Annotated in this window: 55 protein-coding genes and 1 tRNA gene (2 of these 56 running past the window's edge); 26 read left to right on the top strand and 30 right to left on the bottom strand. The window is 65.9% G+C overall.

Annotated features, from left to right (window positions below; translation table 11 throughout):
• From WKB25_RS06980 to WKB25_RS06965, 4 genes are all read left to right on the top strand, one after another.
• Positions 1–26, top strand: partial view of a ferritin-like domain-containing protein gene (locus WKB25_RS06980; protein ID WP_340569629.1) — the end only. The gene continues 472 nt to the left of window position 1, outside the view; the window shows 26 of its 498 coding nt (coding positions 473–498); the start codon falls outside the window, past its left edge; the stop codon is at positions 24–26.
• A gap of 114 nt (positions 27–140) precedes the next feature.
• Positions 141–335, top strand: coding sequence for a hypothetical protein (locus WKB25_RS06975; protein ID WP_340569803.1), 195 nt, complete (start codon positions 141–143; stop codon positions 333–335).
• 100 nt (positions 336–435) lie between these two features.
• Positions 436–1,074, top strand: coding sequence for a DUF6766 family protein (locus WKB25_RS06970; RefSeq protein ID WP_340569628.1), 639 nt, complete (start codon positions 436–438; stop codon positions 1,072–1,074).
• 2 nt (positions 1,075–1,076) lie between these two features.
• Positions 1,077–1,634, top strand: coding sequence for an isochorismatase family cysteine hydrolase (locus tag WKB25_RS06965; protein ID WP_340569626.1), 558 nt, complete (start codon positions 1,077–1,079; stop codon positions 1,632–1,634).
• Between the two features lie 114 nt (positions 1,635–1,748).
• On the opposite strand, the gene WKB25_RS06960 is transcribed toward WKB25_RS06965, so the two are convergent.
• From WKB25_RS06960 to WKB25_RS06940, 5 genes are read right to left on the bottom strand one after another with little or no spacing between them, the layout of a single operon-like run.
• A complete protein-coding gene (locus WKB25_RS06960; protein WP_340569624.1) occupies positions 1,749–2,486 on the bottom strand; it encodes a hypothetical protein in 738 nt (245 codons plus the stop codon).
• Positions 2,486–2,875, bottom strand: a complete 390-nt coding sequence (locus WKB25_RS06955; RefSeq protein WP_340569623.1) for a hypothetical protein — start codon at positions 2,873–2,875, stop codon at positions 2,486–2,488. The genes WKB25_RS06960 and WKB25_RS06955 overlap by 1 nt, the downstream gene beginning before the upstream one ends.
• A complete protein-coding gene (locus WKB25_RS06950; protein ID WP_340569622.1) occupies positions 2,875–5,043 on the bottom strand; it encodes a DUF1983 domain-containing protein in 2,169 nt (722 codons plus the stop codon). The genes WKB25_RS06955 and WKB25_RS06950 overlap by 1 nt, the downstream gene beginning before the upstream one ends.
• A gap of 1 nt (position 5,044) precedes the next feature.
• Entirely contained in the window at positions 5,045–5,356 is a 312-nt protein-coding gene (locus tag WKB25_RS06945) for a winged helix-turn-helix domain-containing protein (protein WP_340569620.1), read from the bottom strand.
• On the bottom strand, positions 5,353–5,976 hold the full coding sequence (locus WKB25_RS06940) for a hypothetical protein (protein ID WP_340569619.1): 624 nt from the start codon (positions 5,974–5,976) through the stop codon (positions 5,353–5,355). Before WKB25_RS06940 ends, WKB25_RS06945 begins: the two co-directional genes overlap by 4 nt.
• Before the next feature lie 86 nt (positions 5,977–6,062).
• Between WKB25_RS06940 and WKB25_RS06935 the strand changes: the two genes are divergently transcribed.
• The 5 genes from WKB25_RS06935 to WKB25_RS06915 all read left to right on the top strand — a co-directional run bounded on the left by WKB25_RS06935 (position 6,063) and on the right by WKB25_RS06915 (position 9,455).
• The gene (locus WKB25_RS06935; protein ID WP_340569617.1) at positions 6,063–6,326 is read left to right on the top strand and encodes a hypothetical protein; all 264 of its coding nucleotides are present in this window, start codon (positions 6,063–6,065) and stop codon (positions 6,324–6,326) included.
• Between the two features lie 412 nt (positions 6,327–6,738).
• Positions 6,739–8,358, top strand: a complete 1,620-nt coding sequence (locus WKB25_RS06930; RefSeq protein WP_340569616.1) for a DNA cytosine methyltransferase — start codon at positions 6,739–6,741, stop codon at positions 8,356–8,358.
• Entirely contained in the window at positions 8,355–8,945 is a 591-nt protein-coding gene (locus WKB25_RS06925; RefSeq protein WP_340569615.1) for a hypothetical protein, read from the top strand. The genes WKB25_RS06930 and WKB25_RS06925 overlap by 4 nt, the downstream gene beginning before the upstream one ends.
• Entirely contained in the window at positions 8,942–9,253 is a 312-nt protein-coding gene (locus tag WKB25_RS06920; RefSeq protein ID WP_340569613.1) for a hypothetical protein, read from the top strand. The genes WKB25_RS06925 and WKB25_RS06920 overlap by 4 nt, the downstream gene beginning before the upstream one ends.
• Positions 9,240–9,455, top strand: coding sequence for an AlpA family phage regulatory protein (locus WKB25_RS06915; RefSeq protein ID WP_340569612.1), 216 nt, complete (start codon positions 9,240–9,242; stop codon positions 9,453–9,455). The genes WKB25_RS06920 and WKB25_RS06915 overlap by 14 nt, the downstream gene beginning before the upstream one ends.
• Positions 9,456–9,520: 65 nt before the next feature.
• Here WKB25_RS06915 and WKB25_RS06910 read toward each other — a convergent pair.
• Positions 9,521–9,610 (bottom strand) — tRNA-Ser (locus WKB25_RS06910).
• Positions 9,611–9,695: 85 nt separating this feature from the next.
• Positions 9,696–10,688 carry a LysR family transcriptional regulator gene (locus tag WKB25_RS06905; RefSeq protein WP_025878750.1) on the bottom strand — a complete coding sequence of 331 codons (993 nt, stop codon included), beginning with the start codon at positions 10,686–10,688 and terminating at the stop codon, positions 9,696–9,698.
• Positions 10,689–10,810: 122 nt separating this feature from the next.
• Between WKB25_RS06905 and WKB25_RS06900 the strand changes: the two genes are divergently transcribed.
• On the top strand, positions 10,811–11,398 hold the full coding sequence (locus WKB25_RS06900; protein WP_340569610.1) for an NAD(P)H-dependent oxidoreductase: 588 nt from the start codon (positions 10,811–10,813) through the stop codon (positions 11,396–11,398).
• A gap of 130 nt (positions 11,399–11,528) precedes the next feature.
• Positions 11,529–11,879 carry a ligand-binding protein SH3 gene (locus WKB25_RS06895; RefSeq protein WP_340569608.1) on the top strand — a complete coding sequence of 117 codons (351 nt, stop codon included), beginning with the start codon at positions 11,529–11,531 and terminating at the stop codon, positions 11,877–11,879.
• A 244-nt stretch (positions 11,880–12,123) separates the two neighbouring features.
• Here WKB25_RS06895 and serS read toward each other — a convergent pair whose 3' ends face one another.
• A complete protein-coding gene (gene serS / locus WKB25_RS06890) occupies positions 12,124–13,404 on the bottom strand; it encodes a serine--tRNA ligase (protein ID WP_340569606.1) in 1,281 nt (426 codons plus the stop codon).
• Between the two features lie 113 nt (positions 13,405–13,517).
• Here serS and WKB25_RS06885 point away from each other — a divergent pair, with 113 nt between their 5' ends.
• Together WKB25_RS06885 and WKB25_RS06880 are read left to right on the top strand one after the other, a co-directional pair.
• A complete protein-coding gene (locus tag WKB25_RS06885; RefSeq protein WP_025878754.1) occupies positions 13,518–14,162 on the top strand; it encodes an energy transducer TonB in 645 nt (214 codons plus the stop codon).
• A gap of 118 nt (positions 14,163–14,280) precedes the next feature.
• Complete coding sequence (locus WKB25_RS06880) at positions 14,281–14,847, top strand: energy transducer TonB (protein ID WP_340569604.1); 567 nt, start codon at positions 14,281–14,283, stop codon at positions 14,845–14,847.
• 132 nt (positions 14,848–14,979) lie between these two features.
• Here the strand turns inward: WKB25_RS06880 and aroA are convergent, their stop codons facing one another.
• From aroA to WKB25_RS06860, 4 genes are all read right to left on the bottom strand, one after another.
• Positions 14,980–16,287, bottom strand: coding sequence for a 3-phosphoshikimate 1-carboxyvinyltransferase (aroA, locus tag WKB25_RS06875; protein WP_340569602.1), 1,308 nt, complete (start codon positions 16,285–16,287; stop codon positions 14,980–14,982).
• Positions 16,288–16,361: 74 nt separating this feature from the next.
• The gene (pheA, locus tag WKB25_RS06870; RefSeq protein WP_340569601.1) at positions 16,362–17,552 is read right to left on the bottom strand and encodes a prephenate dehydratase; all 1,191 of its coding nucleotides are present in this window, start codon (positions 17,550–17,552) and stop codon (positions 16,362–16,364) included.
• Positions 17,553–17,603: 51 nt separating this feature from the next.
• Positions 17,604–18,689: a 3-phosphoserine/phosphohydroxythreonine transaminase gene (gene serC / locus WKB25_RS06865; RefSeq protein ID WP_340569599.1), complete on the bottom strand. Its 1,086-nt coding sequence runs from the start codon at positions 18,687–18,689 to the stop codon at positions 17,604–17,606.
• 253 nt (positions 18,690–18,942) lie between these two features.
• Positions 18,943–19,752 (bottom strand): FHA domain-containing protein, encoded by an 810-nt coding sequence (locus WKB25_RS06860; protein ID WP_340569597.1) that lies wholly within the window; start codon positions 19,750–19,752, stop codon positions 18,943–18,945.
• Positions 19,753–19,876: 124 nt separating this feature from the next.
• Between WKB25_RS06860 and WKB25_RS06855 the strand changes: the two genes are divergently transcribed.
• The 3 genes from WKB25_RS06855 (at position 19,877) to WKB25_RS06845 (ending at position 21,985) form a co-directional block, all read left to right on the top strand.
• A complete protein-coding gene (locus tag WKB25_RS06855) occupies positions 19,877–20,152 on the top strand; it encodes a polyhydroxyalkanoic acid system family protein (protein WP_025876985.1) in 276 nt (91 codons plus the stop codon).
• Positions 20,153–20,233: 81 nt separating this feature from the next.
• Entirely contained in the window at positions 20,234–20,725 is a 492-nt protein-coding gene (locus WKB25_RS06850) for a phasin family protein (RefSeq protein ID WP_340569594.1), read from the top strand.
• 237 nt (positions 20,726–20,962) lie between these two features.
• Positions 20,963–21,985 (top strand): restriction endonuclease, encoded by a 1,023-nt coding sequence (locus WKB25_RS06845; RefSeq protein ID WP_340569592.1) that lies wholly within the window; start codon positions 20,963–20,965, stop codon positions 21,983–21,985.
• Between the two features lie 134 nt (positions 21,986–22,119).
• Here the strand turns inward: WKB25_RS06845 and hutC are convergent, their stop codons facing one another.
• On the bottom strand, positions 22,120–22,848 hold the full coding sequence (gene hutC, locus WKB25_RS06840; protein WP_059064582.1) for a histidine utilization repressor: 729 nt from the start codon (positions 22,846–22,848) through the stop codon (positions 22,120–22,122).
• 28 nt (positions 22,849–22,876) lie between these two features.
• The gene (locus tag WKB25_RS06835; protein WP_340569589.1) at positions 22,877–24,247 is read right to left on the bottom strand and encodes a formimidoylglutamate deiminase; all 1,371 of its coding nucleotides are present in this window, start codon (positions 24,245–24,247) and stop codon (positions 22,877–22,879) included.
• Positions 24,248–24,314: 67 nt separating this feature from the next.
• On the opposite strand from WKB25_RS06835, the gene hutI reads away from it, so the two are divergent.
• The 6 genes from hutI to WKB25_RS06805 all read left to right on the top strand — a co-directional run bounded on the left by hutI (position 24,315) and on the right by WKB25_RS06805 (position 33,477).
• The gene (gene hutI / locus WKB25_RS06830; protein ID WP_340569588.1) at positions 24,315–25,538 is read left to right on the top strand and encodes an imidazolonepropionase; all 1,224 of its coding nucleotides are present in this window, start codon (positions 24,315–24,317) and stop codon (positions 25,536–25,538) included.
• Positions 25,535–27,076: a histidine ammonia-lyase gene (gene hutH / locus WKB25_RS06825; RefSeq protein ID WP_340569587.1), complete on the top strand. Its 1,542-nt coding sequence runs from the start codon at positions 25,535–25,537 to the stop codon at positions 27,074–27,076. Before hutI ends, hutH begins: the two co-directional genes overlap by 4 nt.
• Positions 27,073–27,927, top strand: coding sequence for an N-formylglutamate deformylase (gene hutG / locus WKB25_RS06820; RefSeq protein WP_340569586.1), 855 nt, complete (start codon positions 27,073–27,075; stop codon positions 27,925–27,927). Before hutH ends, hutG begins: the two co-directional genes overlap by 4 nt.
• Entirely contained in the window at positions 27,924–29,591 is a 1,668-nt protein-coding gene (gene hutU / locus WKB25_RS06815) for a urocanate hydratase (protein WP_099820730.1), read from the top strand. Before hutG ends, hutU begins: the two co-directional genes overlap by 4 nt.
• Before the next feature lie 201 nt (positions 29,592–29,792).
• Entirely contained in the window at positions 29,793–31,217 is a 1,425-nt protein-coding gene (locus tag WKB25_RS06810) for a serine hydrolase domain-containing protein (protein WP_340569584.1), read from the top strand.
• Between the two features lie 151 nt (positions 31,218–31,368).
• On the top strand, positions 31,369–33,477 hold the full coding sequence (locus tag WKB25_RS06805; RefSeq protein ID WP_340569582.1) for a TonB-dependent receptor: 2,109 nt from the start codon (positions 31,369–31,371) through the stop codon (positions 33,475–33,477).
• A gap of 41 nt (positions 33,478–33,518) precedes the next feature.
• On the opposite strand, the gene WKB25_RS06800 is transcribed toward WKB25_RS06805, so the two are convergent.
• The 4 genes from WKB25_RS06800 to WKB25_RS06785 all read right to left on the bottom strand — a co-directional run bounded on the left by WKB25_RS06800 (position 33,519) and on the right by WKB25_RS06785 (position 35,972).
• Entirely contained in the window at positions 33,519–34,034 is a 516-nt protein-coding gene (locus tag WKB25_RS06800; protein WP_340569580.1) for a hypothetical protein, read from the bottom strand.
• A gap of 48 nt (positions 34,035–34,082) precedes the next feature.
• Positions 34,083–34,805 (bottom strand): hypothetical protein, encoded by a 723-nt coding sequence (locus tag WKB25_RS06795; RefSeq protein WP_340569802.1) that lies wholly within the window; start codon positions 34,803–34,805, stop codon positions 34,083–34,085.
• A gap of 23 nt (positions 34,806–34,828) precedes the next feature.
• Positions 34,829–35,206, bottom strand: a complete 378-nt coding sequence (locus WKB25_RS06790) for a VOC family protein (protein WP_340569579.1) — start codon at positions 35,204–35,206, stop codon at positions 34,829–34,831.
• A gap of 187 nt (positions 35,207–35,393) precedes the next feature.
• On the bottom strand, positions 35,394–35,972 hold the full coding sequence (locus WKB25_RS06785; protein WP_340569577.1) for a TetR/AcrR family transcriptional regulator: 579 nt from the start codon (positions 35,970–35,972) through the stop codon (positions 35,394–35,396).
• A gap of 69 nt (positions 35,973–36,041) precedes the next feature.
• Here WKB25_RS06785 and WKB25_RS06780 point away from each other — a divergent pair, with 69 nt between their 5' ends.
• Positions 36,042–36,587: a thioesterase family protein gene (locus WKB25_RS06780; protein ID WP_340569575.1), complete on the top strand. Its 546-nt coding sequence runs from the start codon at positions 36,042–36,044 to the stop codon at positions 36,585–36,587.
• Between the two features lie 15 nt (positions 36,588–36,602).
• Here the strand turns inward: WKB25_RS06780 and WKB25_RS06775 are convergent, their stop codons facing one another.
• The 3 genes from WKB25_RS06775 to WKB25_RS06765 all read right to left on the bottom strand — a co-directional run bounded on the left by WKB25_RS06775 (position 36,603) and on the right by WKB25_RS06765 (position 39,335).
• Complete coding sequence (locus WKB25_RS06775) at positions 36,603–37,283, bottom strand: hypothetical protein (protein ID WP_340569801.1); 681 nt, start codon at positions 37,281–37,283, stop codon at positions 36,603–36,605.
• 242 nt (positions 37,284–37,525) lie between these two features.
• Positions 37,526–38,272, bottom strand: a complete 747-nt coding sequence (locus WKB25_RS06770) for an SGNH/GDSL hydrolase family protein (protein WP_340569573.1) — start codon at positions 38,270–38,272, stop codon at positions 37,526–37,528.
• A gap of 94 nt (positions 38,273–38,366) precedes the next feature.
• Entirely contained in the window at positions 38,367–39,335 is a 969-nt protein-coding gene (locus WKB25_RS06765) for a DUF2268 domain-containing putative Zn-dependent protease (RefSeq protein ID WP_340569571.1), read from the bottom strand.
• Between the two features lie 140 nt (positions 39,336–39,475).
• On the opposite strand from WKB25_RS06765, the gene WKB25_RS06760 reads away from it, so the two are divergent.
• Complete coding sequence (locus WKB25_RS06760) at positions 39,476–40,459, top strand: hypothetical protein (RefSeq protein WP_340569570.1); 984 nt, start codon at positions 39,476–39,478, stop codon at positions 40,457–40,459.
• Between the two features lie 13 nt (positions 40,460–40,472).
• Here the strand turns inward: WKB25_RS06760 and WKB25_RS06755 are convergent, their stop codons facing one another.
• The 3 genes from WKB25_RS06755 to WKB25_RS06745 all read right to left on the bottom strand — a co-directional run bounded on the left by WKB25_RS06755 (position 40,473) and on the right by WKB25_RS06745 (position 43,904).
• A complete protein-coding gene (locus WKB25_RS06755; protein ID WP_340569569.1) occupies positions 40,473–40,796 on the bottom strand; it encodes a hypothetical protein in 324 nt (107 codons plus the stop codon).
• A gap of 155 nt (positions 40,797–40,951) precedes the next feature.
• Complete coding sequence (locus WKB25_RS06750) at positions 40,952–43,414, bottom strand: prolyl oligopeptidase family serine peptidase (RefSeq protein ID WP_340569567.1); 2,463 nt, start codon at positions 43,412–43,414, stop codon at positions 40,952–40,954.
• 154 nt (positions 43,415–43,568) lie between these two features.
• Entirely contained in the window at positions 43,569–43,904 is a 336-nt protein-coding gene (locus tag WKB25_RS06745; protein WP_025876944.1) for a hypothetical protein, read from the bottom strand.
• 638 nt (positions 43,905–44,542) lie between these two features.
• On the opposite strand from WKB25_RS06745, the gene WKB25_RS06740 reads away from it, so the two are divergent.
• Positions 44,543–45,319 (top strand): HipA family kinase, encoded by a 777-nt coding sequence (locus WKB25_RS06740; RefSeq protein WP_340569565.1) that lies wholly within the window; start codon positions 44,543–44,545, stop codon positions 45,317–45,319.
• On the top strand, positions 45,297–45,689 hold the full coding sequence (locus WKB25_RS06735) for a DUF3037 domain-containing protein (protein ID WP_340569563.1): 393 nt from the start codon (positions 45,297–45,299) through the stop codon (positions 45,687–45,689). The genes WKB25_RS06740 and WKB25_RS06735 overlap by 23 nt, the downstream gene beginning before the upstream one ends.
• A 169-nt stretch (positions 45,690–45,858) precedes the next feature.
• Here WKB25_RS06735 and WKB25_RS06730 read toward each other — a convergent pair whose 3' ends face one another.
• The 6 genes from WKB25_RS06730 to mtnA all read right to left on the bottom strand — a co-directional run.
• On the bottom strand, positions 45,859–46,410 hold the full coding sequence (locus WKB25_RS06730) for a DUF4952 domain-containing protein (protein WP_340569562.1): 552 nt from the start codon (positions 46,408–46,410) through the stop codon (positions 45,859–45,861).
• A gap of 96 nt (positions 46,411–46,506) precedes the next feature.
• Entirely contained in the window at positions 46,507–48,138 is a 1,632-nt protein-coding gene (locus WKB25_RS06725) for a peptidoglycan-binding protein (protein WP_340569561.1), read from the bottom strand.
• Positions 48,139–48,186: 48 nt separating this feature from the next.
• Positions 48,187–49,275 (bottom strand): lysozyme inhibitor LprI family protein, encoded by a 1,089-nt coding sequence (locus tag WKB25_RS06720; protein WP_340569560.1) that lies wholly within the window; start codon positions 49,273–49,275, stop codon positions 48,187–48,189.
• A gap of 124 nt (positions 49,276–49,399) precedes the next feature.
• On the bottom strand, positions 49,400–51,931 hold the full coding sequence (locus WKB25_RS06715; RefSeq protein ID WP_340569559.1) for a membrane-bound PQQ-dependent dehydrogenase, glucose/quinate/shikimate family: 2,532 nt from the start codon (positions 51,929–51,931) through the stop codon (positions 49,400–49,402).
• 130 nt (positions 51,932–52,061) lie between these two features.
• Positions 52,062–54,776 carry a DNA gyrase subunit A gene (gene gyrA / locus WKB25_RS06710; RefSeq protein WP_340569558.1) on the bottom strand — a complete coding sequence of 905 codons (2,715 nt, stop codon included), beginning with the start codon at positions 54,774–54,776 and terminating at the stop codon, positions 52,062–52,064.
• Between the two features lie 278 nt (positions 54,777–55,054).
• A protein-coding gene (mtnA, locus tag WKB25_RS06705; protein ID WP_099820757.1) for an S-methyl-5-thioribose-1-phosphate isomerase crosses the window boundary here: on the bottom strand, positions 55,055–56,097 show its 3' portion. It continues 22 nt past the right edge of the window; the window shows 1,043 of its 1,065 coding nt (coding positions 23–1,065); the start codon falls outside the window, past its right edge; its stop codon occupies positions 55,055–55,057.

Here is a 56,097-nt window from a genome sequence, read left to right as displayed (position 1 = left end):
ACCAGAAGGCTGCCGAAGCAGCGTGAGCCTGCATGGCGGCGTGGCGGTCGCTACGCCGCCAAGTTTCGCAAGCAAAGCACCGCGCCAAAGCAGATGCAGGTGCCCCCTCTTTTGGAGCACGTACAATGAACGAGAAAAGGCTGCAGGACGAACTTCCGTTCAACCCGACGACCGACGTTGACGATGCATCAAAAGCCCATACACCTGACGTGCGTCGCAATGATAAGGCCAAGTGGAAAGAGCACGACATGCCCGAGGACGGCGGCGGGCCCAAGGCTGCGCCTGAAGACTATGAACGTCCTGACCCTGACCCTACCTGCGGCCATCGGGGCTAGGAATCATCACCTGCTACATGCTTGAAGTTCACCGCAACGGCTATTGAGATCTCGTAGGCTCATCTTCGATTGCGTTCGAAAACTGGGCTAAAGGTGTGACATGTGGCGACGAAATGGGTTGTCCTTGGTTCTGCTCGGCTTAACTCTCTTGTTCATCGGAGGGCAGATAGCAACTGGCCTCAACGTACACAATCAAGATCTCATTGAGCACGGCCGGGCGCCACTGGATCTCTGGAGCTACGTTGCCAGCGGTCACTTCATTAGTGCCACTTTTGAGAACTGGGAAAGCGAGTTCCTTCAGATGGGAATGTATGTACTCCTGACGGTCTCGCTGCGACAGCACGGGTCGGCAGAGTCGCGCCCCTTGGATCCGGCACAAGAGGAAGAACGGGTGGAAGCGGGGCCTACGCCCTGGCCAGTCCGACGAGGGGGATTGTGGAAGACCCTTTACGGCCACTCTCTTGCAATAGCCTTTGGTGCGCTATTCCTCATTAGCTTCAGTCTTCACGCAGTCGGAAGCTGGCGTGCTGAGCAAGTGGAAGAGCAGCTGATTGGAAGGCAGCCCCCCAGCTTCTTAGAGCATCTGGGCAGCAGCACCTTCTGGTTCGAGTCAATGCAGAACTGGCAGAGTGAATTTCTGGCCGTCCTATCCTTGGTGGTGCTGACGATCTTTCTTCGCCAAAAGGACTCGCCGCAATCGAAGCCCGTACATGCGCCGCACGCTCAAACTGGAGACTGACCTTGGAGAGATCGCCAGGCAATACGGCATTGCTGATCATCGACATGTTCAGCCGCTTTGACTTCCCCGAAGCAGCGCGCCTAGCGCCGATCGCTGTAAAAGCTGCGACAGAGATCCTTCGCCTACGGGAACACTGCGATTCAAACAACTGGCCGGTGATCTACGCAAACGACAACTTTTCAGACTGGAAGCTGGATTTCCAACAGCAAGTCGCTCAATGCCTGAGGAATGGCGGCCCTTCAGCACGTATCGCCAAACTCTTGTCACCAAAACCTGATCACTACTTTGTCCTAAAGCCAAAGCACTCAGCGTTCCTCGCGACCCCACTACCAATCTTGTTGGCCAAGTTGGGTGTGCGTCGTCTCTGGTTAAGCGGCATGACTGCCGACTCATGCGTACTGGCTACGGCACTGGACGCCAATGCCCGTGAGTATGAAGTTCATGTCGCACGCGAGGCAACCGCGGGACAGCCCGCTAGGAAGCGTCGGGCATTGCAAACACTGTCAGAATCAAAGGCGGCTAGCGTGGCGAGCGTTGCGTCGCTCCTTCGCAATAGATGATCATTTGCGGCCGCGCCGATGAGCTTCTGGTACAACTTCGATTTGCGCGGGTGCAATGGCACATGGCCGCAATCTGGCCGCAGGTGGTGTTGTGGCGGCGTGATGGGCCTGCCGTCAACCGAACCCCAGCGGAACCTCGGTCAGGTCCACGATGAAGATCGACGCGTTCTGAGGCCCCATCGTTACGCCGCCAACCGGGAAGGTGTTGGTGATCAGCGTCTGTTGGGAGACCTGCAATCTTGAAATGAAGATTCGGTTGTCGCTGGTCATGTGGAAATGGTCGGCCGTCATGGTGCATCGGTCCTGCGATACCGAGTTGTAGTAGAACCGCGGTGACGGGATTGCAATTCCGACCTTTGTGCCTGGAAAGAACTGGCCGATTTCAATGGGAGGTCCGGGCACCGTTGGCAGCGGAACCAGCTGGAGAACGCGCAGTCCCTTTCGCCTTGAGTCATAGAACACCGTGCCGTTCTCGTCGCGCATGCGCAACCCAACCGGCCCGGTCGCTGCGCGCTCGGCGGCGCTGAACGTGTAGTACTCGAGCACCTTGTTCGGTGCCGCGTTGGAGGCGTACACGTTGCACGTAACCCCGCTCTGAACCAGGGTGAATCCTGTATTGGTCGAAACAGCATCATTGATGTATCGGCAGACGTGGAGGTTCGTCGTTCCGTTCGTTGATGCAAGAACACCACCCGGCGACCACGAACCAAACGGCGGCGATCCACCGGTCGCGCCGCCGGAGAACGTGCCTGTGTTGAGCGTCCCCGATTTGGCCAGCTGCAGGTTGCGATAGCCGAGCCCGATCTGGATCTGCCCGGTGCCCTGATTACGTACGCGCAGTCCCACAGCCATCAACTGTACACCCCGTAGTGAAGCGTGATGCCGCCGACGGTGTTCGAGGTAGGCTGGCTTGGGAACATTTCCATCCTGACGTGGTAGTTCACCACGTCAGGCTCCCAGGTCCAGACGATGCTGTTACCCGATATCGTCACCGACGGCACGAGCATCCCGTACACCGATTTCTGCCCTTCGCATGTGAAGTAGTAGAAGGGCTCGCCGCCCAAGAAGTCGTTGACGATGAGCCCCCCGTTTGCCTCGGGCGGAGCGATCCACTTGTTGTTTGAGTTCACAGGGCTGTAGAGCGGGAACGTGTACGAGCCGATCATCTTCGACAGCTTGGTGGTGACCGACGTCTCCACGTACCCGCTCTCGCTCCTCACCCTCAGCCCAACGTCGGCCATTACAGCAGCACTCCAAGTTCAACGGCTGGGTTGCCGTTCGGGTAGTAGATGTAGACGCCTTGGTTGGTGATGTTCAGGCGATACCCACCGGCGACAGTACCGTTGAATTCGAATCCACCGCCGGCTGCCTTGTTGATTCGCCACCCTGTCTGGCCCTGAACATAGTCGTCCGACTGGATGGTTCCACTGATCTTGGCGTTGGTAATTGCAGCGTCCGCGATCTTGGCCGTGGTGATCCAACCCGTACCGATCAAGGCCTGGCCGATGAAGGTCTGCCCGCCCTGGATGACGAAGGGAGTGGTCAGCTGCCCATTGACAAGGTTCACGAACGCAAAGCGATCCGCGGTAAAGAGAACCTGGCTCTGATAGCTGCCGTCGGGCTGGTTCTCGATGCCTATGCCCATGCCGGCGGCGTAGTACTGCCCATTGGCCGCAATCTGCAGCTTCAGGTTCCACGACGCGCTGATCTTGCCGTTGATGTCGACCAAGGCCTGCGAGGTCTGCTGCACCATCGCCTGCGTTTCGCCGACCTTTGCCTCCACCGTGTCAGTGCGCTTGGACTGGGCATAGTCATCCATCGCCGCCACCGCCTGGATACTGTAGGACCCGGCATAGGCGTTCGTGTCACCTGCACCACCGTCGGTGTCACCCGCGCCCCGAGCGTCCACCTGGGCGAAGATACCGTCGATCTTCTGGCCTTGCGCCGTGACTTTGCCGTCCAGTTCGCCGATATCCATCTCGACGCGGTCCATTCGCCCGACCAACGCGCCGGCCTCGGAGAGGGCGTCGCCTACGTTCTGCCACTTCGTGCCAGGCGGCTGCTCGTTTCCATCCTCAGGGCCCTGCCACAGCCAGATCTTGCCGTTGTAGACAACGGTCTGCCCCGGCTCGTATGTGGCATCTTCCGCCCAGATCAGCGGCACCAGCGAGCTTGTGCTTTCGATCTTGGCAAGCAGATCTTGGCCCAGCGAGCTCTCCACGATCTTGCCCCGGAAGTACTCCTCGTACTCAGCGACATCGGTGCTCGCCTCGCCCATCACCCCTGCGCCCGTCGGATACCACGGGCCAATGTTCCCGGTCCGATCTACCAGCCGCGCCCAGAAGTAGAAGCGCGCACCGGCGGCCAAGCCGTCCAGCTGCAGACGATTCTGCGGATAGGCATAGTCGCCGAGCTTCACCGCCGTCTCGCGATTTGGTCCAGTGCTGCGCCAAATCTCGGTCCGTTGCGTATCGGTTGCCCCTGGCGGGAATGCCCAATCCAGTCGAATACCGAAAACGATCGGCGTCGTGGTCAGCGACGCCACCGCCGGCGGCGGCTCCGTCTTGCCGCGGATGTCGGTCAGCACGCTCGTTGCCGGGATCGACACCGCATTCAGTGCATTCACCGCTCTCACGCGGGCCAGGTACTGACCGGCGTAAATGCCCGGTATATCGATGCTGGCCGTGGCCACCCGGCCTTGGCGCACCCAGTTGAGATCGTCGCGCTTCCATTCCACGTCGTAGGCAATTGCCTTGTCTGCGGCGTCCCATTGGATGGTGAGCGTGGGTGTGGCGATGACCTTCGCGTTGCGGACCGGCGCCACGCCGTGCCGGATGCGGTAGGCGCTGGCGTATGCCGCCCATGTCGCTTTGCATGCGACCTGCAGTGCCGTTTCCGGATCCACCACCGGCGGCGCGGCCGACAGGCCCGCCGGAAATGACGGTTCTTCTGACGGTTCATTGATGGTTATATGACGGTTAGGCGGCACGGGGCGCACCTCCAGACCTGCGCCCGCTGCATCCCCACCTGCACGGGGCGCATCCCCACCTGAATCGGGCGCACCCCCTGCGCGGGGCGCAGCACCTGCGCCCGATGCAGTACCAGCTTTTCCGGTCTTGCGAGTGCCCTTCGATGGCGCTGCGGCCTTGTCGAACTTGGCCGGGGTGACGTTGTAGACAGTGCTGCTGTTGAACCTGCGGTCGCGGGTCAGTAGGCCCACGACTTCCAGATGATCCATGGCGGTGCGGACAGCGCGCGGCGACATGCAGCAGCGCGCGGCGATGGTGCCAACTGCTGGCCAGCACACGCCATCGTCGTTGGCCTGGTCAGCCAGCGAGATCAATACCGCCTTCTGCGTGACGCTCAGGCCCTGCAGCGGCCAGCACTGCGACATGATGATGGTCGACATGTCAGAGCCCCAGCAGCATGTTCTGACCCGGGGGCACCGGCCACCAGGTGCAGCCACTACCTTCGCCGCTGGCGCAAGGTGCCTTCGGGCCTCGCCATACGCGGCCCTCCCTCTCCAACTCGGGCAGGCGACGGGCGAGCATGTGCCGATCCAGCCCGGTCAGTGTGGCGAGATGCAGACTGCTCTGGCCCGGGTGGCGCCTTACCGCTGCCTCGGTCGCGGCCTGCTGGGCACGCTGCTTGCCACTGGCCACCACACGGTTGGCCGCTTCATGGCTGGTGCTGGGATCGGTGGTGCGAGCGGGATGGTTCATGCCTTCTGCTCCAGCCCCATCGCGCGGATGACTGCCTTGCGGAACGTCAGCGCGCTGATGACCAGGTCGTCGGTTTCGTTGATGATCTTCTGGCCGTGGGGGCGATCCTTCTCGTCAATCACGCCATCAGCGACTGCTGGGCTGACTGCCGCGCAGAGGTCGCCAAAGTCCTTCATCAACTGTCCAACGCCGACCGTGTCGGCTGACGTTTCAATGGCGTCCATGCGGACCGGCAGAATGCCGCGGCGGCGGCCCAGCGCTCGCTCGCAGTTGCTGCGGTACGGCTCAGGCAAGCTCATCACCCAAGCGTCTTCCAGATCCGCCGGCAACGTTTTGACGACGCCGTCCAGGTAGCGACCGAGGATCTGGCCGTTGTGCTTCTTGTCCGCGTCTCCGTCCCCTTCCCCACCGAGGGTGATGCGGAACGGGACTTCGCGATCATCCTGTGCGTACATCGACAGGTACTGATCGGCTACCACCATTGCGAAGCTCCGGCGGTTGGTGCCGGTGTCGCGCAGCATCTGCTCGGTGAATCCGTAGATCACCGTCTGGCGCTTGGGCAGGAAATGGGGCTTGGGCTTCATGACAGGCTCTCGGGGGCGGCGCACGATGGGCGCCATGGAGATCAACAACTCACGGACGACGGGCGTCGCCCTCCTTGCGCTACGCTGGCGTTTCCACACGAACAGCCCGCAAGGAGGGCGACATGGACGACGTGAAATTCACTGCAGAACAGCAGCTGATCTTTCGATTGATCGGAGAAGTGGAATTACTCAAAGGCTGCGTGTTGGATCTGATGGCCTCGCAACGCGATCCGTCAGGCGCTGTAGCCTCCATCGAGCGTGCCAATCGCAATGCCATGGCAGTCATCAACGAGATGCTCTCGAACGATCCACCACCTCGGATGGCTTGCCTTGGGCATGCAGATTCATTGGCCCAGAAATGGTCGGAGGTGCTCGAGGCACCGTAAATCCGGCGCATATGACCTGCCCGCTCGGGAGCTGGACGATCCTCAGCGTGGCAACTTCCACTGAATTCGGATCGCTCAGCTTCCGAGCAAGCGCACCCCACTGCTGGAAGGCCAGCAGCCGGCGATGGATTGCCAGGCGTCGCTTCAGCGCGCGCATATCAGGCCACCTCGACTGGAACGATGCGGCCGGAGTCGTTGGCGTGGCCGAGCGGTTGATAAGCTGGGGTTTCCACGCCTCCAGCCATCAACCGCAACGGACCACAAGGAACGAAGACATGGAAATCACCCGCATCAACGACGGCCTGTACAAGGCCGTTGGCCAGGACAAGTCCATATTTCTGATCGTTGCGCCCATCAGCGGGGATGCACGCAAATGCCCTCTCACTGAAGCTGAGCGCCTGGCGAAATCTCGGTGGACCTGTTCGCCGGCGGTGGCGGCGCCAGCCAAGCCATCAAGGACGCATTGGGCGTCGATCCGGCGTTGGCCTACAACCATGATGAGCAAGCCATCGGCATGCACGCGGCAAACCACCCGTTCACCATCCACCATCGCGAGGACATTTGGCACGCCGACCCGTGTGTGGACGTTGCCGGTCGCCCGGTTGGCTGGCTGCACTTCAGCTCGGACTGCACGCACTTCAGCCAGGCAAAAGGCGGCCAACCACGCAGCCGCAAGATCCGCGCATTGTCATGGGTCGGGTTGAAGTGGATCGGCCAGCTCTTGGCAGCTGACAAGCGAAATGTCACCAACACCGCACCGCGGATCGTCTCGATGGAGAACGTGTGGCAGATCCTGACGTGGGGACCGCTCGTTGCAAAGCGCTGCAAGGTGACCGGGCGCGTCATCAAGATGGACGGGACTGTCGCAGCGCGCGGCGAGCGTGTGCCGGTTGGCAACCAGCAGCTGGTGCCCGACAAGCGCCACCTGGGCCGGACTTGGCGGCAGTTCATCGCCGCCCTTCGAAGCAAGGGCTATACCGTCGACTGGCGCCGACTGGACGCGAGCCACTTTGGCGCCGGCACCGACCGCGTGCGTCTTTTCATGGTAGGTCGCCGCGACGGTGAGGCCGTGCGTTGGCCCGAGCCGTCGCACGCAGGTCCCACTGCCCGCGAAAGAATGAAGGTGGCGGCGGACAGCATCGATTGGGATCTGCCCGGAACATCTATCTTCTCCAGGAAGCGCGCTCTGCGCCCCAACACGATCAAGCGACTCCTCTCCGGTGCCCAGCGAGGGAACTGGCCGCAACCGTACTTGGATGCGCTGGTAGCTCTGCGCGATGGCAAGCAGCCAGACCTTCGCGTCACCCCGCAGCAGGCTGACGAGATCGCGCAGCGGTTCGGCCACAAGACCGGCCTGATACTTGCGACCGGCAGCGGCGGCGTGGCGCGTGAGGTGGGGTGCAGACCGATCCCGACGATCACCACCGGCGGCGCAGGCAGTGATCGGCCAGGCTGTGCTCGCCCGCACTTCGTCCGTCCCATCATCGTCCACCGGCACAACTCTGCTGGCGGCCGCGGGGCTCGCTCTGTCGATGAGCCGGCGCCAACGATCCTTACCGGTGGTGCCGGCAACCTGGCGGAACCGATCATTGCCCCGTACTACGGCAACGGCAGCGGAACCACAGGCCAGCCCTGTAGCAAGCCAATTCCGACCATGACGACTAAGTGCCGCTTCGGCCTGGCTGAGCCGGTCGTCGTCAGCACCTGCAATTCAAGCTCGGCCGGCGTCAGGCTCGCCAGCGACCCGGTGCGCACCATCACTACTGCCAAGGGCGGTGATATGGCGGTAGCCGAGCCAGTGCTGATCGAATACAGAATCGACATTCTGTACCGCATGCTGGTAAAGCGGGAGCTGTTCAACGCTCAGGGCTTCCCCCCGGACTACATCATCGATCGCACGGCCGATGGTCGACCGATCACTACTACCGCCGCAGTGCGTATGGTCGGCAACAGCGTCAGCCCTCCGCCGTTCTGCGCGCTTGTATCTGCAAATCTGGACCCGGTGCCAGTGGGCATGGCGGTGGCAGCGTGAGCGCGGCGCAGTTCCCGATTGGCCCAGCCGCCGTGGCCGACGCCACCAAGGCGTCATCGCCGGTCGCCGCGGTTGTCTCTGCCATGCGACGCATCGACCCCGCCGGCGGTCCCGTTGCCGCCGACCAGGTCCGCGCCTGGGCCGACACCCTGATGGCCGAGCTTTACTCGGCTCACGTGGCCCGCTGGGAGTACCGCCACGCGGACGACTTCGCGCCGGGCTGCTGGGTAGAGGCCAACGCGGAACAGGTCTACTACGGCCCGCAGCGTGGCCTGGTGATACGCGCCCTGTTCGACAAGCCGCGCGTGCCGCAGCCGGAGAAGGAACACGTGTTCAAGAACCGCACCTGCACCAGGTGCGGCGCCCCCGAATACTGGGCAGGCCCGGATTGCATGCCGACAGCGCAGCCGGTCGATCCGCGCACCCGGCTCCCCTTCGATCCGCGCTGGCTGGTCCAGCCGCTGCAGTGGCTGCGCGACGCCGGCCCGTTTGCCCTGAACCGTTTCGACCGGGAACACCGGGCCAAGCAAGCCTCCTTCCTGCTGGAAAAGCTGCAAGCCCACATTACGGAGTGCGAAAAGCCATGACACAGAAGCAGATCAGCCATCCCGAAGGCCTGCCCAACTGCGCCGCTGGGCATCGCGCGCGTCACATCCACGACGAGCGGCGCGCGAGCGCCGGTGGTGGCCACCTGGTCGAATGCTGCTGCAGGTCGACCAGCAAGAAGGCGGACGCCGATGCAGCGCTGGCCGAGTGGCGGCGGATTAACCGGCCGGCACGGAGCCCACGCGCCGTGCCGACCGCGCCCGGCAACGTCGTGCAGTTCAAGCTGGGTCTGGCTGAGCAACTACCAAAGCTGCAGCGCGCGGCAGGAGGTAACCATGGGCGCGGCTGAAAAATTGGAAGAGCTGCTGTCACTGGACCGCGTGCGGCAGATGACCGGCATGGGCACCACCTTCATATATGGCGAGATCAAGGCCGGCCGGTTCCCGCGATCAATACGCATCGGAAGGCGAGCACTGTGGATACAATCCGAGGTGCAAAGCTGGGTTCGGCAGCAGATCGCGCTGAATCGTACTTCGCAGGTGGATGGGTAAGCGGGCGGGTAGCAATAGCTGAGACAAAGAAAAAGCCCCTATTTCTAGGGGCTTTTCGAAAATTCTGGCGGAGAGAGTGGGATTCGAACCCACGGAAGGTTTAACCCTTCGCCGGTTTTCAAGACCGGTGCCTTAAACCGCTCGGCCATCTCTCCGTATCGGCCCAGCCTGCTGGCCGGGCACGCATTCTCGCACGACCGGGCGATTTGCCCAAGACCGTCATTCCATCGGACCTGGACTTCAGCCCGCGTCCACCGCCAACGCACCCAGCGCACTGGCCTTGATGCGCTCCTTGGCCTTCTCGCAGGCGCCACCGCAATCCAGACGCGAGGCCTCCAGCTGCGGCGGCAGGTGCTCGGCCAGGAAGTCGATGAACACCCGCACCGCCGGCAGCAGGCCGCGGCGCGAAGCGAACACGGCGTGGCACACACCCTGCGGCAGCGACCAGTCCGGCAGCACCACTTCCAGCTCACCATTGCGCACGGCATCGGCGCATACGGTTTCCGGCAGCATGGTGATGCCGAAACCGTCCTTCACCATGCTCTGCAGCAGCGGGAAGTCGAAACCGGCCACGCGCGGCTGCAGGTCCACCCGGCGCACCGCGCCTTCCGGTCCGTGCAGCTCCCAGCGCTGGCGCGCCTCGTCCTCACTGATGCTCAGGGTGACGTGGTTTGCCAGTTCTTCCGGGTCCTTCGGGCGGCCGGCACGGTCCAGGTACTTTGGGCTGGCCACCAGCAGTTCCTGCACCTGGCCGAAGCTGCGCATCACCAGACTGCCGTCGTCGTCCAGCCGCGAACGTACGCGCAGGGCCACGTCGTAGCCTTCGTTGATGATGTCCACGCGGCGGTTGCTGATGTTCAGCTGGAGCCGCACCTTCGGGTACTGCTCGAGGAACTTGGGCAGCAGCTTGGGCAGCTGCATCTGCGCCAGCGATACCGGCACGCTGGCGCGCACCAGGCCACGTGGCTCGGCGCTGAGGCGGTCCACCACCTCGCGCGCGGCCTGCGCCTCGGCCAGCATGGTCTGGGCGTGGCGGTGCACGCTGGTACCGACGTCGGTGACGGCAAAGCGGCGCGTGGAGCGCTGCAGCAGGCGCACGCCCAGGTCGGTTTCCAGCTGGCTGATACGGCGGCTCAGGCGCGACTTGGGGATGCCCAGTGCGCGCTCGGCGGCGGCGAAACCGCCGTGGTCGACCACCATCGCGAAATAGTACAGATCATTCAGGTCATGCATACCCGAGTTCCATTAGTAGAACAATACGTGGCATTCAACCACCTTTATCCCGCCCTTGCAACAACCTATTGTTCTCTCCGTCGGCGGCAAGTCCGCCACCTCTCCCGAACATAGGTACTGCCATGAAGCTTCTGCACATCGACGCCAGCGTGCTTGGCGACAACTCCGTCTCCCGCCACCTGACCGCCGCCGTGGTGGCCCAGTTCAAGCAGCAGATCGACGGCCTGCAGGTTGATTATCGCGATCTTGACGCCAATCCGGTACCGCATCTGCGTAGTGGTTCGCTGGCCAAGACCGATCCGGCCGAGGCCGCCGATGCTGAACAGGTGCTCGAGCAGTTCCTGGCTGCCGACATCGTGGTGATCGGCGCGCCGATGTACAACTTCAGCGTGCCCTCCACCCTGAAGGCCTGGATCGACCGCGTGGCGGTGGCCGGGCGCACCTTCAAGTACACCGAGAACGGCCCGGTGGGCCTGGCCGGTGGCAAGCGGGTGATCGTGGTCAGCAGCCGTGGCGGCATCTACACCGATTCGCCGGCCGACTTCCAGGAGCCCTTCCTGCGCCAGACGTTCGCCTTCTGGGGCATCAACGACATCGAGTTCGTGCGCGCCGAGGGCGTTGCCTACTCGCCCCAGCACCGCGAAGACGCGATTGCCGGCGCACTGGCAGCGCTGCCGTCGCATGAGCCGGCGGAAGTGGCAGCGGCGTAACGCGTTCCAGCGTTCGGCGCCTCTCTCCCTCGTCTGGGCGCTGAACGCGGGCCGGGATTCCCTCCCCCATCCCGGCCCACCCTGGCGGCCCTGCTTTTGCGGGGCCGTTTTTTTTTGCCAGCATGAGGCGATGGACTACATCGTGACGGCTGCGCATCGCAGCGAATTTCCGCACCCGATCACCCTGCACCGTGGGCAGGCGCTGGTGGTGGGCGAGCGTTATGAGGGGCCGGAGGGTTGGGAAGACTGGTTCCTGTGCGAGGCCGAGGGGCAGCAGCCGGGGTTCGTGCCGGCGCCGGTGATCGGTCGTGATGCGCAGGGTGGCGCGTTTGCCACGGAGGACTACTGCGCGCGGGAGTTGGATGTGGACCCGGGGCAGCCGTTGCGCGGCGTGCGCACGCTCAATGGGTGGGCGTGGTGTGTGCCGGAGAGTGGGGAGGCGGGCTGGGTGCCGCTGGAGAAGCTGCGCGTAGTGGGTTGATGGATTGCGCTATCCACGCATGGCGTGGATCTACTGCAAAGCTTGAGGCCCCAGGTGAGTGGATATTGCACCCCACCGGTAGATCCACGCCATGCGTGGAGGCCGCACCGCGTCGGTAGATCCACGCCATGCGTGGATGAGGTGCCATGCAAGCATGGCACCCACCAAAACCAGAGCAGTGCCATGCAAGCATGGCACCCACCAAACCCAAAGCAGTGCCATGCAAGCATGGCATCTACCGGGTTCAGCCGATGGTTTCGATACCGCCCATGTACGGGCGCAGGGCTTCAGGCACGGTGATGCTGCCGTCGGCGTTCTGGTAGTTCTCCATCACTGCGATCATCGCGCGGCCGACCGCCACGCCCGAGCCGTTCAGGGTGTGCGCCAGCTCCGGCTTGCCGGTGGCCGGGTTGCGCCAGCGGGCCTGCATGCGGCGGGCCTGGAAGTCGCCACAGTTCGAGCACGAGGAAATCTCGCGGTAGGTCTCCTGCGACGGCAGCCAGACTTCCAGATCGTAGGTCTTGATGGCCGAGAAGCCCATGTCGCCGGTGCACAGCAGCACCTTGCGGTACGGCAGGCCCAGCTTTTCCAGCACCACTTCGGCGCAGCGGGTCATGCGCTGGTGCTCGACGTCGCTGTCTTCCGGGCGGCAGATCGAGACCAGCTCGACCTTCTCGAACTGGTGCTGGCGGATCATGCCGCGCACGTCGCGGCCGCCGCTGCCAGCTTCGGAACGGAAGCACAGCGAGTGGGCGGTCATGCGCAGCGGCAGGCGCTCGGCGTCGAGGATCTCGTCACGGGCAATGTTGGTCAGCGAGATTTCCGAGGTCGAGATGAGGTAACGCTTCTGCTCACCCAGCTGGGTGATGAACATGTCTTCTTCGAACTTGGGCAGCTGGCCGGTGCCGTACAGGCTATCGGCGTTGACGATCACCGGTACGTTGGTTTCCTGGTACTCGTGCTCGCCGCTGTGCAGGTCGAGCATGAACTGGGCCAGGGCACGGTGCAGGCGCGCGATCGGGCCACGCAGCACGGTGAAGCGCGAGCCGGACAGCTTGGCAGCGGTCTCGCCGTCCAGCCACTTGTTGCGCGCGCCCAGTTCGACGTGGTCGAGCACCTTGAAATCGAACTGGCGCGGGGTACCCCAGCGCGACTGCTCGACGTTCTCGCTCTCGTCGGCGCCGGCCGGCACGTCATCGGCGGGGATGTTCGGGATGCCCATCGAGATCGTATCGATCTTCTCGCGCAGCTCGTCCAGGGCCACTTCCGAGGCCTTCAGCTCATCGGCGAAGGCGGCCACCTCGGCCATGATGGCCGAAACGTCCTCGCCCTTGGCCTTGGCCTGGCCGATGGCCTTGGAGCGGCTGTTGCGCAGGCTCTGCAGCTCCTGGGTACGCACCTGGATGCGCTTGCGATCCGCTTCCAGTGACTCCAGGGCAGACACGTCGAGCTCGAAGCCGCGGCTGGTGCGCAGGCGTTCGGCGAGGTCGGCGGGCTGGTGGCGGAGCAGGGCTGGATCAAGCATGGCAGGCGTCGTGGTGGGTAACAGGAACGGGATTATCGCCTGTTATACGGAATTCTGCCGCCCGGTTCATTCCGGCCGTGGCAGAATCGAGGCATTCCGTACCGGTCTGGTCCATGTCTGCTCCCCGTCCGTCGCCTGCCAAGTCGTTCACCGTGCATATCCCGCGCAACGCCCTGAAGATCGCCGGCATCGCCTTCGGCGTGGGCATCCTGCTGTTCGTGCTGGTCTGGCTGACCGGTCGCGACAAGGAATTCTTCCGCGCCGACCCGGCCGCACAGACGCCGCAGGAAACCGCGCAGGTGGAACCGCTGCCCGAGCCGCTGGCTGCGGCCGCAGGTTCCAGCGACATGCCCGACGCCAAGCCCGCCCCGGTGCCGGACGAAGAAGATGCACCGAAGCTGGTCGAAACCGCCCCGCCCCCGCCGCCGGCCACGGTTGAGCCAGCCCCGGCCGCGCCGGGCACTGCGGCGCCGGCAACCGCCAATGCGCAACCGATGCCGATTGCCGGCCAGTCGCCGCCGCCGGCCTACCCGGCCGCCGCCCTGCGACGCGGTGAAGCGGGCAGCGTGGTGGTGCGCGTGGAGGTGGACGCCACCGGATACCCCAACAACGTGACGGTGATCCAGCGCAGCGGTTCGCGCGAACTGGACCGTGCGGCAACGGACGCGGTGCGTCGCTGGCGCTTCAGCCCGGCAGTGAGCAATGGCCAGCCGGTGCCCGGCAGCATTGAAGTGCCGTTCGACTTCAAGCCGCAGTAACTGAACGCTTCCCCGCAGAAAAGCTGAACCTTGCAGGACGCGTTGACGCAACACTGACACGCTTCGACGCCGCCTCGGGCAACACTCTGGGCGTCGTTACTGACGCGAGGAGTTTGCGATGACTGCCACTACCCACGAAAACCTTCATTCCCCGCAGCTGCAGCAGGATGGCGCGCTTGCGCCCCGCTCGGCCTCTCTTTGGCTGTGGCTGGCCCTGATCGTGGCGATGTTCGCCGCCGCGCTGGTCTGGCTGCGCTTTGCCAACCATGACGAGGTTGCGCCAGCGCCGGTGAGTGAGCGCATGCTGCCGGCCACTGAAACACCGGTTGCCATCGCACCGGCCCCCGCTACGCGCCAGGCCGCGCCCGCGCAGAGCGAGCGCAAGGCGGCTCCGGCCGTACGCAACCGTGAGGCGCGTCCGCTGGCCAGCAACAGCAAGCCCAGCTATCCGGCCCCCGCGCTGCGTAGTGGCGTGCAGGGCAGCGTAGTTGCCAGCTTGAACGTGGATACCCGCGGCAACGTGACCAATGCGGCGATCGTGTCGCGCAGCGGTGAACGCAGCCGCGATCTGGACCGCGCCGTGTTGAACACCGTGCAGGCTTGGAAGTTCGAGCCGGCGGTGCAGCAGGGCCGTGCCGTGGCCAGCGTGGTGCGCGTACCGGTGGATTTCCGCACCGAGCGTTGATCTTCGCTAGCGCCTGAAATGGAAACGGAGGCTTCGGCCTCCGTTTTTTTGTGCGCAGAAGCGTGCCAACCAAGGTTGGCACCTACCAGGCCATGTGATCCGCCAGGCCACGCCTGGCGGATGCGGTGCCGATCAAGCCAGGTTGAAGCCGGCGCTGCGGGCCAGGCCGTCGAAGTCCGGGAAGGACGTTGCGACGTTGGCGATGTCGTTGATGCGCACTTCACCATGGCTGATCTGGCCGGCAATGGCGAAGGCCATCGCGATCCGATGATCCCCGTGGCTTTCAATGGTGCCACTGCCCAGCGCTACGCCGCCGTGCAGGGTGGCGCCATCTTCGGTTTCGTCCACCTGCATGCCCAGCGCGCGCAGGCCGGTCGCCATCGCCGCCAGACGATCGGATTCCTTCACCCGCAGTTCGGCGGCGCCGGTCACCACGGTCTGCCCTTCAGCGGCGGCAGCGGCCACGAACAATGCCGGGAACTCGTCGATCATGTCCGGCACCAGTTCCTCGGGAATGCGCGCGCCCTTCAGCGGCGCGTAGCGCACCACCAGGTCGGCCACCGGTTCCCCGCCCTGCTCTGCTGGGTTCTGTTCGGTGATGTCCGCGCCCATCAGGCGCAGCGCGTGCAGCAGGCCGGTACGGCGCGGATTGAGGCCGACCTGCTTCAGGCGCAGCTCGGAACCGGGAATGATGCTGGCCGCGACCAGGAAGAATGCGGCCGAGGAGAAGTCGGCCGGCACCACGATGTCGGTCGCGCGCAGGCGCTGGCCGCCGCGCAGGCGCGCCTTGCCCGGCGAGAACGCGATGTCCACGCCGAACGCGGACAACATGCGCTCGGTGTAGTCGCGGGTCGGGTGCGGTTCGGTCACGCTGGTCTCGCCATGCGCGTACAGGCCCGCCAGCAGCACGGCGGACTTGATCTGCGCGCTGGCCACCGGCGAGGTAAAGTCGATGCCGTGCAGTGTCTGCCCGCCATGCACGTGCAGCGGCGGCGTGCCGTCTTCCTCGGTGTCGATCTTCGCGCCCATCTGCGACAGAGGAGCGGTGACGCGGCGCATTGGACGGCCGGACAGCGATTCGTCGCCGACCAGCGTGCAGTCGAATGCCTGACCGGCCAGCAGGCCGGCGAGCAGACGCATGCCGGTGCCGGCGTTGCCGCAGTCCAGCGGTGCGCTGGGTGCCTGCAGGCCGTCGATGCCGACGCCATGCACGATGCGCTGCGACGCGCTGGGGGTTTCGATGCGCACGCCCAGCTGGCTGAAGATGCGCGCGGTGGCGCGGGTGTCTTCGCCTTCCAGGAAGCCTTCGATATGCGAGGTGCCGTCGGCCAGGGCGGCGAACATCACCGAGCGGTGCGAGACCGACTTGTCGCCGGGAATGGTCAGGCTGCCCTGCAGGGGCTGGCCCTTGCGGGCGATCCAGTGCTGCGCGTTGCTCATCGTTGAATGGTTCCGTAAACGCCGGGTCGCCGGCGGTGCATCAGGGGCGGCGGCCGCAGCCGCCGCAGCAGGGATCAGGGCACGGCCACCGGATAGGAGCCAAGCACCTTGATCTGCGCCGAGTGCGCTTCCAGTTCGGCCAGTGCGGCCTGCATCGGCGCGTCGTCGATATGGCCGGCCAGGTCGATGAAGAAGCCGTATTCCCACTTGCCGTGGTGCGAGGGACGCGACTCGATGCGGTTCATGCTGATGCCATGGCGCGCGAACGGGCTGAGCACATCGAACAGCGCGCCAGGCTTGTCATGGATGAACACCAGTACTGAAGTACGGTCGTGGCCGGAGGTCGGGAAGATGTTGCGGCCCACCACCAGGAAACGGGTGGTGTTGTCGGCATCGTTCTGGATCGGCTTGGTGACGACCTTCTTCAGGCCGTACACGTGGCCTGCGCTCTCGCCGCCAATGGCTGCAGCGTCGTCGGCATTGCGCGCACGGCGCGCGCCTTCGGCATTGCTGGCCACCGGGATCTTCTCGGCCTTGGGCAGATTGGCGCGCATCCATGCCGAGGTCTGCATGAACGACTGCGGATGGCCGTAGACGCGTTCGATGTCTTCGATGCGGCCGCTGCGCGACATCAGGTACTGCTGCACGCGCAGTTCCACTTCGCCGCAGATCTTCAGGTTGGAGGTGAGGAACATGTCCAGGGTGATCTGGATGGTGCCTTGCCCCGAGTTCTCCACCGGCACCACGCCGAAATCGGCGTTGCCCGCTTCCACTTCCTGGAACACTTCTTCGATGCTGGCCATCGGCAGGCCCAGCGCCGAGCGGCCGAAGTGCTTGAGCACGGCCTGCTGGCTGAAGGTACCTTCCGGGCCGAGGTAGCCGATCTTCAACGGCTCCTGCTGGGCCAGGCAGGCCGACATGATTTCGCGGTAGACATGCACCAGCAGTTCATCGCTGAGCGGGCCTTCGTTGCGGTCCACCACCATGCGCAGCACCTGCGCCTCGCGCTCGGGGCGGTAGTAATCGACGGCAGCGGCGAGCTTGCCCTTGGCCTTGCCGACCTGGTGGGCGAACTGTGCGCGCTCGGCGATCAGGCTCTGGATGTCACGGTCGATCTGGTCGATCTTCGAACGCACATCGGCCAGCGCCAGTGGCGCCAGGGTCGGCGCCGCGGTTGCCTTCGACTTGCCCTTGGGCTTGGAGGTGGCGCCGTCCTTGGCCGGCTCGGCCTTCTTCGACGCCTTCTTGCTGGGTTTGCTTGCCATCGGAATTCCTTGTTGCGGGGCGCGCACCCGACGATGCGCGCCGTTCATTGCTCAGCCGTGACGCTGCTGGAAATCAGCCATGAAGGCGACCAGCGCCTCGGCCCCGGCCAGCGGCATGGCGTTGTAGAGCGACGCACGAATGCCACCGACCACCTTGTGACCCTTCAACGCCAGCAGGCCGGCGGCCTTGGCTTCGGCGACGAAGCGGGCATCGAGGTCGGTGTTGGGCAGGAAGAACGGGATGTTCATCCGCGAGCGCGCCGAATGCGCGACCTCGTTGCGGTAGAAGCCGCCGGAGGCATCGATGGCGCCGTACACCAGCGCGGCCTTGGCAGCATTGCGCTTGGCGAACTCGACCACGCCACCTTCGGCCAGCATCCACTTGAACACCAGGCCAGCCAGGTACCAGTTCCAGGTGGGCGGCGTGTTGAGCATGGAATCGCGGGCGACGTGCGAGCGGTAGTCGAAGATGTCCGCACGCGGCTGGCCACTGCGCTCCAGCAGGTCGCGTCGGATGATCATCACCGCGATGCCGACCGGCCCCAGGTTCTTCTGCGCACCCGCGTAAATCACGCCGTAGCGGCGTACATCCAGCGGCTCGCTGGCGATGGACGAGCTGAAATCGGCCACCAGCGGCACGCTGCCGGTCTCGGGCACATCACGGAACTCGACGCCGTGGATGGTCTCGTTGGCGGTGATGTGCACGTAGGCAGCATCGGGCGACAGCTGCCAGCCGGCGCGCTCGGGCAGTTGGCGATAGCCTTCGGCCTCGCTGCTGGCGGCGATGTTGACGTCCACGTAGGGACTGGCCTGCTTGACTGCGGTCTTGCCCCAGTGGCCGGTGACCACGTAGTCGGCGCGCTGGCCGGGGCTGGCGAAGTTGAGCGGGATCAAGGCCTGCTGGGTGGTGGCGCCACCGGGCAGGAACAGCACCGCATAGTCCTCGGGGATGTCGAGCAGGCGACGCAGGTCGGCCTCGGCCTCGGCCGCCACGGACATGAATTCCGGTCCGCGATGGCTCATTTCCACGATGGAGGCACCGCTACCGTGCCAGTCCAGCATTTCCGCCTGCGCCTGGCGCAGGACCGATTCCGGCAACGTCGCAGGGCCGGCACTGAAGTTGAACGCGCGCGTCATGGCACACCTGTGGGGCAAGACCCCTAGTATGCCGCACTGCACCAGCCTTGCGGCCTTGTGGCGCAAGGGAAATTTGGTTGCATCCGTATCCATTTGCCGCGCGCGGTGCGGGGCCGTGCATGGTCTTGGTAGCCGCCAACCTTGGTTGGCGTACGCCGGCAGGCGTCATGGGTGCGGAGGGAACGTGCCAACCAAGGTTGGCATCTACCAGAGCGAAGGCCGGTAGCGCCGGGCCATGCCCGGCGGATGCGGTTCAGCGCGCGCCGAACCAGAGCAGCAGGCTGAGCACCGCCGCCAGCAGCAACGCACTGCCCAGCAGCCACGGCCAGCGGCGCACCCGACGCGGGGCCGCAGGCACCACGGGCGCCTGTTCGGCTTCGTCGCTGCCTTCGTCATCGGCCAGCGGCGGGCGCCGGCGCGGGTCGTGCGGCACTTCCAGCACGAACCGGTGCTGGCCATCGAACACCACCTGGTCGCCAGCCTGCAGCCAGCAGTGGCGCACGGCAACGCCGTTGACCCGGGTGCCATCGGCACTGCCCAGGTCACGCAGCAATACCCGCTCGCCGTGTACTTCCACCCGCGCGTGCTGTTCGGCGAAGGCAGGCTCATCGATCTCGATGTCGACATCGCTGCCACGACCGATCACCCGCGTGCGCGACAGCGGGTAGCTGCGGCCATGATGCAGGCCACCGACACCGCGCAGCAGGCGCTGCTCGTCACCGCTGTTTTCAACGCTGGCGGCCGGCGCCGGTGCCTGCAGCAGGGTGTCGACCTCGCCCTGCAGGACCATTTCCACACCGTCCACATAAACTGCGTCACCCGCCCGCAGCAAGGCCATGCGCCGTACCGGGCGGCCGTTCACATGGATGCCGCGGATGCCGTTGCCGACCTGCAGCCAGAGGCCGCGGTCGTCCATGCAGAACTGCGCGAGCAGCAGTGCGCCGTTGCCTGCATCACCGAGGCGCACGCTGCCATTTGCCTGGCGCACGATGCGCTGCACCCCGGGCCGTAGCGGCTGGTCGGGCTGTTGTTGTTGACTGAAGTGAACTAGCAGGTTCTGCACGCGGCGCAGACTAGCAGGTTGGCCGCCCACGAAGAAGAACCTGCGATGAGCGCTTGGCGTGGGCGCTGTCGATGCGCACAATGCTCGCCCTCTCACTGATCCCCGCCCTGCGCCAGGAGCCTGCATGTCCACCATCGATGTCCGCCACGCCCATACCCTGCCCGACACCCAGGCGCGCGAGGCGATCGAACAGGTTGCCGCCAAGCTGGGCGAACGCTTCGGCCTGAAGTCGTCGTGGGCCGCCGACGTGTTGAACTTCTCCGGCAGCGGCGTGGACGGTGCGATCGAACTGCAGCCGGGCGCGGTGCGGGTGACGGCCAAGCTGGGCTTCCTGCTGTCGGCGATGAAGGGCATGGTCGAAAGCGAGATCCAGCGTGTGCTGAAGGAAAAGCTGGGCTGAACCTGCGCTGCGGCCATCACGGCCCAGCAACGTCGGCGCGCGCTACTCTCGGGGGTAGGCCCAACTCCCCCGGGGAATGCGATGAACCGTTACGAGAATGACGACCGCCGCGACGACGAGGCTGGCTTCGGCGACCAGGCAGAACGCTTTTCGCGCAAGCTGAGCGATTCGGCACAGCAGGTCTGGCTGGCCGGACTTGGCGCCCTGGGGCGCGCGCAGGCAGAAGGAGGCCGGTTCTTCGATGGCCTGGTGAAGGAAGGCGAAGCCTGGGAGGCCCGCCGCCGTGAGCGTAGCGGCGAGCAGGAACCGGGCTGGCGTGACAACGTCGAGCACTCGCTGGACGAAGCCCGCGAGAAGGCTTCTGGAACCTGGGACAAGGTCAACAAGGCGTTCGATGACCAGGTGCAGGGCGTGCTCAAGCGTCTGCACGTGCCGACCGCCGATGAAGTGACCGCGCTGGAAGCACGTATCGACGCGCTGACCGCGCGCCTGGCCAAGCTGGAACATCGCGCCTCCACCGACGTCGATGCCCCCTCGCCGGGCAGCCACCAGTCGCCAGGCGGCACGCCCTGAACCGCCCTTGTTGCAACGCAATAAATTTTCGTTGACAATCGCGTAGAACCCGCCAATCGCTTCGGCTGCCGTTTGTTCCCTCCCCTCACGGCTTCAGGATTGGCGGGTTTTTCGTGTCTGACGCATGCAGATCTGCGGGCTGCATCACGCTTGCTGTCGGGAGCCCCCTGACGCAATCGAGCGGTCGGCCCTTTACACTGTGGGCTTCCGTTTTCGCCCCTTCCGTCGTCGCCCTGCATGCTTCCCTGGATCCTGGCCCTGCTGTCGGCCCTGCTTACCTGCACCCTGACCACCGTCTACCTTTGGTGGTTCAAGCGCCGACGTACCGAAATGCAACTGGGCCTGCAGGCCCTGGCTGGCATGCACTGGCGCGAATTTTCCACCTTGATCAAGCGCATGCTGCGCGAGCAGCGCGGCCTGCGTGAACTGCAGGATCCGAGCGAGGAAAGCCGCGAGCCGAGCAGCGATTTCCTGCTCAGCGATGGCCCGAACACTTGGCGGGTGTCGTGCAAGCACGGTCTGGCCTATCGCATCGGCACCGCTGCGGTGAACGAACTGGGCGCTGCCGCGCGACTGGCGGGCGCCAAGGGCGGCATGCTGATCACCGAAGGCCGGGTTGAGCGCGATGGCCTGGGCGCTGCGGAGAAGCAGGCGGTGGAAGTGATCGATGGTCCGCGCCTATGGCCGCTGCTGCAGGCCTACCTGCCAACCGATGTTGACACCCGCGTGCGCGCGATCGCCCGCCATGAAGCGCTGCGCCGCATCGCCATCGCTGCACTGGCTTCAGTGACGCTGGGCCTGCTGGTCGGGCTTGGCCTGCAGGGCCTGCGCACCGAACAGGTGGACCCGACTCCGGCACCCGCCGTCGCACCCGTGGCACCCACGGCTGCGCAGCCGTTGCCGACGCCCGCCGCGCCGGACAAGGTTGCGGATGCGCCTGCCCAGTCGACTGCAGCAGCCGCGCCGGCACCACAGAGCGCCGACGACGCGCGCAGCAATCCCAACCCCGACGCTGCCACGCTGGACCGCTACCAGGCCGAACTGGCCCGCGCCCTGGCAGGGCAATCCGGCATCGCCAGCGGTGTCTGGCTGACCCGGCAGACGCTGGCGATCAACCGCACCGGCGAACTGGAAACAGTGTGGCCTCGCGTGTGCCAGGAAGTGCTGCGCTACCCTGGCCTGCGCAACGTGCGCGTGCAGCTCAACGCCCGCCCCGGCGTGGATGAGCCGGTGCGCTGGCGGCAGTGCGCGACGTATTGATGGGCTGAGGGGTATGGGGCCGAGCTTGTTCGACTGTTCGGCACCGCATCCACGCACGGCGTGGATCTACTCCCGGCGGGTTATTCCCGCTTGGGTGAAAGCGCCCAAGGAAGAAAACGAGCGTGGGTTCGCCTCTATCGCGCCCCTGGCGCGAAGCGGGCAACCAGGTCCCAGGCATCCCCCAGGAACATCTGACGCACGCGGGTGATCGGCTGTTCGCCGCGCCAGGTCAGGCGCTCGATCACCAGGCAGGCGGTACCGGGTTTCACGTCCAGCAGCTTGGCGGTGGGCGCGTCGGCGCCCCAGGCGCTGATACGGTGCTGGGCGCGTGTCCACGACACGTTCTGCAGCAGCCAGCTGCCCGGCGCAGTGGTACTGAAGTCCACCTCCAGCACCTCGGGCACGCCGACCGGGCTGATCAGGCGATGCTCCAGCGCCAGCGGCCGGCCATCGGCCAGGTGCAGGCAGCGCATCGCCAGCAACTGCTCACTGCCGGCCAGTTCCACCTCACCAGCATTGGCTGCCTCGGCCAGGCGCAGTTCGCGCTGCAGCAGGCGGTAGCCGTACTGATGCCCGCGCGAGCCGACCTCCATCGCGATGTCCGGGATCTCCAGCGCCACCTGCTCCAGGTGCGGTGGCTGCCGAGCCACGAACGAACCCGCCCGGCGGCGGCGCTCGATCATGCCGCTCTCGGCCAGCGCCGTCAGCACCTTGTTCACCGTCATCCGCGAGCAGCCGTACTGCTCCATCAACTCGTGCTCGTACGGGATACGGAAGCCCGGCGCCCACTCCCCGCTGAGGATGCGGCTTTCCAGGTCGCTGCGGATGCGCTGGTTGAGCGTGGCGGACTTGCTGGCCTTCACGTAGTGGGGTCTCGATGGTGGGAGGCGATCAGCCCAGCACGCCACGCAGGGCAGCGGCGAAGGCGGTGGTGATGGCCTCGCGCTGCAGGTGGCGGCCCTCGGCCACGCACTGGCGGCCATGGCGCCAGACCGATCGCAGCGCGCCATTACGTGCGGCGAACACCCAGCTGTCAAGCCATGCGTCACCGTGTCGCGCCTGCAGCGCAGGGTGCGCGGCATCCAGTTCAACCATGTCGGCGCTGGCACCCACCTGCAGGCCGGCAGCCACGCCAAGCGCCTGTGCACCACCCTGTAGTGCCCCCTCAAACAGGAAGCGACCGGTGCTGCGGCCGGCATCCGCGGCCAACACGTTGCGACCCCGCAGGGTCAGGCGCTGGCCGTATTCCAGCAGGCGCAGCTCCTCTGCGGCATCGATCAGCACGTTGGAATCAGAGCCGATGCCGAAGCGCCCGCCCTCGCGCGCGAAAGCCTGCATCGGGAACAGGCCGTCGCCCAGGTTGGCCTCGGTGATCGGGCACAGGCCGGCCACGGCCTTGCTGGCGACCATCTGCGAACGCTCGTCGTCAGTGATGTGGGTGGCGTGCACCAGGCACCAGCGCGCATCGACCGGCGCATGCTCGTACAGCCACTGCACCGGACGCCGGCCACTCCATGCCAGGCAGGCCTCGACCTCGCGCACCTGCTCGGCGATATGGATGTGTACCGGGCCATCGGTCAGCGGCAGCAACGCGCTCAGCTCCTCGCCGGTCACCGCGCGCAGGCTGTGCGGGGCGATGCCGAGCACCGCATCGGGCAACGTGGCCAGCGCGGCGCGGGCGCCATCGAGCAGCTGTGCGAACCCGTCTACGTCATGGATGAGGCGGCGCTGTGCCGGGTTCGGCGGCGCCCCACCGAAATCGGCGTGGGCGTAGAACACCGGCAGCAGGGTCAGGCCGATGCCGGTCTGCGCGGCCGCAGCAGCAATCCGCACGCTCATCTCGGCGCGGTTGGCGTAGGGGCTCCCATCGGCATCGTGGTGCAGGTAGTGGAATTCGCCGACGCGGGTGAAGCCGCTTTCCAGCATCTCCATGTAGGCCTGGGCAGCGATGGCCTGCACTGCGTCCGGACGCAGATGGGCCAGGAAGCGGTACATCAGTTCGCGCCAACTCCAGAAGCTGTCACCGTCGCCGCCGCCGATCTCGGTCAGCCCCGCCATGCCGCGCTGGAAGGCGTGGCTGTGCAGGTTCGGCAGGCCCGGCACCAGGATGCCCAGGCAGGTATCGCCGTCCTGTGCTGCCTGCCCGCGCGTGACCGCGGCGATGCGCCCCTCCTGCACCTGCAGGCGGACGTCGGCGGCCCAGCCGTCGGCCAGCAGGGCGTGGGCGGCATGGAAGGAGTGCGGGGAACGCGAATCGGACATGGCTGGACAACCCGAATTGGACGCCTATATTGTATAGACATATAAGCACAGCCGCGTTGTGGATGCCATGCTCGTCGATACCCTCTGGTCCAACGTCCACCTGATGACCCTCGATGGCGAGGGGTTGGGTGTCATTCGCGATGCAGCACTGGCCACCACCGATGGCCGCATCGTGCATGTCGGCCCCGCCGGCAGCGATGCCCATCTGCAGCCGATCACCCGCATCGACGGCGAAGGCCGCTGGATCTCGCCAGGCCTGATCGATTGCCACACCCACCTGGTCTACGCCGGCAACCGCGCCAACGAGTTCCAGCAGCGCCTGCAGGGCGTGAGCTATGCCGAGATCGCCCGTGCCGGTGGCGGCATTGTCTCCACCGTGCGCGCCACCCGCGCCGCCACTCCAGAACAGCTGGCGCGCGAAAGCCGCCCGCGGCTGCTGGCGATGCGCGCCGAAGGCGTGACCACCATCGAAATCAAATCCGGCTATGGCTTGACCCTGCAGGACGAGCGCAAGCAGCTGCAGGTGGCCCGCGCGCTGGGCGAAGAATGCCGGGTGAACGTGGTGCCGACCTTCCTGGGTGCGCACGCGGTGCCGCCGGGCCGCGAGGCCCAGGAATACACCGACGAGGTGTGCGAGGTGATGATCCCCGCCATCGCTGCCGAAGGCCTGGCCGAAGCCGTGGACATCTTCTGCGAGAACATCGCGTTCTCGCCGGCGCAGGCGCGCCAGGTCTTCGAAGCCGCGCGCGCGCACGGGCTGGCGATCAAGATCCATGCCGAACAGCTGAGCAACCAGCATGGCGCCGAACTGGCGGCCGGTTTCGGTGCGCTGTCGGCCGACCATATCGAACACCTGGACGACGCCGGCATTGCCGCGATGGCGGCCGCCGGTACCGTCGCCGTACTGCTGCCCGGCGCGTTCTATTTCACCCGCGATACCACCCTGCCGCCGATCGCCTCGCTACGCGCGGCCGGCGTGCCACTGGCGCTGGCCACCGACAGCAACCCGGGCACCTCGCCGCTGACCAGCCCGCTGCTGGCGATGAACATGGGCGCCACCCTGTTCCGCCTGACCGTGGACGAATGCATCGCCGGCTTCACCCGTGAAGCGGCGCGCGCGCTGGGCCATGGCGAGCGCATCGGCCGCCTGGCCGTCGGCATGGACTGCGACCTGGCGATCTGGGACATCGACGCCCCCGCCGACCTGGTCTATCGCATTGGATTCAACCCGCTGCACGCGCGCGTGGTGCGCGGACAGCCCGACCTGCCTGCCTCCTGGAGCAACACATGAGCAACACCCTGGTTCTTCGCCCCGGCCATGTCACCCTCGCCCAGTGGCGGCAGGCGTATCGCGGTGCGCCGCTGTCGCTCGACCCGGCCGCGTTGCCGGCGGTGCGTGACAGTGCCGCAACGGTGGCCGCCATCGTCGCCAAGGGCGCGCCGGTGTATGGCATCAACACCGGTTTCGGCAAGCTGGCCAGCGTGCGCATCGAACGCGAGGACCTGGCCACCCTGCAGCGGAACATCGTGCTTTCGCATGCCGCGGGCGTGGGCGAGCCGATGCCGGCGAATGTGGTGCGGCTGATGATGGCGCTGAAGCTGGTCAGCCTGGCCCAGGGTGCTTCCGGCGTGCGCGAGGAAACGCTGCTGCTGCTGGAAGCCATGCTGGTGAAGGGCGTGCTGCCGGTGGTGCCGGCGCAGGGCTCGGTCGGTGCTTCGGGCGACCTGGCACCGCTCTCGCACCTGGCCAGCGTGATGATCGGCGTCGGCGAGGCCTTCGTTGGTGATGAGCGCCTGCCCGCCGTGGACGCACTGGCACATGCCGGCCTGCAGCCGGTGGAACTGGGCGCGAAGGAAGGCCTGGCCCTGCTCAACGGCACCCAGTTCTCCACCGCGTATGCACTGGCTGGCCTGTTCGAGATCGAAACCGTGTTCCAGGCCGCACTGGTCACCGGCGCGCTGTCAGTGGAAGCGGCCAAGGGCTCGGACACGCCGTTCGATCCGCGCATCCATGCCCTTCGCGGACAGCGCGGGCAGATCGCCACCGCCGCCACCCTGCGTACGCTGATGCAGGGCTCGGGCATCCGCGAATCGCACCGCGACAACGACGTGCGCGTGCAGGATCCGTACTGCCTGCGCTGCCAGCCGCAGGTGATGGGTGCGGCGCTGGACATCCTGCGCCAGGCTGCGACCACGCTGGAAATCGAAGCCAACGGCGTGTCCGACAACCCGCTGGTGTTCACCGATACCGGTGAGGCGCTGTCCGGCGGCAACTTCCACGCCGAGCCGGTGGCCTTCGCCGCCGACATGCTGGCGATGGCGGTGTGCGAGATCGGCTCGATCAGCGAGCGTCGTCTGGCGATGCTGGTCGACCCGGCGCTGTCCGGCCTGCCGGCCTTCCTGACTCCGCGCCCCGGTTTGAATTCCGGCTTCATGATTCCGCAGGTGACCGCCGCTGCGCTGGTGTCGGAAAACAAGCAGCGTGCCTACCCGGCCAGCGTCGATTCGATCCCGACGTCGGCCAACCAGGAAGACCATGTGTCGATGGCCGCGCACGGCGCACGCCGACTGATGCAGATGGCCGAGAACGCGGCCAACGTGATCGGCATCGAGCTGCTGGCCGCCGCGCAGGGCTGCGATTTCCATGCGCCGCTGCGCTCCAGCACTGCACTGGAAAACGTACGTGCGACGCTGCGCGCACAGGTGCCGATGCTGGAAGAAGACCGCTACTTCCACCCGGACATGGTGATCGCGACCGATCTGGTTCGCAGCGGCGCACTGGCCAAGGGCCTGGTAGAGCTGCTGCCCACGGTGGAACCACAGGCATGAGCCGCCATCCCGATTGGCTGACCGTGCACGAGGGCGATGCCCCGCTGATCGTCAGCTTCCCGCACACCGGCAGCGAACTGCCGCATGACCTGATCGGCAACTTCCACTCGCCGTGGCTGGCGCGTCGCGATGCCGACTGGTGGGTGCATGAGCTGTACGACTTCGCACGCGGCATGGGCGCGACCACCGTGCGCTCGGCGATCTCGCGTTCGGTGATCGATCTCAATCGAGATCCCAGCGGCGTGTCGCTGTACCCGGGCCAGAACACCACAGGCCTGTGCCCGCTGACCACCTTCGACAACCAGCCGCTGTACCACGCGGGCCGCGAACCGGACGACGCCGAGATTGCCCGCCGCCGCGACACATATTTCGCGCCGTACCACGACGCGCTGGCCAAGCAGATCGCACGCCTGCGTGCACGCCACGACACCGTGGTGGTGTACGACGCGCATTCGATCCGCTCGCACATCCCGCACCTGTTCGATGGCGAGCTGCCGCAGTTCAACCTCGGCACTGCCGGGCCGTCCGGCGCACCGGACACGTCGTGCGACAACGTGCTGAGCGATGTAGTCGCAAACCTGCTGAAGATCAGCGGCATGAGCCACGTGCGCAATGGCCGCTTCAAGGGCGGCTGGATCACCCGCCACTACAGCAGCATTGCCGGTGGCGTGCACAGCCTGCAGATGGAGCTGGCCTGCCGCGGCTACATGCACGAGCCCCTGCCCGACCAGGTGGACGAGCACAGCTGGCCCACCCCGCTCGACCCCGACCACGCCGCACCGCTGCGCCACACCCTGGCGCAGGTGCTCAATGCCTGCCTTGAATTCGCTACGAACCGGAGCGCCGCATGACCCGCAACGACCCGTCCCGCACCATCGCCGCACCGACCGGCAGCACGCTCACCGCCAAGAGTTGGCTGACCGAAGCGCCGCTGCGCATGCTGATGAACAACCTGCACCCGGACGTGGCCGAGCGGCCGCAGGAACTGGTGGTGTACGGCGGCATCGGCCGCGCGGCGCGCGACTGGGAGAGCTTCGACGCCATCGTCGAAACGCTCAAGCGCCTGGACGACGACCAGACCCTGCTGGTGCAGTCGGGTAAGCCGGTGGGCGTGTTCCGCACCCATGCCGATGCACCGCGCGTGCTCATCGCCAATTCCAATCTGGTGCCGCGCTGGGCCAACTGGGACCACTTCAACGAGCTGGATAAGAAAGGCCTGGCGATGTACGGCCAGATGACCGCCGGCAGCTGGATCTACATCGGCGCGCAGGGCATCGTGCAGGGCACCTACGAAACCTTCGTGGAAATGGGACGCCAGCACTACAACGGCAGCCTGGCCGGCAAGTGGCTGTTCACCGGCGGGCTGGGTGGCATGGGCGGCGCGCAGCCGCTGGCCGCCGTGATGGCCGGCGCCTCGTGCCTGGCGGTGGAGTGCCGCAAGAGCAGCATCGAAATGCGCCTGCGCACCGGCTACCTGGATACCTGGACCGACAACCTGGATGAGGCGCTGCGCCTGATCGAAGAATCGTGCACCGCCAAGAAGCCGCTGTCGGTCGGCCTGCTCGGCAATGTTGCCGACGTGCTGGACGAACTGCTGATCCGCGGCGTGAAGCCGGACCTGCTGACCGACCAGACTTCCGCGCACGACCCGGTCAACGGTTACCTGCCGCAGGGCTGGACGGTGGAAGAATGGGATGCCAAGCGCGTAACCGCGCCCAAGGAAGTGGAGAAGGCCGCGCGTGCGTCGATGGCCAACCACATCCGCGCCATGCTCGGCTTCCACTCACTGGGCGTGCCGACCGTGGACTACGGCAACAACCTGCGGCAGATGGCGCTGGAAGAAGGTGTCGAGGACGCGTTCGATTTCCCGGGCTTCGTGCCAGCCTACATCCGGCCGCTGTTCTGCCGTGGCATCGGCCCGTTCCGTTGGGCGGCGCTGAGCGGCGACCCGGAAGACATCGCCAAGACCGATGCCAAGGTGAAGGAGCTGATTCCGGACAACCCGCACCTGCACCGCTGGCTGGACATGGCCGCCGAGAAGATCAAGTTCCAGGGCCTGCCGGCGCGCATCTGCTGGGTCGGTCTGGGCGACCGCGATCGCCTGGGTCTGGCCTTCAACGAGATGGTCGCCAATGGTGAGCTGAAGGCGCCGGTGGTGATCGGTCGTGACCATCTGGACAGCGGCAGCGTGGCCTCGCCGAACCGCGAAACCGAAGCAATGGCCGACGGTTCCGATGCGGTGTCCGACTGGCCGCTGCTGAACGCCCTGCTCAACACCGCCAGCGGTGCGACCTGGGTGTCGCTGCACCATGGCGGCGGCGTCGGTATGGGCTTCTCGCAGCACGCCGGCATGGTGATCGTCTGCGATGGCACTGAAGCCGCAGCCAAGCGCATTGCACGCGTGCTGTGGAACGACCCGGCCACCGGCGTGATGCGCCATGCCGATGCGGGCTATGAGATCGCGATTGAATGCGCGAAGGAGAAGGGTCTGGATCTGCCGGGGATTCTCGGCTGATCGCATCCCTGCACGGCTGCCGCCGGGCATGGCCCGGCGCTACCGGAACTACCTGTAGAGCCGAGCCCATGCTCGGCTCGATCTTTTTCCGAGTGCACGACGCCTGGCCCAAAGTCAGCCGAGCATCGGCTCGGCTCTACCTGCTTGACCCGCTCTCCCACCGTGACCAAGATGCGCCATCGCCGCAAACGGAACACCGCGATGTACCGCACGCTTGCTGCCGTATTGCTCTGTGCCCTGGCCATCGCCCTGCCCGCTTCAGCGCGTGACGTTCCAGGCGACCTCACCGCGCAGCTGGACGCACAACTGCAGGCCAACCGCGAGCGCTACGGCATCGCCGGGCAGGCAGTACTGGTCGCCCACAACGGAAAAGTGCTGTACCAGGGCGCCAGCGGCGAGCGCGATCCAGTCACCCATGCACCAGCCACGGTCGATTCCATCTTCGCCGCGCAGTCGATGGCCAAGCTGCTGACCAGCACCCTGGTGATGCAGTTGGTGGACCAGGGCAATGTGGATCTGGATGCACCGGCCAGCCGCTATGTGCCGGACCTGCCGCCCGCATGGCAGACGATCCATGTGCGCGACTTTCTCAACCACAGCTCGGGCATCGGTGAGTACTACGACCGCGTGGACAACCGCTGGATAAGCAAGGGCTACACCGGCGTGGCACCCGATCTTGCTGCTGCGTTGAAGGTGGCCGGTTCGGCACCGATGCAGTTCGGAACCGGCAGCCGCGTGAAGTACACGCAGGCCAACTACCTGGTGCTCACCGCGTTGCTGGAAGCGCATTACCGCAAGCCCTACCCGGCCATCGCGCGCGAGCGCATCCTGCAACCGCTGAAGATGACCAGCACCTCGTGGGGCGTAGCCAGCGTACCGGCGAAGCGCGCTGCGGTGCCTTACATCGGCAAGGAGGGCCAACTGCAGCAGGCCAACGAAGAACCCTGGCCGAACTACGGCTGGGGCCATGCCGATCTGCAGACCACCGTGGGCGACATGAGCCGCTTCCTGCAGGCGCTGGCAACCGGCAAGCTGGTGCGTACGGCAACACTCGAAACGCTGTGGCAGCCACAGAAATTGACCGGTGGCGGCAGCAACTTCTTCTCCACCGGGTGGGATACCACCCGCAGCGACGGCCATACCCAGGTCGGCCACGATGGTGGCACCCGCGTACGTGCGCGGCTGGCCTACAAGGGCACGCTGGCCAGCGGTTACTGGGTGTTCGTGTACCTGACCAACGGCAGCGCCCGCAATGTCTGGTCGAGCACGCTGGTGGAGAGCACGATGGCGGTGGCCGCGCCGGGCGAGTTTCCGCATCCGGCACTGTCTGAACGCTTGATCGGCTACGCCTTGGGCAGCGAAAGCGCCCTGCATTCATGGCTGCGCGAACGCACTGGCATTCCTTCCAATGAGCTGGAGCGGGCCATCAACGCAACCGGCTACGCGATCCGCAACAATCTGGGTGATCGACCCGCACTGAAGGTATTCACCCTCAATACCGCGCTGTATCCCACCTCGGCCAATGCCTGGGACAGCCTGGCCGAATGCCATGCAGCGCTGGGCGAAAGAGAGATCGCCGAGGCCCTGTACAAGAAGTCGAAGAGATTGGCGAAACAGCCGCTGTAGGGCTGATCCACGCTCGGCTGCGATGCCAAGAGCAGCCGAGCATGGGCTCGGCTCTACACGTATCGCGCGGCCCAGACCCACCCGGTGGGTGACGTACCGCACCCGACCTGTTAACTTGCGCGCCTGTTTTTTCGGTTTACAGACTGTCCGCATGCCCTTCCTGCCGTATCGCCCCACCGTCTCTCCGCTGTCGCTGGCCATCCTGCTTGGCCTGTCCACCGTCAGCCATGCCGCACCACAGGCCACCACCCTCGATGCCGTGCAGGTCACCGCTGCCGATGCCAGCGCGCAGGCGAGTGAGGCGCTCAAGCGTGTGCCGGGCGCCAGCAACGTCATCGACGTGGCCAAGGCAGACAGCCGCTTGTCCAGCAGCGCCGATGTGCTGGCCTACCAGCCGGGCATCAGTGCGCAATCACCGGGCAACGAAGGCACCAAGGTGTCCATCCGCGGCTCGGGCATCAACCGTGGTCCGGGTGCACATGCCTCCGGCATCGCAGTGTCGATCGACGGGCTGCCACTGACTGGCCCCGGTGGCACGCCCTACGAGCTGCTGGAGCCTCTGTGGCTGTCGCGCGTGGAAGTACTGCGCGGGGCGAACGGCTTGGAACGCGGCGCGCTGGCACTGGGCGGTGCCATCGACTACATCAGCCGCAGTGGCCGCGATTCGGCCGGCGTGCAGCTGCACTACGAAGCCGGCAGCCGCGGCTACCAGAAGCGCGGCCTCAGCTGGGGCGGCGCCAGTGGTGACGTCGACTACTTCCTGGCCTATACAGATACCGAATTCGATGGCTACCAGCGCCATGCGGCCGGCGATGGCAAGGGCGCGATGGCCAACATCGGCTGGCAGATCACCCCCGATCTGCAGACCCGCTTCTTCGTGCGCTACCGCGAAACCAACCACGAGACACCCGGGCGCCTGACCCGTGAGCAGATCCGCAACGATCCGCGCGCGGCAAATCCGGCCAACCTGGCCATCGATGCGCGCCGTCCGCAACCGGGCAGCACCTGGGTGGGCAACGTCACTACCCTGCAGATCGACGAAGACTCATCGCTGCAGGCCGGGCTGGTCTATCACAAGTATCCGATGGACTTGAACGAAAGCCTGTACCGCCAGCAGCTGGACTACGCCAACCTCAACGCGACGCTGGACTACCGCCGCCGCCATACGCTGTTTGGCCTGGACAGCGAGACCATGATCGGCCTGCACGTTACCCACGACCTGGATGCGGATGTGCGCGAGTCGCTGCGCTTTGCCAACAACGATTATGCCGCCGGCACCCGTACGCGCGACTTCCGCCACCATGGCACCGACAGCACGCTGCACATCGGCAACAACCTGGCGGTTAATGAGCGCCTGCGCGTACAGACCGGTTTTGCACTGATCAACACCCGCCGCGATGTGCAGGTCACCTGGCCGAGCAGTGGTGGCCGCCTGCGCGAGCACGATTGGGACTACGCGCCGCGGCTGGGCTTCACCTGGCAGCAGACGCCGCAGACGCAGTGGTTCGGCAACCTCAGCCGCTCGGTTGAGGCGCCGCATCCATGGTCGATGATCTGGGGCTCGAACCAGTACTTCGGCGCGGGCAATGGTCCGTCCACCGGCCGCCAGCGCGCGCCGGTGCCGATGCAGAACCAGACCGCCACCACACTGGAACTCGGCGCACGCGGCGACGCGTCGCTGGGCCGCTGGGAACTGACCGGCTACTACGCGCACGTGAACCATGAACTGCTGAGCGTGGAACTGCAGCCGGTGCCGAACCTGTTCATCGCCGAGAACAATGCCGGCCCCACCGTGCACCGTGGCATCGAGGCCGGTCTGGACAGCACCGTGTGGCAGGCCGCACCGGGCCGTTTGTCGCTGCGCCAGGCCTATACCTTCAGCGACTTCCGCTATCGCCATGACACGCGCTTCGGCAGCAACCGCCTGCCGGGTCTGCCACGCCATGCGTACCAGGCCGAACTTCGCTTCGACCACGCTTCAGGCCTGTATGCAGCACTGAACACCGAGTACGCGTCGCGCATCGCAGTGGACTACGCCAACAGCTACTGGGCCGACAGCCACGTCATCTTCGGCAGCCGCATCGGTTACGACGCTCCGGGCGGCCGCTGGCAGCTGTGGGCGGAGATGCGCAACATCGGTGACCGCCATTACGCCGCCACCGTCACCCCCGGTTACAACGATGCCGGCAAGGACGTGGCGCGCTCCACGCCCGGCGAAGGCCGCGGCGTGTATGCGGGCATGCGCTGGCGCTTCGACTGATTCGTAACGGGAGCGCCGGGCATGCCCCGGCGCCCCCTGGATCACGCAATGCGCCAGGACGGCAGACGCTCACTGCGCCGCCACACCGTGGGCGCGAAGCCCATCATCAACAGCCCCGCCAGCCACTTCGGCGACGTACTGAGCAGCGTCGATGTCAATGCGGCATCCAGCGGCGCGGCGTCCTCCTGCCAGGGGTTGTAGCCGAGGTAGATGATGCTGCCTGCCCACCACAGCAGGGCCACCCCGATACCCACCAGCAGCAGGGCCATCATGCGGCAGGTCCAGCGCTGGGAGGTCGTCCCCCACTCGCGGGAAATGGCCACCAGCAGGCCAACCACCAGCAGCGACACCAAGGCCACCAGGCCGATGTCGACCTTGTGCCCGATGCGTTCATAGGTGCAGGCGCGGCATTGGGCTTCTTCTGTGGCCGCCTCCGGTGTGGGCGGGGCCGCTGTGGGCCCGGACTGGGCCAGCACCGCGAAGGACATCAACAGGGCGAGCATCGCCACCATCAACCAACGAACGAACTTCCTGTTACTGCGTGCAGCGACATCCATGCGCTTCTCCTTGCGTGTGATTGAAATTCAACGTCGTGGCAGATCCTGCTACAACGCCTTGAACACCTGCATCAGGCTGACAGCATCCGGTGCCAGCTCCTGCGCAAGCCAGCCCAGCGCGGCGAAGAACACCAGCAGGCCCAGCAGCGGCCAGATCGTATGGGACAGGCACAGCCGCCACCAGCCCCGCTCCTGCATACCCTGCATGCGCTTGTACAGACCACCGGCAATGGCCGCATCCACCAGCAGTTCGGCCATCAGCACCGGTGCCGACCAGACCACCCACACACTGGCCAGGAGCGCCGTAGCCACCAGCGCAATGATGCCGAGAACGGCCAGCAGCGGCAGACCGGCCTCGCCGTCGGCTACGTCCAGCAACGACGTGCTGTCGGCACTCGTGCTGGAGGACGCTGCGGATTCACCCCACGAGGCGGACGCGCCACCACCGCCGGAATGCCCACCGCTGCCACTCCACGGCGATCCCTGGCTGCCACCGCCGCCGGGCCCGGAACTCAATCCATCGGCCACCGCATCCCAGCGCCAACGGATCCAGATCCACATCAGCAGCAGGAATACGCCATAGGCCATCAGCACGGCCAGGGCATAGCGCAGCAGCATCGCGTCCATGCCCGCCAGACGCAGCGCGTGCGAGGCGAGGAACCCTGTGGCGCCGGTCAGCACAACGATCAGAGCCATCTGCAACCGTGGCCAGCCAAGATGCTGCAGCTGCCGTCGTGCGTGCATCGCTTCAGTGCTGCGGCTGCTCGGCATGGAAACGGGCGGGCGTCCGTTGCTCATATCGCCGCCTTGGTCACCGCCTCGATGCGATGGCCATCAGGATCGATCACGAAGGCCGCGTAGTAGTGGTCGCCGTAATCCGTGCGCAGGCCGGCAGGTCCGTTGTCCTGGCCTCCGGTTTCCAACGCAGCACGATGGAAGGCATCAACGGCCGCACGCGAGGTTGCCGCCAGCGCCAGATGGAAGCCGGGTCCCGGCGCAGCTGCATCGTCGCGCAGCTTCAGGCAGAGCAGGTCTTCATCATCGACCAGCCCATAGCCGATCGCGGTGTCGTCCTCGAAAACGCGGCGATAGCCAAGGGCGGCGAGCACCGCATCATAGAAGCGGCCTGCGGCATGCAGATCGCGAACCCCGAAAGAAAGATGGTGCAGCATGCGGACATCCTTGCCTGGCACGCGGGTGATGGTTGGCGGATTGTAACCACGAATCAAGGCCTCCGCCTGCCAGCCCGCATGACCAACGGATGCTGCAATGCAGGGCGACGATGGAGGCGGCGACATTGCAACCGGTCCATCGTGGCAGCCAGCCAGGACTCGCGATGATTCTCCTGGCACGGGCCACTCAAGCGGGCGGTGCAGCCGCCTTCAACAACTGCGCCGCCACCTGGTCGAACGGGGCGATGTCCTGCTGCGCGCGACTCATTGCCACCGCTCCTTCCACGCTGGCGATCACCAGGCTGGCCAGCCCGTTCGCTGCCGCAGGTTCGTGGCCGTCGGCGACGAACGCTTCAGCCAGGTGCCCCTGCCAGCGCACGAATACTGCGGCGGCCGCCGCACGCGGCTGGCTCGGCATGGCCTCCACCGGCTCCTCGACGGCCGCCGCCAGCACCGGGCAGCCGGCGCGAAAAGCGGTGCGCAGCAGGCGCTCGCGCCACAGTGCCAGGAACTGCCGCACCCCCTGCACTGCGCCGCCCTTCAGCAGCTCGATCAGCAGCGCCTCCACCTTGTCGCCGGCCATGGTGGTGGCCCGTGCCAGCAGTTCCTGTTTGCCACCCGGGAAATGGTGATAGGTGGACCCAAGCGGCGCTTCGGCCAGCTTGGTTACTTCGCGGATGCTGGTGGCATTGAGGCCCACCCGCGCGAGCATCTGCGCCGCGGCATCGATCACACGCTGGGGGGCATCGGACGATCGCGGGCTCACGGCAGCCTCCTTGCTAAGACAGTCGTCATAGACTAGCGTATCGACCGTTCTATAACAGTCGTCATAGCCATGAATCTCTGGTTCCGCCTGCTCCATCTGCTGCTGTGCAGCCTGTTCCGACCGAAGCTGGACGCGCCATTCGGGGTCTCGCGCCTGTCGTTCCGGGTACTGCCCAACGACCTGGACAGCAACCTGCACATGACCAACGGCCGCTACTGGAACATCTTCGATCTGGGCCGGCTGGACCTGATCCTGCGCATGGGGCTGGGCAAGGTGGCGCTGCGTGAGAAGTGGGCGCCGATCGTTGGCGCCGGCACCATCCAGTTCCGCCGTGAGCTGAAGCCGTTCCAGCGCTTCACCCTGGAAACGCGGCTGATTGGCTGGGTCGGCACGCGCGGCATCATGGAGCAGCGCGTGCTGATCGGCCCGGAGCAGAAAACCGCAACGCGTGCGCTGCTGATCACCGGCATCTACGACCGCCGTGCGCGGCAGTTCGTCGGCATGCCGCAGATGATGGAATCGATCGGCGTGGTTGCTCCGCCGTCGCCGGCGCTGAGCGTGGCAGCCGAGGCCCTGCTGGCTGCGGATCTGGCGTTGAAGCAGGACCATGATTGATCCCTGCCGCGCAGATCAGGGGGCAGACGCCTCCAGAATCGTGTGGGGCAACAGGGTGATCTGCGTGCGGCCGCCCACATGCAGCACATACTCGAACGTCTGCCGCATCTGACTGTACGCGCCCCCCTCGGGCGCGCCGTAGTTGGCGCCGACGCTCACGGTGTGCCGACCGGGCGTCAGTGGTTTGAGCATCAGCCAGTAGCCATCGGCTGCAGCCAATCGCGAATCGTCGTCGTCCGGATCCATGCGGAAGCAGCCTTCGCTCCTCACGCGGTGCAGGCGCATGTCACCCAGCTGCTGCCCGTCCAGCAGCACCACAGCGCTGACCAGATAGTCGTTGTTGATTGCCGCGCCGGCCTGCAACTCCTCGCAGGAGACATCCTCGCTGGTCTGGTAGCTGGCCATGTTGATGATGGGCAGCAACAGGTGCCTGCCCTCGGGCACTACGCACTCCCTGCGTGGCTGGAAGCGGCCATTGGTCCCTGCCAGGTTCCAGACCGGTCCCTCCTGGCCCAGTTCACACAGGCGGCCGTCCGGATCCATGTAGGGTGCCACCCACTGCGCATTGGCCCAGCGCCACCAACGGGCTGTCCATTCGCTCAGGGAAACGCCATCCACCGCTTCACGTGTAACCACTGACGCTGCAGGTGCAGCGATGGCGCTCGCCTGACCTGCGAGCATCAGTACCGTGGCCACGCCGGCCAAGCGCAGCCTGCTGCTGATTCCGTTCTGCATTCCCTGCCTCGTCGTCCCTGGCGGCCACCATGCGCGGCCGGCTCGGCAGACACTGTATCGCAGCGCCGCCGTGTCCGTTGGTGATGCGGCTTCTTGTGAGTGGCTGCAGGCGGAACTGGCGATAGGGTAGTGCCGGCCGCTGGCCGGCAACCCGTTCGGCATGCAGGTTGAGGTTGCAGGCCAGCGGCCGACACTACCGTGTCTCAGCGCTGGGGCACGTTCGCCTGCGCGCGCTTGATCGCGGCCTCTGCCAGCGGGGCCATCAGCGCATAGCCCTTTGCCGTCGGGTGCACGCCATCGGTTGCCAATTGCGCATCCAATCCACCGGCACGGTTGGTCATCGCTGCGTAATAGTCCAGATAGACCAGCCCTCGTGCATCGGCATGGCGCTTCAGCGCAGCATTCAATGCACGCACCTTGGGCGCAGGTGCGATGCCCGGCATCCAGGGGTACTCGCTGACCGGCAGCACCGACGCCAGCACCACCGCAATGCCATGCGCTTTCGCCAGGTCCAGCATGGCCTGCAGATTGTCCTCGATCATCGCCTGCGTGGCCGGACCGGTGTTGCCGGCGATGTCATTGGTGCCGGCCAGGATCACCACCACGCTCGGGCGCAGCGCCAGCACATCCTGCGAAAAGCGCACCAGCATCTGTGCGGTGGTCTGCCCGCTGATGCCGCGATTGAGGTAGCCCTTTCCGGGGAAGAAGGTGCTGCTGCCGTCCGCGCCCCAACCTTCGGTGATCGAATCGCCGAAAAACACCACGCGAGACTGGCCGGCCCGTGGCGCGGGCAACGCGGCATTGGCTGCACGGTATTTCTGCAGCTGCGGCCAATCGGACAGGCGCTGCTGCATGAAGCGCACTTCGTCTGGCTGCACCTGCTCGACCGGCCTGGTCAGCAGCGGATTGCTGGCCGCCTGCACCATCACTGGCGTGGCCAGCGCCGCCATGAGCAGACCAGCCGGTAGCCAAGCCGTTGAAGTCATCCTGTGCATGAGCACCCTCCGCTGTCGACCTGGGCAGTCTAGCGCGGTCTGCGAACGGTCATTTTGCCGATGCAGCCGCCCTTGCCGCTACACCGGTCACCTTGGCCGGCATCCACATCCCCGGCGTCCAGCCACTGGCCTCCAGGATCGCCTTCGGGTTGTCCTGCTGGATCAGCGCGCGCACGGCATCGCGCTTGTTGTCGGCCTGCAGGTAATACGCTTTGGCGATGCGATAGCCCACCCAGTAACCGAGGTCGTAGGGCTCCTGCGAACCCGGCGTGTAGTTGTACAACCAGGGCTTCAGATCGGTGTTGTCCATATCCAGCGCGAACGCGCTTTCGATATGCACTTCCCTGCCCCGCGTCCACCCAGCGTGCCGACCATTGCCGACGTTGCCGGAAATCAGCTCGGCGATGAACTCGGCGATCCCCTCGCCCAGCGACTCGCGCAGCACCGTCGCGCGCGGGTCGCCTGCTTCGTACTCGCTCACGCCGGTCTGCTGGATATGCACGTACTCGTGCGCGATCACGTGCACGAAGCGGTCCTGCGCGTTGGCGTTCATGAAGTCGGCCGCGCACAGCGCTTCCAGGCCGATCACCACCCCATCCGGGTACGTCATGCCCACCGGTTTGCCGCGCCCCACCACGATCGCTACCGGCGGGAACTTCGCCTGCGGGTAGATCGCCTGCAGGTTGGCGAACACCTGCACCAGTCGCTGCCGCACCGCCGGCAACTCTGCCAGGCACGCCCGTCCATTGGCATACAGCGCAGGGTCGCGCGCCATCGCCTCGCCCATGCGCTCGGCGGTCACCCGGCGCAGCTTCGCGAACTGGGCCAGGCTCGGCGTGCCCTGTGCCAGATACTGCCCCAACTGGGCCACGCTGGGCTTGCCGCCGGCCGCCTCGTACAGCGCGTAGAAACGGGTGGCATCGGCGGTCAGGATTTCAGGTCCCGGCGCCGCCGCCTGGGTGGTGCCGACCACCCCGCCGAGGGCCAGGGCAAGCAGGCAACGCAACGACACGAACATGGCTCCGTCCTTGGTGGAGTGCACGCGAAGCGCGCAATCTATCACCGTGCCAGCGCATGCGCTGCCGTATCGTGCAACGCCCTCCCCTGCTGTGCCAGACTCGCGGCGACCGGCTGCCATGGACGCAAGGGGAAGACAGGATGATGATCGTTCCAGCCTACTGGGCCGAAGCCCGCCTGCAGGACAGGTACAAGGGGCGCCCGGTGGTGGTACGCCGGTTCGGCTGGTCCGACGACGACCAGGATGCCGCGCAGGCACACGCCGATGCGCGTGCACGCGAAGCGCTCGATGACATCCTCAGCGGCCAGTCCGTGCCGCGTCGCGAGCGACGGACCAACTACGGTGTCGAAGGCATCCCGATCCGCGAGCAGATCGTGCAGCGCAGGGATGATGTCATCGTCACCCGCAACAGCTACGGCGCGTTGTGCCTGAACACCCCCGACGTCCTGTTTGCCGACATCGACCACGTGCCCACTCCCTCGGGCTGTGCTTTGCCACTGCTCGGCGCACTGGGGCTGCTGGCAGCCGGCGCACTGATCGGCGGCGCCTTGGGCAACTTCAACATCGGCCTGGCGGCCGGTGGCATCGCGATGGTGGTGGTCAACCAGATCCTGTCGGGGCGGCGCAAGCGACGACTGGCCCGGTCCGGTGGCGTCGAAGGCATCGCGCTGCAGCGCGTACAGGCGTTCGTCGAACACCATCCCGACTGGCACCTGCGGGCCTACCGCACCCCGGCCGGGCTGCGCGTGCTGGCGATGCATGCCACGTTCGAACCACAGGATGCGCAGGTGCATGCCTTCTTCAAGGCACTGGGCACCGACACGTTGTATGCACGCATGTGCACGCTGCAGCATTGCTTCCGTGCGCGGCTGACACCCAAACCGTGGCGACTTGGCATCATCGCCCGTATCCGTCCACCGGTGGCGGCCTGGTCGGCCGAGCAGGCCAGCAACCCCGACCGCCTGGCCTGGATCGCCGAATACGAAAGGAAAAGTGCCGGCTTTGCTGCATGCGCCTATGTACGCAGCTTCGGTGATGAGCGACGTGTGGACGCCAAGGCCGAACGCGTGCGCGACGTGCATGATCGGATGTCGCGTGCACTGGATAACCTGCCACTGGGATGAGCGCGCGTCGCGCTCAGCGGCCGCCCTGCACGAAGGGCTGGCCCGCCAGCGTGGTCCCCACCTGCAGAGCGACCTGCTGCCCATCCTTGGCGAAAGTACTGCTGCAGTTGTTGCCCCCCTTCTGGCAGCCCACTTCCGGGAAACCCTCCAGTGCTTCAGGCGCATCGCGTGGCGGGCTCGCCTGCCACCCTGCGGCATCAAGCAGTCGCTTGGCCTTGATATAGGGCATGCCGGGGGTGATGCCCAGCGCAGCCAGCTCATCCGGCAGCGGCTGGGCGAATGCAGCGCACGGTACAAGGGACATCGACAGCGATACGGCGAGGATGAAGGCCTTCATGGAGCGAACCCGTAGCGGACATCAGATGCGCAGCGTACCGCAGCTTTGTGGTCGGTCCATGCCTGCATCACAGATGGTTACGCAACACCCACAGGGGGATACCTGGACACGACGCCTGAATCAGAAAGGCTGCCCCGGAGGGCGGCCTTGCCGGATTACTTGGCGTTCTTCACGTAAGTGTCGAACCAGTTGAGCATTTCATGGACCAGCTGTTCGTTCGACTCCAGCGCGGTGTACCAGTGCGGCTCGTTCGGCAGCATCACCAGGCGGGTGGTACCACCATTGCCGCGGATCGCCTGGTACAGCTTGCGCGACTGGAACGGCTCGGTGCCCGGGTTGGCGTCGTCCTCACCATGGACCAGCAGCAGCGGCAGCTTGATCTTGTCGGCGTAGAAGAACGGCGAGGCCTTCAGGTACACATCCTGCGCCTGCCACACCGAGCGACGTTCGTTCTGGAAGCCGAACGGGGTGAAGGTCTTGTTGTACGAACCACTGGTTGCCACGCCGGCCTTGAACAGGTTGGTGTGGGCGATCAGGTTGGCGGTCATCAGGCCACCATGGCTGTGGCCGGTCACGCCGATGCGGTTGCGGTCGACCACGCCCAGTTCTACGGCCTTGTCCACCGCCGCCTTGGCATCGGCTTCCAGTTGTTCCAGATAAGTGTCGTAGGCGTTCTTCGGGTCACCCACGATCGGGAACGAGGCGTTGTCGATGATCGCGTAGCCGGCCAGCAGCATCAGGCGGTACGGCTGCAGACGGGTGAAGGTCTGCTGCGAACCGGACACCTGCCCGGCCTGTGCGGCATTGGCGAAGTCGGCCGGGTATGCGTACAGGATCGCCGGTACGCGCTGGCCTTCCTTGTAGCCCGGTGGCGTGTACAGGGTGAACGACAGGTCCACGCCATCGGCGCGCTTGTAGGTCACCAGGCGTTTCTGGATCTGCCGCACTTCCGGGGTCGGGTCGACCAGCTTGGTCAACGCGGTCGGCCTGGACTCGAACTGCGCTTCGCCGGCCTTGGCATTGTCGATGCGCTCACCGAGCAGCCGCACGAATGCGTTCGGCGGGTCCATCACCGACTGGTGCCAGGTGACCAGATGGCCCGGCGTGGCACTGAAACCGATGATCTGCTCATACGCATCGGCAGCGCTGCGGAACAGACGTTCGCTCTTCAGCGTACCCAGGTTGAGCGCATCCAGGAACGGACGGTCGCCCTGCGGCGACGCGCCCTGCCCGCGCAGGAAGACGGTGTTGCCCTCCTGGCGCACCACCGGCGCACCGCTCGGCAGGCGCTTGAACACCAGGTTGCCCGGGTTGCCGTACAGCTCATCGCTGGACATGTCCCACAGTAGTCGCCCTTCCTTCTTCGGCTGGTCGACATCGACGATGCGGGCCTGCATCCAGTGGCGGTTCTCGTCGTTCTCGAACTGGAACGACACGGCCGGGTCGGCCGACCACGCAAAGCCCTCGAAACGCTGCGCAGTGCGGGCGATTTCCACCGGCTTGCCGGTGAACGGTGCCTTCAGCATCAGCACGCGATCGCGATGCGGCACGCTCACCTTCCAGTCGCCCTTGTCCAGAGCTTCGGCATAGACCAGGGTAGCCGGGTCGGTGGAGCGCCAGTCGTAGCCGCGTGGGCCTTCCGGCACCCCGTGAACCGGCACGCGATCGGCCAACGGCAGGCTGGCCAGCACCGTGTTGCGGCCATTGCCGAGATCCAGCACGGCCACATCGTTGGCGAAGCGCTGGTAGGTCACCGCATGTGAGAACGGTGCCTTCAGGGTTTCGGTCAGCACGTGCACGCCATCGGGTGCGGCGTTGACGTCGTTGTACAGCGCCGGCTGGCCAACCGCGCGCACGCTGCCGGCAGCGGCATCGACCACCGCCAGCTGCGAGGCACCGTAATAGGCGAACAGCTTTTCATCGTGCACGCTGGTCAGCGTGTCGCGCGCTTCATAGGTGCTGCTCTCGCCACTGCTGCCCAGCGATTCCTGCGCGTCCGGGCCGGTGGGCGTACCGCCGTTGGACGGCGCCGGCCCCTGGTTGGCCGGCACCAGCTTCACCAGCAGGCTCTGGCTGCCACCCAGCCATTGCACGGTGCTACCGAAAATGGGGTTCAGCTGCACGTTCGGCACCTGCTTCACCTGGCCGGTGGCGGCGTCGCCCACCCACAGCTGCACGCTGGTATCGACCGCATTCTGGAAGGCGAAACGGCTGCCATCGGCCGACCACTGTGCGGCCCCTGCGCAGCCCTGCGGCAGGTTGACCTTGGTGCTCTTGGCGCTGACGATCTCGACCAGGGTGAAGTCGGCCACACAGGCCGGAATGCCGTAGCCGCCGGGGGTGTCGTGGCGGCTGCGGTTCTTCGGTTCCAGTCGCACGCCGGCCAGCTTCAGGTACGGCTGGGCCACCCGGGTGATGGATGGATAGGTCTGCGCGGTGGTCAGCAGCAGGCGCTGGCCGCTGGGGTCGATGTTCGGTGCTGGCGGCGGCGGGGCCTTGAGTACCTTGAGCAGGTGTTCCGGCGGCTTGGCGTAGTCGGCGAAGGCCGGGCCGGCGGCCAACAGGCCGAGCGTGGCAACGGCAACGGCCGCCGCCAGAGAGGTACGACGGATGAGCATCCTTTTCCCCTGGGAGTGAGTTGGGCCCCCGCACTACGGGCATGGGCCGAATCTAACACCCCCCGCCCACCGGGAAATGGGCCGGAAGGGCTAGTCGCCCCATTCTGCAAAGCGTGGCCCTGCATGGCCCGGCCCCTCCCTGGATGCCACTCACCTACTGCCGCGCGTGCAGTTCCCAGGTGGACAGATAATCGGGATCGATCACCGTCACCCCGCTGGACCGCAACTGGTATTCACCCGGGGCGGCCGGCAGGTACTGGTCCAGCATCGGCGGCAGGTAGCGCTCATGCCCGTCATCGCCATCGGCCAGCACCAGCCCCTCTTCGGCACTGACCCTCAGCACGGTGCCGGCAAACTGCTCCAGCCCCTGTACCTGGCCATCGCCACCAAAACGGGTAACGCCCACCAGTACCAGCTTGCCAATCATCTGCGCGGCCTTGGCATCATCCAGATCCAGGGGCGGCAGGGCTCCTCTCGATTCGTTGCTCATCGTGCACCTCGGAAGCCTGCGTGGACATCGTGGACGAGATGCGCGCCCAGTGCTGCGAACGAAGCAGCGTCGTGGGGCGACTCGCATGCATGTGGGGCTCTGCGCACTGCAGGATGCAGAGCCAACCCTCGTTGCTCAACTCACGGAAGAATTCTGTCTGACACTGCATGAACCGCAGCAACGGTCTCAGCATGGTCGCCAACATCAGCGCATTCCGCCTGGGCGAAACAGCGGGTGCTGATGCGGCGGCTGTACGTGTGAACAGGACTGTGCATCGCGGGCCTCCTTGCCGGGGAAGTGGCCTCGCAGGCCACACTCAACACTGCGCAATGCGGCGGAAACAAGCTGGCAGGAGTCGGTCGCGGAAAAGCGGTAGGGACACCTGCAACCGGGGGCCACACCAACGCTTGATCGTCTACACGGTTGAATGCTGCCACCGGCCACGGAATGACGAAGTGAAGAAGATTCCCTGACATGCGGGGCACCCCGTCGCCGCAACAGAAGGTGCCGGTGGTGAAGGGCGCACTGCCCGATCCTCCATCGCTAAACACCCGCCGAGGCCGCACAACGGCCGAGGCGGGCATGCCGGTGAGCCGTGCGATCAGCAACCGGCGCGGGGGCCACGCTAGAATGCCCTCATGCGTACCGTCCATGCCCTCCGCTACATCACCCCCTTGCGGGAAGGTGGCTCATTGCCCGCCGTGGTCGAGACCGACGACGACGGCATGGCGGTGCTCAAGTTCCGTGGTGCCGGCCAAGGCCCGAAGGCGCTGATTGCCGAGTTGATCGCGGGCGAGATGGCTCGCGCGGTGGGCCTGCCGATTCCGGAGATTCTGTTCGTGGAGCTGGACAGCGAGTTCGCCCGCACCGAGCCCGACCCGGAGATCCAGGACCTGATCCACGCCAGCGAAGGCCTGAACCTGGGCCTGGATTACCTGCCCGGCGCGATCAACTACGACCCGGCGGCGATGCCGGTGGACGCTGAGCTGGCGTCGCGCATCGTCTGGTTCGATGCGTTCACCAGCAACGTCGACCGCACCACGCGCAATCCCAATCTGATGGTCTGGCACCGCAAGCTGTATCTGATCGACCACGGTGCGGCGATGTACTTCCATCACGACTGGGCCACTGCCGGCGATGCCTGCGAGAAGCCCTTCGTGCTGATCCGCGACCACGTGCTGCTGTCGTTCGCCAGCCGTATCGCCGAGGTCGATGCCGCACTGGCCGCGCGCCTGCCGGATGCGGAAATCGAGCGCATCGTCGGACTGGTGCCGGACAGCTGGCTGGTCGATGAGCCGGCCTTCGACAGCCCCCAGGCTTACCGGCAGGGCTACGTCAACTACCTGAAGCATCGCCTGAAGGTGCGTGCGGTGTTCGTGCAGGAGGCCATCCGTGCCCACGCTGCACACGTATGACTATGCCGTCATCCGCGTCGTACCGCGGGTGGAACGCGAGGAGTTCATCAACGTCGGCGTGATCGTGTCCTGCCCGGGCGCACGCCACCTGGAAGCGGCGATCGAGATCGACGCTGCGCGACTGCAGGCCTTCGCGCCGGCGCTGGATGTTGAAGCGCTGCAGCCGTGGCTGGATGCCATCGTGGCGATCTGCCGGGGCGATGCCGGCGCCGGCCCGATCGCGCAGCTGCCCGCGCGTGCGCGCTTCCATTTCCTGACCGCCAAGCGCAGCTCGGTGGTGCAGATGTCCAGCACACATGTGGGCCGCACGGCGGACCCGGCGGGCGTGGTCGAACACCTGATGGCAAAGATGGTGCGGGTACCGACCTAGTACCCTACTTGCCGCCGCCCCAGCGTGCGGTCATTTCGCTGCGGATCGGCGTGCGTTCTGTGTTGCGGTCCGTTGTGGTGAAGCGCATCGCCTTGACCGCGTTCAACGCCCAGCCGCTGAAGCATGATTGTCAGTCTTGTACGCCAGCGGCGGGTACAAACCTACGCCATCACGGGCTTTTCCGGTTCACCGCCACAGTCACCGTGAAGTAGGGAATCGCGCTCCACTGCGTGCGCGGATGATGCAGCGATTCCACGCCCATGCCGATCTGGTACTTCACGCTGCCCGGCTGCTCGCGCCAGAGATAAGGCGCGCCGTTGCTCCAGCCACAGCAGACGTACTTCAGTGGCGGCATGCCGAAGGCCTGCTGCAGATAGGCTTCGATCTTCGCCGCCGAGGCGCCGCTGACGCGATACCGCGCTTCCATCGGCTGGATGTAGGAATCGTCGTCCTGCGTGCAGCCTAGGTATTCCAGCTCGGCTGGTTTACGTCCCATCGCCTGCAGGAAATCCTGGCAGACGGTGTCGGGGCGGGCCAGGCCTTCGGAGCGGCCGTGCAGTTCCCATTCTGCGATCGCACCGGCAGGCGTCTGCGCGCTGGCAGTGACGGCGCTGCCGATCAGCAGCAGAAACCCAGCGCTGCAGCGGAGTCGGACAGAACAGGACGCAGGCGGTTGCAGCGGGGCGATGGCAGATCCTCCGTGGGCGTGACGAAATGCCATCGTAATCGACCGACGCGGCCACCCGGTGCGAACGCTTCGATCAACGCTCCTCCGCAGCAGCGACGGCCCCACAACGGGCACGTCGCTGCCGCCGGCTCACGCCAGCGACGGCCCCCGGTTCTCGTGCTGGCGGCTGTCGAGGGCGAGTTGCTGCTCGCGCTGCCGGTTGTCACCGGCCAGATCGCTCACCATGTCGTCCATCGAACGTGTGGGCTGCGCCGTATCCACACTGGCGCGCTCACCGGGAATCATACCGGAGACCCACAGGCGATCTCCGGCCATCATTACCCGGTCGACGCGCCCGGCGTCGTCGATGCCGTTGCGCTTGGACTCCAGCACGGCCCGCATGACGTGCTCATCGCCGATGGCTCCGGGCACTCCCTGGCGGATGCGCTCGAACAGCGCTGCGTCCTTGGCTGACAGCGACTCCACGCCACTGTGCTGCGGCAGCGGTTCCTGTGCGGTGGGGCCAGCGACGGGCGGATTCGCCGCAGCCTGCTGCCGCGCTTGTACCTGCTCCGGCTGGAACTCCGCCCGCGTATAGGGCGGACGCTGCGGCGGCCAGTTCTCCGCGCGGTCGAATTCGGTGGTGGGGGCAAACTCCCGCGCCACCGCTGCGTCGTTCAACTGCCGGCGCGCATCTTCATCAATGGTGTTGCCCGGGCGCAGGGGCAGGCCGTAGTCCTGCTGGAAGTCGCGCATGGCCGCCTGCATGCCGGCATCAAACGTGCGCGCATCGCGCTCGGCACGTGGGTTCGGTTCGGCAAGGTACCCCAGCGCCTCCAGCTGGCGGCGCATCTCGAACACCGGCTCGCCCTTCTCACCTGGGCGCAGGTTACCGTCGGCCAGCGGCCCGGTCAGGTCAGTCACCGTCCGGCGCTTGAAGTCCGGATCGACCGCCAGCGTGTCGGTGCGCATGCGCTCCAGCAACGCATCGTCGATGCGGCCATTGGCCGGATTGATACCCCGTTCGGTCTGGAAGCGGCGCACGGCCTGCTCGGTGGATGAACCGAAGTCACCGTCGGGCTTGATCGCGGCATTGGCGTTGTTGCGGATGTCCAGCCGCTGCAGGTACTGCTGTGCTTCCAGCACCTGCTGGTTGGCGTCACCACGGTGCAGGTCCATCGCCCCAGCGGGCCCCTGATGGATCGGCACCGGCATCTGGAAGTCCGGCTGCTGCACGCGCTGGACCAGGCCGGCGACCTGCGCTTCCCATCCAGTGGCGAGCGTGGCGATGGTGTCTGGATGGGGGCTGCCGTTGTTCAGCTCACCGCCATTGACCGAGGCCCTCGCCTGACGGTAGTCGACATGGTTGGCGTTGACGTTGTCGGACAGCCGCGCGCCGAACATGCCATCGCGCATACCCACCACCAGCACCTTGGTGGCGATTTCCGCTTCGGCCGCCCGCTGCGGATGCTCGACCAGCTCGCGGCCCATTCCCAGCGCCTCGCCCAGCCGCTCGTAGTTGTTGACGTGGGTCAGGTGGGCAAAGCCCCGGCCGAAATACTCTTCACCGCCGAAGTAGCGCAGATCCACCGCCTGCTTCCTGCCCCAGTCTTCCTCCGGCGCGGCGAAATCGCGCGATTCGTGCTGCGCTGTGGCCAGCACATAGGCAATCTGCCGGTGGTCGGTAATGCCATTGTCGATGCAGGTACGGACGATCATCTCGACCGACTGGTCCCGGGTCAGGCCGAAGCCTGACCCACCCTTTCCATAGCCTTCGCTCATCCTTCAGCTCTCCAGTTCCGGTACGCATCCGTTCGTCGGGGGGAAGACCTACTTCAGCAGGTCCGATTCGGTAGGGGCTTGGCCCTTGCAGGTGTCGTAGCGGCGCATCAGCAGCGTGCGTGGCTCGGTTCCGCGCAGCTGGATGACCTTGTCCTCCCGCTCGCACGGGCCGACCTTGCCGCGCAGGACGAACCGTCCGTTGTCGATATGGTCGATGTCACGTCCGCCGATGGCGTCTTCCAATGCCCTGGCACGCACGTAGCGGTTGCCCTTGGCATCGAACAGGTAGAACGCGTGGACGGGAACGTTGTAGACACCGTTCTTGTCCTGCCACACCTGCAGATCTGGCAAGCCATCGCCGTTGAAGTCAGAAGCAGCCAGCAGAACGGCGGCCGCAGCATGGGCATTGGCACCGGCGCGGGTCAGGCGTGACTGCACGCCCGTGACTGCAACCTTTCGGCCGCCACGGGTCACGCCCATGCTCCGCACCTGACAGGTTGTCACGTTGCCGGTGCCGCTGCAGTCGGCCACCTGGAAGACCACCTGCAGCGCAGGCGTGATCCTGCCCTCGCCGGGCTGAAGGACGATCCTGCCCTGCCTATCGGGTGCGCCATCTGCGGTATGGGCGGCGACCTGCGCCGGTGCCGGGGCCGCCTTGGCTTCAGCAACCAGCGCCGCCGCACCACCGCCCTGCAGCTGGCGGGCACGCAGCAGGGTCATGTGCGTACGGCACTGCTGTGCATCCAGTTGGGCAGCGGCATTGCCGCCCTCCGGGCAACGGCTGTCGCGCTGGCGCAGCCATTGCCGCTGCAGATCGCGCAGTAGCTGCTGATCACCGGCTGCCATCGTGGAACGCGCCGCGCTGTAGGCGAGGTTGAGCGCATCGTCGTGCACCTTGAATTCAGCATCGACACAGCGACGGCGAGCGTCCGCCACCGTGTCCGCGCTCGCCATGCACGGCGCATAGGCAGCGCTCAGGAAGCGCGCATCGCCGGCGATCAGTTCGGCACCGCTGGGCAGCTTGCGTACGGCGGGCGGGGGCGAGGCCTGCGCGGTTGCCCACAGGCAAGGGCCAAGCAGAAGCAGCCCAGCCAGCAATCGAGTGGCACGCCCCGGCAGGCGTTCAGAGTTCAGCATGCGTTTCCTTCCCAGGGGGCTTTGGCCAACCCCGTCCTGTTCCGATGATGGATCGTGCACACTCACCCACGCAACTTCGGCGACAGCGGTCACCTCCAACCGACCGCCCACGGATCGCCAGGCGCTATTCCGGCAACGCATACGCCATCACATAATCCCCCGCCGGCGTCTCCATGAAATGGTGGCCGCCGGCCATGATCACCACGTACTGCCGCCCGCCCTGCTCATACATCATCGGGTTGGCCTGGCCACCCGCTGGCAGCTTGGTATGCCACAGTTCCTTGCCGGTCTTCAGGTCGATGGCACGCAGCAGGTCATCGGTCGCTGCGGCGATGAAGATCAGGCCGCTGGCGGTCACCACCGAACCGCCATTGTTAGGCGTGCCGATCTCAATGGGCAGGCCGGAGCGGATGCCAAAGGGGCCGTTGCCGCGTGCGCTGCCGAACGGCCGGTCCCACAGCAGCTTGCCGCTGCGCAGGTCGATCGCACGGATGCCGCCATAGGGCGGCTGCTTGCACAGCAGGCCGGTGAACGGCAGCCGCCAACCGGCATTGACGTCGATGCCATAGGGCGTTCCCACCTGCGGGTCCCCTGCCCCTTCGGCACCGCCCTTGTCCGCGCGGATCTGCTCGCGCGGCAGCCAGCCCTTGCGGTCGGCCTCGGCGCGCGGCACCAGCCGGTTGTAGTTGGGCATGTCGTTGTAGTTGGCCACGATCACGCCGCGCCGCGTATCGATGGCCACGCTGCCCCAGTCCGAACCACCGTTGTAGCCGGGGTATTCGATGGAATGGTGATCGCTGCGGGGCGGCGTGTAGAACCCTTCGTAATGCGCCTTGCGGAACTGGATGCGGCAGACCAGCTGGTCGATGGGAGTGATGCCCCACATGTCGCGCTCGGTCAGCGCGTCGTCGCGCCGCAGCGTGTGGTACAGCGAGAACAGCTGGGTGGCGGCACGCTGCTCGGGCTCTACCCCGCCCTGTGGCACCTTGCGCTCTTCGGCCGGGGTCAGCAGCTGGCCGTTGCGACGGTCGAGGATGTAGATGTCGCCCTGCTTGGTGGGCAGCAGGATTGCCGGCACCTTCCCCGATGCCGTCGGGTAATCGATCAGGCTGGCCTGTGAACCCAGGTCGTAATCCCAGACGTCCTTGCGCACCGCCTGGAAATGCCAGACCGGCTTGCCGGTGGCTACATCGATGGCGACCAGCGAGGTCGCGTATCTGTTCTGGTTTTCCGTGCGCGAGCCACTCCAGTAGTCGCCCGCGGCATTGCCCATCGGCAGGTACACCAGGCCCAGCGCTTCATCGCCGGTAGCCGTGGTCCACATGTTCGGTGTGCCACGCGTATAGGTCTGCTCGCGCGGTGGCAGGCCGCTGCGCTCGGGCTGGTCCATGTCCCACGCCCAGCGCAGCTTGCCGCTGATCGCGTCGTAGGCCTGGATGACGCCGGAGGGCGCGTCGCGGCGCTGACCGTCCAGTACCTGGTGGCCGGTAACGATGACACCGCGGACGATCGCCGGCGGCGAGGTGATCGATACGTAACCCGGTGGCACCTCGCCCATGCCCAGGGTGATGTCGACCTGGCCGTTGTTGCCGAAGTTCGCGCAGGGGCGACCGCTGTCGGCGTCCACCGCGATCAGGCGGCCGTCCAGCGTGCCTTCGATGATGCGTGCACTGCAGGCTGAGCGGCTCCCTGGCGCCGCGCTCTGATGGGTGCGGGTCGGCGGCGGCGCGGGCAGCGCGAGATCGGCGGCCACGTCAGCCAGTGCGGCATCGGCCAAGGGCGGCGCGCTGGGCAGCTCGTAATAGGACACGCCACGGCAGGCGGCCGTGTACGGGATCGAGGCATCCTTCACCTTTGGATCGAACCGCCATAGTTCCTTGCCGTTGCCGGCATCGAGGGCGATCAGCTGATTGCGCGCGGTGCACAGGTACACCCGATCACCGATCTTCAATGGCGTGGTTTCCGCACCCCAACGCTTCTTCGGCAGGTCGCCGGTGCGGAACTGCCACGCCAGTTGCAGGGTGCCTACGTTGTCAGGGGTGATCTGCTGCAGCGGCGAATAGCGGGTGGCGGCATTGCTGCGCCCCCATGACGGCCAGTCGCCATCCGCCGGCTGGTCGGCAGGCTGCAGGCCGGTGGTGTCACGGGTGGGATCAAGCCCGGCGCTGACCGCCGGCTCCGGGAACGGCTGATGCCCGTCGACCACGCCATGAGGGGTGAACGCGAGGGCGAAGGCGGCCACGAACACCAGCATCAGTACAGCGGCCACGCTGCGCGACAGGCGCCTGGATACCGGCGCCTGCAGGGTCGGCGCCAGCAACGCCAGGACGATGCCGAGCACCGTCACCAGGCCCAGCCGCGGCACCCATCGCCAGTAATCGCTGCCCGACTCCCACCAGGTCCACAACAGGCTGCCGATGAACACCAGTGCATACAGCAGTGCGCCGCTACGCCGATTGCCCCACAACAGGATGCCGCAGACCAGCAGGCCGAGGCCGGCGATGGCGTAGTACCAGGAGCCCCCGAGGCTGGCCAGCCAGCCACCGAGCCCGCCGATGACCAGGCCGAGCACGATCAGCAACAGAGCCAGGACGGTGATCAGCGGGTGGCGATAGGTGGGCGTGGCGACGGAAGCGGACTGCGGCATGGCGGACATCGGCGATCTCCGGGGGCAGCATGCGCCCTTATGCCATCGTCACCGTGAAGTGCGTGCGTATTTTCGAACGCAGACACGACGACGCCGGCACAAGGCCGGCGTCGTCGGGTACCTCAGCATCGCGACAGGATCACTCCTGCGCGGCGTCCTCGCTGCTGGCAGCAACCGGTGCGCCGTCGGTCGCGGCCGGGGTGGCGACAGCCACCTCGTCCTCGTCCTCGTCGATCGAGGCATCCATGCGCTCCACCGCCTGCAGCTTTTCGTCCTTGGACAGGCGGATCAGGGTCACGCCCTGGGTGTTGCGGCCGACGCGGCTGATTTCCGAACCACGGGTACGCACCAGGGTGCCGCCGTCGGAGATCAGCAGGACTTCATCGTCGGTACCCATCAGCACCGCCGCAACCAGCTTGCCATTGCGCTCGGTGGTCTGGATGCCGATGACGCCCTGCGTGCCACGACCCTTGCGCGGGTAGTCCGGCAGCGGGGTGCGCTTGCCGTAGCCGTTTTCGGTGGCGGTGAGGATGTAACGCAGGTTGGCGTCGTCGGCACCTTCGATCACCGCGTCGCCCGTGGCGATGGCTTCCTCGACACCGTTGTCGTCCTCGCTCTCATCCTCGACGCCGCCAGCACTCTCGGCCACGATCAGGCTGACCACTTCCTCGCCGGCCGGCATCCTGATGCCACGCACGCCGGTAGCGGTACGACCCATCGAGCGGACCTTGTCTTCACCGAAGCGCACGGTCTTGCCGTTGGAGGCGAACAGCAGGATGTCGCGCTCGCCATCGGTCAGGCCGACGCCGACCAGGGCATCGCCTTCGTCGAGATTGATCGCGATCTTGCCGCGGGCCAGACGGAAGGCGAACTCGCCCAGCGGGGTCTTCTTGACCGTACCGTTCTTCGTGGCAAAGAACACGAACTGGCCATCGGCGTACTCGCGCACCGGCAACACGGCCTGCACGCGTTCGCCGGGCTCCAGCGGGATCCAGTTGATGATCGGACGACCGCGGGCGTTGGAACCGGCTTCGGGCAGCTGGTACACCGGCAGCCAGAACACCTTGCCCGAACTGGTGAAGGTCAACAGCGTGTCGTGCGTGTTGACCAGCCAAAGCTGTTCGATGAAATCCTCTTCCTTGGTCGACGCCGCGCTGCGGCCACGTCCGCCACGGCGCTGCGCACGGTACACACTCACCGGTTGGCGCTTCACGTAGCCGGCGTGGGAGACGGTGACCACCACGTCTTCCGGGGCGATCAGGTCGAGGATGTCCAGATCTTCTTCGCTGTGGCGGATCTCGGTACGGCGCTCGTCACCGAACTCGGCACGCACGTTGATCAGCTCTTCGCGGATCACCTGCAGCAGGCGGTCGGGATCTTCCAGGATATGGATCAGCCCGGCGATCACTTCCAGCAGCTGCTTGTATTCCTCGGTCAGGCGGTCCTGCTCCAGCCCGGTCAGGCGGTGCAGGCGCATTTCCAGGATCTGGGTCGCCTGGATCTCGGTCAGCTGGTAGCCGCCTTCGATCAGGCCCACACCCTTGGGCAGGTCATCGGGACGCGAGGCTTCGGCACCGGCGGCGCCGAGCATCGAGCCTACCAGGCCAGGCTCCCACAGGCGCGCAAGCATGCGTTCGCGGGCTTCACCCGGATTCGGCGAGGTCTTGATCAGTTCGATCATCTCGTCGATGTTGGCCAGCGCAACGGTCAGGCCTTCCAGCACGTGGGCACGGGCGCGCGCCTTGCGCAGCTCGAACACGGTGCGGCGGGTGACCACTTCGCGACGGTGGCGGACGAAGGCCTCCAGCATCTGCTTGAGGTTCATCAACTGCGGGCGACCGTCGACCAGCGCCACCATGTTGATGCCGAACACCGACTCCATCTGGGTCTGCTGGTAGAGGTTGTTGAGCACAACCTCGGCCGACTCGCCACGCTTGATTTCGATGTAGATGCGCATGCCGTCCTTGTCGGACTCATCGCGCAGCTCGCTGATGCCTTCGATCTTCTTTTCCTTGACCAGCTCGGCGATCTTCTCGATCAGACGCGCCTTGTTCACCTGGTAGGGAATTTCAGTGACGATGATCGATTCGCGGCCGTTGTCGGCCACTTCGACATCCGCCTTGGCACGGATGCGCACGCGGCCACGGCCGGTGCGATAGCCGGCGATGATGCCGGCGGTGCCGTTGATGATGCCTGCGGTCGGGAAATCCGGGCCCGGGATGAACTCCATCAGGCCGTCGATATCGATTTCCGGATTGTCGATCAGCGCGATGCACGCATTGATCGATTCGGTGAGGTTGTGCGGCGGAATGTTGGTCGCCATGCCCACCGCGATACCGGCCGAACCATTGACCAGCAGGTTCGGGAACCGGGTCGGCATGACCGTCGGCTCCAGTTCCTTTTCGTCGTAGTTGGGCTGGAAATCGACGGTTTCCTTGTCGATGTCCGCCATCAGCTCATGCGCGAGCCGCGACATGCGCGCCTCGGTGTATCGCATCGCCGCGGCGGAGTCGCCGTCGACCGAACCGAAGTTACCCTGGCCATCGACCAGCATGTAACGCAGCGAGAACGGCTGTGCCAACCGCACCAGCGTGTCGTACACCGACTGGTCGCCATGCGGGTGGTACTTACCGATGACGTCACCGACGATACGTGCCGACTTGAAGTAGGGCTTGTTGCTGTGCGCGTTGAGTTCATTCATCGCAAACAGCACACGACGATGCACCGGCTTGAGGCCATCGCGCGCATCTGGCAGCGCGCGCCCCACGATCACGCTCATGGCGTAATCGAGGTAGCTCTTGCGCATCTCGTCTTCCAGGTTGACCTGGATGATTTCCTTGGCGGTTTCTGCCATTCGGGTTCCGTTGTCTGGTAGCGGTCCAGTCCGGCGCATCCACCCGGGGGCGGTCGTGCCGGAACCTCGATTCAACCTCTGGATACTACCACAACAGGCTGTTTTCCGCCTCCCTTTACAGGGATTTTACCGGCACAAATCAGGAACTTAGGGGGGGTGCTGCCGGCCAGCGGCCGGCATTACCGGGGGACGCAGGTCGGTAGATCCACGCCATGCGTGGATGGGACCCGCCAAGGGTCAGCACCCCTCGTGCGAAAAAGGATCCGCCCCTGCCTGGGTCAACCGCCGAAGGCGGCGCGCATGTTCTCCGCGGTCGGGTTCAGGATCACTCCCCGCTCGGTCACGATGGCATCGATCAACTCGCCCGGGGTGACATCGAACACCGGGTTCCAGGCGGCGATGCCCTCGGCCACGGTGCGGGTGCCGCCCACGCCGTACAGTTCGCCCGGATCACGCTGCTCGATCTCGATCTGGCTGCCGTCCACGGTATCCATGTCCACCGTCGAGGACGGCGCCACCACCATGAACTTCACCCCGTGGTGGCGGGCCGCGATGGCCAGCTGGTAGGTGCCGATCTTGTTGGCGGTATCGCCGTTGGCGCAGATCCGGTCGGCGCCGACGATCACCCACTGCACGGCACCGGTCTTCATCAGGTGCGAGGCGGCCGAGTCGGCAATCAGCGTCGCGTCGATGCCGTCCTGCTGCAGCTCCCACACGGTCAGGCGCGCACCCTGCAGCCACGGCCGGGTCTCGCCGGCAAACACCCGGGCAATGCGATCCTGGGCCATGCCGGCGCGGATCACGCCCAGCGCCGTACCGAAGCCGGCGGTGGCCAGCGAACCGGTATTGCAATGGGTCAACACGCCGCTGCCGGCCTCGATCAGGCCGGCACCGAGGGCGCCCATATGGCGGTTGGCGGCCAGGTCCTCTTCAGCGATGGCCTGTGCCTCCGCCTCCAGCAGCGCCTTCCAGTCGGCACCGGCAGCACCCAGGCAACGTCGCATGCGTGCCAGCGCCCAGGCCAGGTTCACCGCGGTCGGGCGTGAGGCGTTCAGCCGCTGCAGCGCCGGTTCCAGCTGCTGCAGGGCGTGCGCGCCGTCGGCGGCCTGCACATCACGTGCGGCCAGCACCACACCCCAGGCGGCAGCGATGCCGATGGCCGGCGCGCCGCGCACGGTCAGGGCGTGGATGGCAGCGGCCACCTCATCGCTGTCATGGCAGGCCACATGCTCGACCACGAACGGCAGCTTGCGCTGGTCAAGCAGTTGCAGGGTATCGCCGGTCCACAGGATCGGGCGGATGTGGTCGTAGCGGGCGTAGT

The sequence above is a fragment of the Stenotrophomonas sp. G106K1 genome (assembly GCF_037969685.1).
Taxonomy (GTDB): domain Bacteria; phylum Pseudomonadota; class Gammaproteobacteria; order Xanthomonadales; family Xanthomonadaceae; genus Stenotrophomonas; species Stenotrophomonas lactitubi.
This window is presented reverse-complemented; position numbering and strand designations above follow the sequence as displayed.

Coding starts and splice junctions, on each gene's coding strand:
- WKB25_RS06970 (WP_340569628.1), top strand. CDS start 436: ATGTGGCGACGAAATGGGTTGTCCTTGGTTCTGCTCGGCTTAACTCTC.
- WKB25_RS06960 (WP_340569624.1), bottom strand. CDS start 2,486: ATGGCTGTGGGACTGCGCGTACGTAATCAGGGCACCGGGCAGATCCAG.
- WKB25_RS06955 (WP_340569623.1), bottom strand. CDS start 2,875: ATGGCCGACGTTGGGCTGAGGGTGAGGAGCGAGAGCGGGTACGTGGAG.
- WKB25_RS06950 (WP_340569622.1), bottom strand. CDS start 5,043: ATGTCGACCATCATCATGTCGCAGTGCTGGCCGCTGCAGGGCCTGAGC.
- WKB25_RS06945 (WP_340569620.1), bottom strand. CDS start 5,356: ATGAACCATCCCGCTCGCACCACCGATCCCAGCACCAGCCATGAAGCG.
- WKB25_RS06940 (WP_340569619.1), bottom strand. CDS start 5,976: ATGGCGCCCATCGTGCGCCGCCCCCGAGAGCCTGTCATGAAGCCCAAG.
- WKB25_RS06935 (WP_340569617.1), top strand. CDS start 6,063: ATGGACGACGTGAAATTCACTGCAGAACAGCAGCTGATCTTTCGATTG.
- WKB25_RS06920 (WP_340569613.1), top strand. CDS start 8,942: ATGACACAGAAGCAGATCAGCCATCCCGAAGGCCTGCCCAACTGCGCC.
- WKB25_RS06915 (WP_340569612.1), top strand. CDS start 9,240: ATGGGCGCGGCTGAAAAATTGGAAGAGCTGCTGTCACTGGACCGCGTG.
- WKB25_RS06905 (WP_025878750.1), bottom strand. CDS start 10,688: ATGCATGACCTGAATGATCTGTACTATTTCGCGATGGTGGTCGACCAC.
- WKB25_RS06900 (WP_340569610.1), top strand. CDS start 10,811: ATGAAGCTTCTGCACATCGACGCCAGCGTGCTTGGCGACAACTCCGTC.
- WKB25_RS06895 (WP_340569608.1), top strand. CDS start 11,529: ATGGACTACATCGTGACGGCTGCGCATCGCAGCGAATTTCCGCACCCG.
- serS (WP_340569606.1), bottom strand. CDS start 13,404: ATGCTTGATCCAGCCCTGCTCCGCCACCAGCCCGCCGACCTCGCCGAA.
- WKB25_RS06885 (WP_025878754.1), top strand. CDS start 13,518: ATGTCTGCTCCCCGTCCGTCGCCTGCCAAGTCGTTCACCGTGCATATC.
- WKB25_RS06880 (WP_340569604.1), top strand. CDS start 14,281: ATGACTGCCACTACCCACGAAAACCTTCATTCCCCGCAGCTGCAGCAG.
- aroA (WP_340569602.1), bottom strand. CDS start 16,287: ATGAGCAACGCGCAGCACTGGATCGCCCGCAAGGGCCAGCCCCTGCAG.
- pheA (WP_340569601.1), bottom strand. CDS start 17,552: ATGGCAAGCAAACCCAGCAAGAAGGCGTCGAAGAAGGCCGAGCCGGCC.
- serC (WP_340569599.1), bottom strand. CDS start 18,689: ATGACGCGCGCGTTCAACTTCAGTGCCGGCCCTGCGACGTTGCCGGAA.
- WKB25_RS06855 (WP_025876985.1), top strand. CDS start 19,877: ATGTCCACCATCGATGTCCGCCACGCCCATACCCTGCCCGACACCCAG.
- WKB25_RS06850 (WP_340569594.1), top strand. CDS start 20,234: ATGAACCGTTACGAGAATGACGACCGCCGCGACGACGAGGCTGGCTTC.
- WKB25_RS06845 (WP_340569592.1), top strand. CDS start 20,963: ATGCTTCCCTGGATCCTGGCCCTGCTGTCGGCCCTGCTTACCTGCACC.
- WKB25_RS06835 (WP_340569589.1), bottom strand. CDS start 24,247: ATGTCCGATTCGCGTTCCCCGCACTCCTTCCATGCCGCCCACGCCCTG.
- hutI (WP_340569588.1), top strand. CDS start 24,315: ATGCTCGTCGATACCCTCTGGTCCAACGTCCACCTGATGACCCTCGAT.
- hutH (WP_340569587.1), top strand. CDS start 25,535: ATGAGCAACACCCTGGTTCTTCGCCCCGGCCATGTCACCCTCGCCCAG.
- hutG (WP_340569586.1), top strand. CDS start 27,073: ATGAGCCGCCATCCCGATTGGCTGACCGTGCACGAGGGCGATGCCCCG.
- hutU (WP_099820730.1), top strand. CDS start 27,924: ATGACCCGCAACGACCCGTCCCGCACCATCGCCGCACCGACCGGCAGC.
- WKB25_RS06810 (WP_340569584.1), top strand. CDS start 29,793: ATGTACCGCACGCTTGCTGCCGTATTGCTCTGTGCCCTGGCCATCGCC.
- WKB25_RS06805 (WP_340569582.1), top strand. CDS start 31,369: ATGCCCTTCCTGCCGTATCGCCCCACCGTCTCTCCGCTGTCGCTGGCC.
- WKB25_RS06800 (WP_340569580.1), bottom strand. CDS start 34,034: ATGGATGTCGCTGCACGCAGTAACAGGAAGTTCGTTCGTTGGTTGATG.
- WKB25_RS06795 (WP_340569802.1), bottom strand. CDS start 34,805: ATGCCGAGCAGCCGCAGCACTGAAGCGATGCACGCACGACGGCAGCTG.
- WKB25_RS06790 (WP_340569579.1), bottom strand. CDS start 35,206: ATGCTGCACCATCTTTCTTTCGGGGTTCGCGATCTGCATGCCGCAGGC.
- WKB25_RS06780 (WP_340569575.1), top strand. CDS start 36,042: ATGAATCTCTGGTTCCGCCTGCTCCATCTGCTGCTGTGCAGCCTGTTC.
- WKB25_RS06770 (WP_340569573.1), bottom strand. CDS start 38,272: ATGGCGGCGCTGGCCACGCCAGTGATGGTGCAGGCGGCCAGCAATCCG.
- WKB25_RS06765 (WP_340569571.1), bottom strand. CDS start 39,335: ATGTTCGTGTCGTTGCGTTGCCTGCTTGCCCTGGCCCTCGGCGGGGTG.
- WKB25_RS06760 (WP_340569570.1), top strand. CDS start 39,476: ATGATGATCGTTCCAGCCTACTGGGCCGAAGCCCGCCTGCAGGACAGG.
- WKB25_RS06755 (WP_340569569.1), bottom strand. CDS start 40,796: ATGAAGGCCTTCATCCTCGCCGTATCGCTGTCGATGTCCCTTGTACCG.
- WKB25_RS06750 (WP_340569567.1), bottom strand. CDS start 43,414: ATGCTCATCCGTCGTACCTCTCTGGCGGCGGCCGTTGCCGTTGCCACG.
- WKB25_RS06745 (WP_025876944.1), bottom strand. CDS start 43,904: ATGAGCAACGAATCGAGAGGAGCCCTGCCGCCCCTGGATCTGGATGAT.
- WKB25_RS06740 (WP_340569565.1), top strand. CDS start 44,543: ATGCGTACCGTCCATGCCCTCCGCTACATCACCCCCTTGCGGGAAGGT.
- WKB25_RS06730 (WP_340569562.1), bottom strand. CDS start 46,410: ATGGCATTTCGTCACGCCCACGGAGGATCTGCCATCGCCCCGCTGCAA.
- WKB25_RS06725 (WP_340569561.1), bottom strand. CDS start 48,138: ATGAGCGAAGGCTATGGAAAGGGTGGGTCAGGCTTCGGCCTGACCCGG.
- WKB25_RS06720 (WP_340569560.1), bottom strand. CDS start 49,275: ATGCTGAACTCTGAACGCCTGCCGGGGCGTGCCACTCGATTGCTGGCT.
- WKB25_RS06715 (WP_340569559.1), bottom strand. CDS start 51,931: ATGTCCGCCATGCCGCAGTCCGCTTCCGTCGCCACGCCCACCTATCGC.
- gyrA (WP_340569558.1), bottom strand. CDS start 54,776: ATGGCAGAAACCGCCAAGGAAATCATCCAGGTCAACCTGGAAGACGAG.